Raw genomic sequence first — 57671 nt, forward strand, 5'->3', positions numbered from 1 at the left:
TATTCGTTATATAAGATTTTCCTTATTAACTCTTTTAGTAACAAGATTGCATTAATGTTTAACATTATATTTCCTGTCATATATTTTGCTATATCTAATGCTGCAGTCTTGACTAGTAACTATACTGTCAGCAAGAATCAGCTAATTAGTGGAAGTGCATATTACTTTTCTTATATTGCTTTAACAACCATTCTAAATTCAGTGATTTTGGCAATGATTGAGTATCGTGATTATGGTTATTATAAAATTATTTACATGGTATCTAATTCCAAGTATCTGGTATTGATTAGCCAATTTTTATCTCAATGGACATTTTTAATAGTAGAATTATTCCTTTTCAATTTAATTACCACACTATTTTTTAGATCATTTGCTTATTTAGGTTATTTACTGGTGACCACAACAATTGCAGCAATCGTATTAGTTTTACCTTTAACTATGGGTTTATATTTTTTGCTAACGGTAAAGTTAAAGTTACAGACTTACAGTATTGTTAATACATTAATTGTTTTTGGATCATTCATGTTAGTAACGGTTGAAACAAAAAATAATTTGTTAAATTTATTATTATTGTGTACACCTATTAAATATTTAATGACGGGGTATGAAGTAATAATGCAATTCCTATTTTATAAAGTGAATTTGAATGCTCTTATTAACTTGTTGATCGTTATTGTATTTTATGTCTTACTGGGGATAATTTTTATTGCAAAACAAAATATTTCGACAATTTTTGAAAAATAGTTTTAAGGAGATAATATGGAAATTAAGCATTTGAACTTTTCTTATAAAAATAAAGAAATATTTGCGGATCTTAATACCAAATTTACTGACGATCAGTTAAATGTAATTATTGGAAGTAATGGCGCTGGTAAAACGACTTTGCTTAATATTATTTATGGCTTTACTAAAGCCAGCTCTGATTTAGCTATGACAAATTTTCCCTCTATGCCTAATATTATTTATAAATTTCAAAATATGACTTTTTTTGCTGAATTGACGGTAAAACAAGTAATAAATTTTTTTAAATCAATGAATGATCATGCCATTACAATCACAGATTCGCAAACTCGCTTTTATAATGAAATAATAAAAAAATTGCTGAATACCAAGTTAAGGCTTTTATCAGGTGGCGAATACCAAGCCGTTATGGTTTATTGTACTTTCATAATGGATCGAGAATTATATTTGTTCGATGAACCCCTTAGCGAAGTTGATAGCTATATTGAAAATTTGCTTTTAGAATTAATTGTATCTCTCGTCGTTGAAAAAAAGAAAAAAGTTATTATGACTTTACATCAACTGAATAAATTAAATTCATTGCCGGCACATATTGTATTCGTTGGCAACAAAAAATGTATTTTTCAAGGTGATCTCAGTCAAATGTTGCATGCTGCAGATACAGATGACATTGAGATTGCGTTTAAGAAAATGTGTCAGGCTATATCTTGTTAAATTAAGAGTACTTTTGATTTATCAGAAGTGATAAAAATATAAAACTAATAAAACTGATTAAGCTAAACAAATTATTTTGGTTAGATTTGCTTTGTGTATTAATCGGAAATACGTTATACTTGCACCACTATACATAAAAGAATTGATTGACTTAAATAATATTATTTAAGTCAATCAATTCTTTTATTATTAATATTTAAATTAATAATAGTATTACTTATGCAAGCTATACTAGGTTCTGGTGGTAACTTTTTGATTAGTAGAGAAGGAGAAAAACAAATTTTCAATATTAGGCGTACTCTAGAAAAACATTTAATCAGTTTACCCGTTCAATTTTACGATAATCAAAATAGAGGAAAATTAACTAGTCGAGTAATTAATGATTCCACTAAGCAAATTTGAAGAAAAAATCGTCATAAATATTTAGAATAGTTTAAGCGATTTATCAAGTATTACTACAGAAAGTTTTAGAAATATTCAAACTATCAAGTTAAATTGTGCCGAAGCTAACATCTTAACAAAATTTAGTAACAAATTATATAAATTATCAGTTAAGGGTGATACTGTTTATACAATACTATCATTTATTCAAAGCTTGATTTCTTTTGTATTGATAGTTCTCGTCTTATTTTATGCTGGTTGTAGAGTTCAAACAGGTACACTAACTGTTGCAGTTTTAACTTCTTTTTTAATCTGTTTCTTTCAAATAATCAGCTCTGTCAATGTAATTATGATATTTTATCCTAATTGCAAGCAAATAAACGGTGCTGTTGAAAAAATAGATGCAATTTTTAAAGCACAAACTGTTCCTTATTTATCGATTTTTTTGCTCAATACTATATTCGGTAGTATTGAACAAATTCTTCAAGAGACAATACTACAACAAAGTATTACAATGGAATCTAATAGGGCAACAATAATTTCAGTCAGTAATGCACTTGATGCGGGTGTTTCTGTAATTGTTTTGTCAATTAATGGTTATATATCAGATAATTTTGGAATTGGTAGTGCTTGGATTTTTTTAGCAACTTTAGGGATAGTTTTATTTGGAATAAGCTATTTGTTAAATAGAAAGGCAGTAAAAGTTAATGGAGGATAACATTACATTAGATAAGTACGTGGATTCTAGAGGTAGAGTAAAAATTTGGCCGGGAAAAGAAAAAAATCGATTACTTGTCTTATCTTATTTAGCGACTAAATTTGAGCCTGAAAAGAAGTACTCTGAACAGGATGTAAATCTCATTTTAATGGGACTTATAGATAATTATGTTACAAGAAGACGTGATTTAATAGAATATAACTTTTTGAATAGGACGGATGACGGTAGATTATATTGGAGAAGTAAATAATTTCTTTGAAAAGTAGTACTTTTGCTATCAAGGTCTTTAAGACCATCTGGCTATTATCTGTATCAAGTGAACCAGTTAGTTCATCGGCAAAAAGTTCTTTAGGCTCTTTTAAAATTACTCGCGCTAACGCTACTGGTTTTATGTATCAATTAAAGCAAATAAAGCAAAGTTTTAAAAAAACCGCAATATTCACGATACGATTTTCGCTGATTTTTAGCATTAACAAGTAAATCGGCAATAATTACTTTACCTGCTGGCGGCTTCTCTAGGCCCACTTAAAACATTAAGCAAAGTTATTTTGCCGGCACCACTATTGGTCTGCTTCGAGGTTGCAGTTAATGCTTTCGAATATATTTTTTTCTTGATTATGCAAAGGTCCGCGTAAAAATAGACAAAAAACTTATGGTTTTAAAAGCAATTTACGTGTAAAAATTATAGCCTGCCCCAGTAAAATGGCTGACAATAGTTTAAATTAGCTTTTAAATGTATATTTGAATAAAAAAGCACACAAAAATACGACCTCCGAAATTATTTTAATTCCGAAGGTCGTATCAAAACATTGCAATCACCTTTTTTGTTTTGAATGTGAATAAAACGGGAACTAGTCTTATTTGCAACTACACGCTAAATCACTTAATAAATTTATCCACCGAAAAGTGACATTATTCCTACCCCAAAAACATGTCCATAATCATTACCACTCAATTATTCCTAATGCTATAAACCAAATGAGTGCAATTATGATGCCATTTGTTTGTTGTCTTTTTATTCTCACGTTTTCAGTCTCTGCCTTATTAGCATTAATGTCTCCAATTAAACTTGCAAACAACATACTTATTTCCCAGATTATAAGACTTATAAAAGATCTCATGCTATGCTCGAGAAGTAATGCCTGTAAGGGAAAAAGAAAGAAAATACAATTTACACAAGTGGTTTGATAATTACCATATAATTTTTTAAGTAGTTTCATATAATTATCATAAAGCCTTATAAATGTTTAACTAACATTAGCAAACCGCATTGCCCACAGTATGCATAAGTGTCTTATAACCATATCCGAAAACCGCACCTGCCAATGGAGAACCCAGTGCCGAACCGGCACCCATAAAAACAGTTCCTAGGGCATCACCAGTATATTTAAAAGTATTACTGCACAACTTTCTATTCTTCTTTTTTCTTAAGAGCGGATTTTCATTTTCCCCCAAAAATAGTATATCTGCCATTTCCATAACTACCTAATTTTTTGATGTAAGCTTAATTATAATATAATATTACCATACATGTATAAAGATGATTATATACAATGAAGTTAAAAAAAGTGACATATTTTTTTGCTTATTTGTTAAGTTTAAGCTTTCTACCACCAACACTTGTAAATGCAGAAATGGATACCGCATCAGTATCTTCAAATAATATAAAAGCCATTATTGATTATCAACATAAAACTTATTCTAAATCAGTTGCTGGTTTCAAAAAAATATCTCCCTAAAAAATAAAGACCAAAAAATATGCTTATCTTTTTTGGGGAAAGAAATCTTGCCCATTCTGTCGTGCATTTGTTCCTAAACTTGCTGAAATTAGTCAAAAACGTCACATAGAAATTTATTATATTGACACAACAAACACCGATACAGACCCCATACTTAAAAAAATGCGTAAACATTTTAAAGTAACAGGTGTACCTTGTCTTACAAAGATCAAAACTTACAAATCTTTTAAAACACTGAAGCGTGCTAAGACAAGTCTTTCTAAATTTTTAACAAAGCGGTTTTATTCTGTTTAACAATTTAACCCAAGATTACCTTTTCGATAAAATCACCCAAATTACCATTAAAATTTTTCCTTGGTATTTCATGCGGAGTATCGAGATAATCATCGGTAAAATACCAACTATGGATCACATTTTTTCCATCATCGATATACATTATTGCGCCATACCGACTTTTAGCTCCCTTACTCTTGTCGTAAAACATTCTATAACTTCCAGTTAGGTTGTTTTCATGCCAGTCAAACCAATTCCCATTAGAGCTCTGCTATATAGTTTTAATGTTGTATAAGCTCTCCTTTATTATTTAATTGATTTTACAAAAGTGATTTGTCAATCATCAAACTTCTGGATGATTTTATAAACACCATCATTGTATCTGCCTATGGCCCCATCTATAAAGTTTAGATCAGTTGTTTTACAATGATAATCACCATTGTTTAAAAAGTTCCAATGTATGGCTTTACCAACGGCCAAAAAACAAAAATGAGTTAAAAACCTATTCGAAATTCGTTCTCAATATTCATCAAATATACAAAGAGCAATATATTTCACGTTTGCTAGCAACCATTACGTCATCACTCATGGTTTTACCAAAAAGATGAAAAAAGCACCGGTAAGGGAAATTAATAAAGCCAAGGCAAGCTGTGATACAGTACAATATCAACCTTGAGATTGCAGTTCAAGTTAAGAAACTACGTGATAGTCTGGGCTTAACGCAAAGGAAATTTGCTAATCTGGTAAACAAGCCGCAATCAACAATTGCAAGAATTGAAAATGGCTCATTTAACGCTTCCACTATGTTGCTAAGCGAAATTGCTCAAGCGGTCAATATAAAAGTAAAAATTGAATCCACGCATGCTTAATTTTATATTAAATCTAAAGGAAAAAGTAAATTTATAGCTTTTTCTACTATCTCTTAAAGCAGTTAGTTCAATAGAGCCCACCCTATTATTCATATTAAAATTCGTGTTATACCTATTTTGGTTACAGTTCATTAGCAAAAAGCAAAGTAGACCAATTGTTCTGTGACAAAATGTCGGGGGCAAATAATAAGCGTCTAATATCAAACAAATAAAATTATAAAAACATGTGTAAAAAATAATGTTATAATTTTAACAGTAAAGCGATATCATTATGAAAAAACATAAATCATGACAGAAAGAAGGCCTATTTAATGTTAAAAAAATTAACCACAGCTCTTGCAACTAGTGATACATCAGCTCCATATGAATGGCATCACATAGATGATGGAGATTGACTGTTTGGCGTTTATGGAACAAAAGTGCAATCAACATATAAACATAGTAGTCGGAATCATGCTGCAGCGGCTAAAAATGCCAATGGCGATGGTAGACGCGTTTATGCCCGTGCAGGATCAACCGCCTTTTCAAAGGTTAATGTAGCTATCAAAGGAAATAAATTTAGAGGATAATTTTATGAAAAAAATATTATCATTTAGCATGATACTCTTTTTAACTTTTTCTGGAATATTGATCATAAGTTCTTCGATTAACAGCTATTTCAACCAAGTACTGTATTATCAGCAAAAAGAGGTATCATTACAATTACGAGACAATGCAAATTATTCAAGCTTAATTAATCAGCTTCAAAAAGCAGCAACAGGAACTACCAGTGTATCCCAGTATTTTTTTACTGGGCAAAATGACTTGATTATTTATAGTGCTAATACAAACTTACCCATCAAAAGAGGAACCGCTTCTAGCAGTGACGTTACAAATTATAAAAAAACAGGGTCAGCGTTACTGCTTCCAAACTCGCAATACAAAGTTAAATTATATCCATTTAACAAGATAAAAAATTTGGGGTTAAATAATGTCTTTTATGTACGTGGAAATGTTGCTAAAATTACCAGAATAATGCGTCACTTTGGTATAGTTAAAATAAAATCGGAAGTTAACGAAACTGCTCCTGAAAATAATAATAGAATAAATTTTATTACACTAGCGCTTCTCACAGGAATAGTATCATTAATTTCGTTAATGTTTGTTATTATAAAAGAACGACAAGCTGTTATATTACGAAAATTTTTTGGTTACCGACTTATTAATAATGTATATCAATCTTTTCGAAGTATATCGGTTGCAATAGTTATTGCAATAATTACTAGTGTAATATTACTAATTATTTATGCAGCCTATAATAATATGTTGATTTACTATAAAACATTTGTGTCATCATTATCAGTATTTTATGCCAGTTACTTATTTTTAATAATTTTGATTTATGGTGCTGCAAAAAGTATACAAGCAAAGTCTCAAATAACTTCATTTAACTGGGCAAGAGGTTCATTAATGGTTACAGCTGCTAGTGCAATAGGATTTATAGTCTGCATTTTACTTGTTAGTATTAAGATTCCAGCAATTCATCAAGATTTTTTATATTATCAAAAACAAATAAAAAGTCTTAACTCCTGGATATCGACCAAAAATATATATCAAACGAATGTAACTAATCAGTTGGATCGAACTGAAGATCGAACTGAAGTGACTTACGATATTAGTGCGAAAGATTTGTGGCAACGACTTAAAAAACAACATAAAACTTTTGTTGTTTTTTCTGATAACCTATTAGGTACTTATGGTGTAGCTAGACGTGGTTCAACTAAGCGGCTAGTTCCGTGGTACAAAATTAATTCTGATAATAAGTCGGTACAAGATTACATAATTCTTCCTTCTGGACGAGCCATTACTGCAGACATAAATTATTTAAAACTGTCTAAAACAAAGTTAGTAAGTGGAGCCAAGATAGCTGAGTTACAACCAACACTATTTACAAAGATTTTAATAGTACCAGAAAAATATAAAAAGTTTGAATCCCGGATTCGTTCTAATTATTTATCTGAATTTCTGTTTCAATTGAATACTGATTTTAAAGATTGGCGTCATAGAGAACATACTCCAAAATTCACCCGTAAAAATTTAAAAATAAAGATAGTTTATGCTAAAAACGGACAAAATTATTTTACTTATAATCCTAACTCTGGCGATAATTTATCATCTAATATGGTTAGAGATCCAATCATAAGACTATTTGATAACTATCAGAATAGCCTTAGTTATGGCAACCTATTTACTTTGAATGGAGGTTTCTTCTTTTTTAATAAGCATGTTGGCCAAGCCTATGATCAAATAAAACCGCAACTTATTGAAAGTAGAATGGGAAGTACTATAAATTATGTAACCTCTATCTATACGCAAAAGGCACAACTTGTTCAACAAACTCAAAAAGATGTAAGTATGACATTAACTCAATTGATCCTGTTTAGTGTTATTTCTTTTGTTTTGCTTTCTGTGTTAATAAGTCAATATTATATGTTACGTGAAAGAGAAATTATAGTTAAGCGTTTAATGGGCTATCCAATTTATAAGATTATTTTTAACTTTATAATTTTTATTGTTAGTATTTTTGTAATCTCTAGTATAATTTCTGTTTATCTAGCACATGCAATAGATTGGTTAAGCCTGGTAATATCAGGGTTACTTTGTGTTGCAGCTATAGCATTATCATTTATTATAATTATATATGATATACATAATAGAAATAGAACAATGGGGAGTGATTCGTGAATGATAATTGTAAAAGAAGTATCAAAATATTATAATAACACACCAGTGCTGCAAAACATCAATTTAGAAATACCACAGGGTTCTTTTTGTAGTATTTCGGGGGAAAGTGGGGCTGGAAAAACAACATTTTTAAAAATTGTTGCTGGAATAGAAAAGCCCACTTCTGGACAGATTATTTTAGATAATATCGAATTAAGAAAAATTAGTTATCCAGATTTATGGGGAAAGCGCTTCTCGTTTGTATTTCAAAATTATTTTTTGCTAGACGATAAAACTGTTAAGGATAACTTAAAGTTAGCAAAAAGAAAAATCAGTGAAAACGAAATGCTAAAAGTGTTATCTCGTGTTGGTTTGCAATCAGAATTATTAAATCAATCAGTATTTAAATTAAGTGGCGGTGAAAAGCAAAGAGTGGGTATTGCGAGAGCAATTATTAAGCCGTTTGATGTACTTATTGCTGATGAACCGACAGGCAATCTTGATTACCAAAATGCTCAAGCCGTGACTAAAATTTTTAAAGATATACAATCATATAATAAAACAATTATAGTGGTTTCACATGACGATAATTTTCAAAAAGTTGCAGATCAAAAACTCTATCTTAAAGATTATAAATTAATATCTGAATGAAACACTTATTGTTTTGCCAAATATATTGTAGAATATAAAAATAAGTATTAGGTATTTACGTGGCTAAAAGAGTCTATGCCATGCGTTAGAATTAGCGCTGGCGTTTACCTCATTTTATTATTATCTTGTTGACTTATATCGACAATCATAAGTAAATAAAAAGACCGTTCCAACATAATTTTGACAGATTATATTGGGACGGCCTTTTTGATTAAAGCATAATTTGCCAACCGCTCTCAAAACAATTTGATTTGAATTTAAGCTAACAAATGTGCAGTATTCTAAATGATAGCGGTCCTTTAGTTTTGGGGTTAATCTTACTTAAAAAATCAATCTTGCAATCTTGGCATCTCATTCTTAGTGATATAGTCAATAACCTTGACATACTGACCCTTGTGGTGGATTACTATGTATTGCCGACTTGGATCATTTCCACCAACATATTTTATCTTATACGGCAATTTTTTGCCCGACTTGTCAATCGCCTGTACATTGTAATATTTTTGCGTATGCTTAGGCACCTTGGCATAATCAGTTTCCATCTTAATCATTGGATTAAGATAGTCAGTGTATTGGTTATGAATTAGTAACAGGGCAGCACATAAAATAGTAACAATAATAATAATTGTAAGACCTAATTTTTTCATTTGTATACCTCTTTGTTGGTAATCGTTATTTTCTTATTGGCAATTTTAATTACATAGTCACATTGCTGCCAAACTGCTGGGTCATGCGTTGCAATTACCACTGTTGCAGTTGGATCAAATCCAGTCAGCAGGGTCTTTAAGACTATCTTACCATTATCTGCATCAAGTGAACCAGTTGGTTCATCAGCGAAAAGCTCTTTCGGCTCTTTTAAAATTACTCGCGCTAACGCTGCCCGTTGCTGTTCTCCACCACTTAGCGTGTAAATTTTTTGCTTCAATGGTATATTGGCCAACCCAACCTGACTTAAAGCAGCCTTCATTTTGGCATCGGCCTCTGTTTTAGCCAATTTTTGATTGGCTAATCCAAGGCGCAAATTCTGTCTAACCGTTTCTGTATCAATTAAAGCAAAGTTTTGAAAAACGAACCCGCAATCTTCACGATACAGTTTTCGTTGATTTTTAGCATTAACAAGCAAATCGTCAATAAATACTTTACCCGCTGTCGGCTCCTCTAACCCACTTAAAACATTAAGAAAAGTTGTTTTGCCAGCACCACTATTGCCCACTATGGCATAACTTTTGCCTGTTTCGAGGTTGCAGTTAATGTTTTCGAATATAGTTTTTTCTTTAAATTTTTTGGTAAGATGTTCTACTTTAATCATTTTATGACTCCTAATTCCCGTGATTAAGGGTAATCAATAAATTGTGCTGCGCACGCCAATAAGTTAATAAGATAACGCCGGCCTCTAGTAACAGGTAAACGTAGACAACCGGCATTAAGGATAGGTAGTGCAACCTGGTTAAACTTAGGGCAGTTACCAAGAAGTCTAGTCCTAAGTTAGTTAGCAAGAAGCTTCCCATCAAATGAGCATTCGACCTACCAAACACTCGATAAATTGCTATCTTGCGCCGCTGACTCTGCAAAAAGGTTGTACTAACAAACACAATGATAAAGATCAGCTGCAGTAGCGATAACATAGTTGTAATGGTTAAAATGAGCAATTGTCGATTGACATTTCTCTGATATTCAGCTATTCTTGCTCGTTTACTTGTAATACCAATAACATACGGCATTAGACCCAGTTGCTTAACTCTTTTTCTAAGAAGCTTTAAATTAGAAAACTGGATTGTTCCTTGACTAATGGTTGATGAATAAAAAGAATCAGATAAAAACTTGTTGTTCACAACTATAATCAAGGGGTTCATCGAGAGCGATGACGTAATTTCGTAACCAACTGTGTAATTAAAAATATTCTGTCCGTTGGCGATAGGTACAACTTGAATAGCTGGTAGCTTTTTTTTCTGCTTTTGATAGTAATTAGGTAAAGTCTGTTGAAATTTAAGGAAGTTTCTTAGCTGCTTCTTAGCCTGTTTTACTTGGTCTAACCGGTTATATGGGATTAATAGTAAAACTTTGTTAGCAGTAAGCCTAGTAGGATTAAAATTAAGCTCACTATTCTTAATAAAATTACTATTGGCAATAATCACATTGCCATTTTCAGGCTCAGTATCACGCATTGCTGGGTGAAATTGTTGCGAATTCTGGGCAACAATTGTTCCAGGTGACTGCACTACTAACTGGTGAGCCATTTTGTCCATTTTTTTATCTTCATACTTGTCATTAATATTCCAATATCGCTGAAGTGAATAAGTATTTTTTTGCCTTTGCCATTTTTTAATTATATTAGTATCTCTAATATAAATTTTATTGTGATTAGTTAAAGAAATAGTGTTAATCATAATCAAAGCCAGCAGAAGTATCTTTAAAACATAGCCAATTAGTAAGAAAATATATGTTGTTTCTGCTCCCTTAATTGCCTGATAAGGATCAATCAACGCTAAAACTACATAAGATATAGTATTCAAAACCAAAAAGCTCAAAAAGACAACTGATAGTAAAACTAAAGCATAGGGCAAAAAGAAACGCCAGCCGCTGATTGTAAAGGTAGTTAGCCCCCAGATAATCATCACTAACATAATTACCCCCAGAGCTCCAATTAACATAGGAGATTCATCTTTCAAATCGTTCTTAATTATCTGCCAGTCGCTTAAGCCATTAATCTTCATAATTGCATAAGCTTTAAAGCGAAAAACTTTCTCTAGTACCATCACAATAAATAAAGTGCCAATAATTCCAATCAAGACAATTAAATCAAATTTTGAAAAATTATCTACAACTATTTGCCCCAAACTTTTTACTGATAAGGAATTATCTATAACCTCCGTCTTTAATCCAAGGGTATGGAATTTTGACAATATTTGGCCTAAAGCTTCATTTTTGGCATTAGTGCAATATAGGCCATTAATTTCTTCTAAATTTAGCTCGGTATTCGTCAATTTTTTAATAGCTTCAGCTTGATAAAGTGAATAGTCATTAATTGGAGTCCCAAAATTGTAAACTACCTTGCTTTGTTGCCCGTTAAACTTATTAATGCGTAACTTAACTAAAGAACTATTTTCAGCTTGAGCTACTTGCTTCAACTTAGTAAAAATTGTCTTTTTTTTGACCTTTTTAGTGTACTGTTTGCTAGTTAATTGTTTCTGCCATTTGGCAATTACTTTTGGGTTCCAACTAGTAATGTTTATAATGGTATTGTTTTCTGGGATTGAATTATTATCATACTCACGAATAAAGCCTGCAAATAAGGCAAGCACGACAACCGTGATTAGAGAATAAAAAACAATTTTTGTTTTCCGCAGCATCTTTAAACCTCATGTTATTAAAAAACTCACGAGTAAAGTCGTGAGTTTAATTATTTTTATTATTAATTAAAATTAGCTTATATCATAATAAGCAGCATTTCCGTGTGGAGCTTTAGGAGCAGACGCTCTTGACTGAACACCCTTTGGTTTCCAATCACTACTTACAAGTTGAAGCAAGAGCAGGGAGACTAGTCATGCCAAGTGTAGCAATTGTAGCTACACCAGCAACAATTTTCTTTAAATTTTTCATAATATTCCTCCTAAATAAGATTATTATCTGTTATACCATTATTCATAATTACTATAATAATTGAATGAAACAGACGATCCATATTACTACCTCACAACTATAAAAATTAATTTTTATATGGTTATAATAACTCGTTTTTTAAAAATAAATGCAAAAGTGGTATAAATGCTACTTTTATAGCAAATATGCCAGTTTTATTAGTAAAATTGACTACAAGTTACTTATTTTCTATCAGAAAGTCTTTAAGTTCATTACTGTATTCAGTCATGCCTGCCAAAGCTATATTTCGGATAACGTCATGGCACTGATCTAAGTAATGTTCTTCTGATTTTTCTTGGTATTGTAATAGGCCTTTAAAGAAAAGCAATAAAGTTTTATAAAAGTATATTTCCGGTATAGTAGCAATTTCTTCGGCACTATTGATATAAAAATCTACTTCTTGGTAGCGCTTTTCCTTAATGCAAAAAATCAAAATATTAATTATTATTCCCAAAATGTTTTTTTGAATAGAAATTGAATTATTGTTTTTAAATTGCGTAACTGCACGTTTACTGATGATTAAATTTTCGTCTAAATTATAAAAAGATATACAATTGCAATAAAGTTTAAGGGTATCAGCATCAAAAACATCGGCAACAAAGATTCGGTTTTTCATGTTTTCTAAGGTAGCCGCATCAATACTAGAATAGTCATCATCAATGATCGCTATGTAAATATTAAGCAGCATTAAATGTTCTTCTTTATTCGGCAAATCTCCCTTAGCAATCTGATTATAAAGCTTGAGCAAATCAGCCCTTTTCCCGTTATAATAGGCCTTATTAGCGGCTAAACGTAATGCTCGATCTTCTGAGCTTATTAAGCGATCATGTGGATTTAACTTCTCAAAAAATTCTATTACCGAAATTTTATTTGCATGCAACAGGTTAATCAGATCATCTGCGGAGATGCGGTTCAGTCCTTTTTCCACACGCGCATAAAAAGACGGGCTAAGTACATTTTTTGCCCAAGCCTTTTTAGTTGCAGCGTGCATTAAGCGATATTTTTTTAATAGTTCACCAATTTCCATTATTAACTCCTTTAGCCTAATTTCTTTTACACTTTTTTATTGTGGAATTGATTTATAATAATTGCAATCCTAATTGAAAATTATTAAGCAAAACTATTATTATGTTAAATAATTAATTGAATTGCTTATTTAGTGCCAAAATGCCGGGGGTAAATACTAAATGACCCCAACTGCAAAACATGTTAGATTAGATCCGTGAAGATGATGTGGCAATTGTAACCGAACTTGATCGCTTAGGGTGCAATAAGCAAGACTTAACTAAGATTATGGGTGCAATCAAAACAAAGGGGGTAACTCGCTAAACAATGTTTGGCTTAAAGCCCCATCTCATAACTTGGTAAAGTTAAATTTTAGTGTTTATCTGTGTTTTGTTGAATGTGGGTCAACGAACTCGTTATGAGCTAATAAAAATATAATCATAATTTTTAGATATTGCCGCAAATGATAATGACATGTTCTTGCTCTTTTACATAGTCTGTAGCTTCACACATTTTCTTTCTTTCCTTTTTTTCAAATTCAGGAATTTAATTTTCTCTCGCCCAAGGATAATTCATTTAATGATGGTTTAATTTAACGGGCACTTTTTTGTAGGCTTAAGAACGGAAATCTTTTCTAGGTACGAAGCTGGCTATCACAATTTACCTGAATTAAGGCAGGTGATTAATGATTATCTGCATAAGGTGCAGACTAAAAGGCTTAATGCCAATTGAAGATTGCCATCAAGCCTTAGCCCAGTAATTATTAAAATTTATTAGTTCAACTTTTGGAACTTACTTTAATTGTGTCAGTTTTTTATTATCTTAAAGTTAACTTGACAATACATTCACACCGCGGTGTTTGCGGTAGCATATCGACGTTTTCGATTAAACGAACATTATAAACATCACTAAGTAAAACGAGATCTTGCGCTAGCGTAGATGGATTACAAGAAATATAAACAAAAGTTTTGGGTTTAATTTTTAGTAAAGTCTTAATTAAACTTTTGGCTAAACCTGTTCTAGGTGGATCTACGATTAGTGCATCGATTGAGACCCCATTTTGCTCTAGTTGAGGAAGAATTTTTTCAACACTACCTTGGATATAGTTGGCGTTATGTAAGTGATTTAATTCAACGTTATGGTTGGCGTCTGCAACAGCTTCTGGGATAGTTTCAATACCAATTACTTGTTTAACTTGATCAGCTGCTAAGATTCCTAAAGTTCCCACTCCACTATAAGCATCAATTAGGGTGTCCTCTGGACCTAAATCTAAAAACTTCAGAGCATGTGAGTAAAGTGTTGCGGTTTGAACTGGATTAAGCTGGAAAAAGGCTCGTGGTGAGAGAGCAAATTTTTTCGTTAAAATCTCATCAATAATTTGATTTTTACCCATTAGTTTGGTGGTTTTATTACCCCAGACCTGTGGATTGTGCCAATCCGTCTCATTTTGAAAGACACTGACAACATTTGGTAAATTAATAATTTCGGCACTTAATGCCGGTAAGTTTTTAATAAGATGACCAACGGTTACTAAAGTAACCTGTATTTCGTTAGTTGCTTGGGCTTGACGGACTACAATAGTTTTTAAACCATCTGTATGGCGGTATGGATTGGCAATTGCTACGTGAAACTTTTCTACTAGCTCTTTAATTTGGCGCTCAATTTTTTGCGTTTTTTCACTCTGGGTTGGCATAATGGGTAAGTCATATAGCTGGTGGGAATTAGGCGCAAATAAACCTAAATTAATCTGCCCATGATCTTGTTCAATTTGATATTGAGCTTTGTTACGGTAGTGCCATTGATTGGGTGCTGGAATTGTGGGCTTGACTTTATATTTGTTATAACCGCGGGGATGATATTTTTTCAAGGCTTCTAAAACATTATCCCGTTTAAATTTTAGTTGCTTTTGATAGGACAGATGGGCTAATTCTAAGCCGCCAATTGCTAAATCTACTCCCGCAGGAAAATCTACTCGATCAGGACTTTTTTCTTTGATGCGAACTAGTTCAGCCTGAATGTAATGGGGGAATTCTTTAATAATTTTGGCAACTACCACTTCATCAGGTAGTGCATTTGGAATAAAGATAATTTTTTTACGATAATAGCCAATACCTTCGCCATTAATGCCAAGTCTTTTAATCGTAATAATTACATTTTTTTCGTTAGTCATTGTTTGCTTAACTTTTTGGTTCATAATTTTTTCTTTCTACAATAAAAATATTAAGGGTTAATAACATATTCTACTCTATCGAAAAAGTTTTTAGCAAGAAACAAAGAAATTTGTTAGCATAAAAGAGAAATAATAGGAGGGTGGATAAAGATGCCGATTATTACTAAAGTTAGTAGTCAAAAAAAACCTGGTCGCTATAATATCTTCTTAGATGGTCAGTATGCTTTTTCAGCTAGTGAACGAACAATAGCTGAATTTGTACTTTTAAAAGGACAAGAATTAAGTAATGAGAAAGTTGAAGCCGTAAAACAATTTGATGCTGATGCTAAGGCAACAAGTATGGCATCAATTTTTCTAAGTTATGAACCGCGTACGGTTTATGAAGTGTTACAATATTTAAGCAAGCATGGTATTGCTGAACAGTCAGCCCAAAGTGCAGTACGAGAACTTAGTGAAATGGGCTTTTTGGATGATCGGCAATACGTAAACCTTGTATTACAACAAAATTTACGTATTGGCACTGATGGACCACTAAGTTTAGCGCGCAAGCTTGAGCAAAAGGGAATTGATCCTGAAATAATTCAGCAAGCGTTTGAGCAGGTTGATGAGGAACAGTGGCAAGAGCTAGGATTACGTGTTTTACGGTCATTGAAAAGTAAAATTGGTCAGATAGCACAAGTGGAACTTGAACGTAAGATGCGCACAAAATTGCTGAGTCATGGCTTTACTAGTGACCTTAGCGCTGAAATTGTTGCCCAAAGCAATTTACAAACAAATCAAGTAGCACAATTAGCTGCTTTAAAAAAGCAGGGGATAAAAGCCTATAAACGATTTCGAAGGTTAAATAAAAGTGAACGTGAAATTAAGATACGTAATTATCTTTATGCACATGGCTTTAGTAGTAGCGAAATTGAGTCTTTCCTGCAAGGAGAAATTATTCCACTTGATGAATTGGGAGAATATTAGGAGATTGATTATGAAAAAATTACAACCGCAGTTAACTTTTATCGGCCGCCCTTTTGCTGATCAGTTGCTAGACGAGCAACGCACTTTTACACAAGCTAATTTAGAAATGGAGCAAAATGAAGTCTTTCAGTCCTTCTTGGCTAATAATAATTTGAAGGCAAAAAGAAGTAATATGATTGTTTTTGGTCCAGAAAATTTTATGTATTGGTATGGAGTAACTGTTGCTAAAGAAATTGAAGTTCCGCAAGGGTTGCTGCGTTTTGTTTTACCTGAGACGCAAGTAGCAATTAAACAACAGAATAATCAAAATCTTTCATTTTTTAGTCAGCCCTTAAATGTTGTGGTAGCACAATTTTTACAAGAAGTAAGGGATGAAGGTATTCAAACTTATGAAAATCTTGGTGATAGTTCAATGCCATATATAGTGCAAGATTTAAATTTAAATACTAAACAATTAACCCAAATGTTGTATCTTGAGGCTGATAATTAAAAGCTAATGTTGGTTAGGGTCAATAGAAAGATTGTCATATTCAACATAAGCACCTAAACATGTTGATAAAAGCATAATCAAGAAAACAAAGCCGACAGATTTGCCAACTATTTGATCTAAAGTTAGAAAATGTCTAACCACAAAAGTTGCCGCAAAACATAAAATAAAATCAAGTATGACGTTTGCCACTAGGAGTACATATCGCCGCCTAATACTGAAAAAGCGTAGCAGTTGCTTAAGAATGCCATCATTAACTTCTACAGCCAATAGATCGACAGGTCGCTGAATAGTTGCTTTAATGGCAAACATAATAAAAGCACCAACTATTGCTCCAATGACCGTTCTAAATAAATCAGCCGAGTGTAAAACGAGTGCATCATAGCCGATGCCAATAATTGTGAGGCTACACAAATAGGGAATTAATAGTAAAAAGGTGAAGACAAGTAAGACGTGACTTTTTTTCATAGATTAAACCTCATTTCTTACGTGTATTTTAACATATTAGCGTGGTACATGATATAATGTGACTACTTGAATTGTTATTTTAAGAAAGAGAGAAAAAACATGGCTAGCGACCCCGAAAAGGGTAATTTATTTCGACGTTTCAAAAATAAATTATCCCCTTCAAGTGATGAAGAAACAAAAGAGCATTTAATAAAAGAAATAAAAGCTTTACATGAATGCAGTGAGATTAATGATAGCGAATTTTCTATGTTAACTGCCGTTTTGGATTTTCAAAGCAGAATGGTTCGTGAGGTAATGGTTCCACGAATTGATGCTTTTATGGTTGATTGCGGCGAAAGTTTTCAAGATAATCTTGATGAAATTTTACGCGAGCCATATTCACGCATTCCGGTTTATAAAAAGGATAAGGATAAAATTGTTGGGGTGATTCATATTCGAACAGTTTTACGTAAAGCGCGTGAAAAGGGCTTTGATAAGTTGGATTATGCTGACGTAATGAATCCACCTTTGTTTGCACCAGAAACAACAGATTTGAGTGAATTATTAGTTGAAATGCAACAAAGTCAGCAACAACTTGCTATTTTAACGGACGAGTATGGTGGCGTAGTTGGATTAGCTACAATTGAAGACTTAATTGAAGAAATAGTTGGCAATATTGATGATGAGGTTGATCGCGCTGAAGTATTATTTCAGCAAATTGCATCTAATAAGTACGTCATTTATGGCAAAATGTCACTTGATGAATTTAATGAGCAATTTGGAACAAATTTAGAAATGGAAAATGTTGATACAATTGCTGGCTTTGTTATCACCAAATTGGGGATTATTCCTGCTAAAGGTGAAAAACTATCAGTTAAACTTGATAATGGTATGATTTTGACCACTAGAAGAATGATGCGTTCGAGGTTAGCGACCGTTCTTTTGACCATACCAGAAAAAGAAGTACAAAAAGCAAAAAAGGAAGAAGAGCAGAGTAATTAATGAGTGAGGGACTTTTAGATAAAGTACAAAAAAGAAGAACATTTGCTATTATTTCACACCCTGATGCAGGTAAAACGACAATTACAGAGCAAATGCTTCTTTTTGGAGGAGTAATTCGTAATGCTGGTACCGTTAAAGCACGAAAAACGGGCCACTATGCGACTAGTGATTGGATGGAAATCGAAAAGCAACGTGGTATTTCTGTTACTAGTTCTGTGATGCAATTTGAGTATCAAGGAAAAAGGATAAATATTCTCGATACTCCGGGACATGAAGATTTTTCAGAAGATACCTATCGGACCTTAATGGCAGTTGACTCTGCCGTTATGGTAATTGATTCGGCTAAGGGAATTGAACCTCAAACCAAAAAATTGTTTAAAGTCGTCAAGCAACGCGGCATTCCAATTTTTACTTTTATGAATAAGCTTGATCGCGATGGGCGCCCACCGCTCGACTTGATTGCTGAATTAGAAGACTTGTTAGGAATTGAGGGGGTGGCGATGAATTGGCCAATTGGCTCCGGTCAAACACTGCAAGGATTATATGATATAGCAAACAACCAGGTTGAATTATATCATCAAGCAGGGGCAAAACAATTCATTCCGTTAAATGAAGCGGGAAATTTACCAGCCAGTGAGCCAATGAGTCAAAATCCTCAGTTTCAAGACACTTTAGGTGAAATTGAATTAATTAAAGAAGCGGGAAATACTTTTGATCTTACTAAGATTATGGCTGGTGACCAGACCCCAGTATTTTTTGGCTCAGCCTTAACTAATTTTGGCGTGGAAACTTTTTTAAAGGGTTTTGTTAAATTAGCACCTGCCCCTGCAAGCCATGTGGTTAATCAGGATGAACGCTTGGAGGCAGATGATGCAGAATTTTCTGGCTTTGTATTTAAAATTCAAGCAAATATGAATCCACAGCATCGTGATCGAATAGCCTTTGTTAGAATCGGTAGTGGTGAGTTCAAAAAGGGACTCGATGTAACTTTAGCGCGAACTGATAAGCCAATTAGATTAAATAATGCGACTGAATTTATGTCTAGTGAGCGAGTTCAAGTTTCTGATGCTGTCGCTGGCGATATTGTTGGCTTATATGATACGGGTAATTTTCAAATTGGTGACAGTATTTATGCTGGTAAACGCAAGATAACGTATCCTACCTTGCCAGAATTTACGCCAGAATTGTTTGTGCGTGTTACGGCTAAAAATGTGATGAAACAGAAATCCTTTCATAAAGGAATGAACCAGTTGGTTCAAGAAGGGGCAATCCAGCTTTATCGTAATTACCAAACAGATGATTATATTTTAGGTGCAGTTGGTCAGTTACAATTTGAAGTTTTTAAATTTAGAATGAAGAATGAGTACAATTCTGAGATTGAAATGACTAATATTGGTCATCGTGTAGCTAGATGGATTGATCCTAGTCAATTGGATCCAGCAATGTCAAGTAGTCGTAACTTGCTTGTAAAGGATCGTTATGATCAACCTTTGTTTTTATTTGAAAATCAGTTTGCTGAAAGATTTTTCCAAGATAAATATCCAGATGTTAAATTGACTGAAAAATTATAGGTAAAAAGAACTTTCCTTGAAGTTAGAATGTTTTCATAAATCAACACTTTACAGTATGTAAAAAAATAAAAGTCTGGGAAAAACTATTTTCCCAGACCACCAAAAAGGGTTTGAACATTTATGTTCAAACCCTTTTTATATTAGTTTAAAGAGCTAGCTTCTTTTTAGACTCTTATTTATCAAAGTGAATTTCCATTACTCTTTGATTTTTATCAGATATCAATGTATATGCTGGGGCTTCTTCTTTAATTAGTCGCTCAATGATAAAATCAATTTCTTCTTTACGAACACGTCGGTTGTGGTTTTCCAAAACAATTTCGATTGCATCGTCACTTTCAGTATAGATAACAGAGGTATTGCCTAGGGAATAAACCTTGACATAATTGACGTTAGTTGTATTTAGTTGACTATGAACTAATTCACGATAACTATTGGTCACATCTATCAAATGCATGCTATTCACCCATTTCTTCTATTTTCACTATTTCCTTACTTTATTATAACGCTAATTTTTACTTTTTTCTTCTTTAATATTTAATAAAAATATTATTTTTATTCACTAATGACTATTTTTTGATTATCAACCTTGGCAAGTAATTTTTTAGCTGCTGGATGATCAAGTTTAAAATCTGCTACTTTATCTTCAATTTCTTCTTGAATTATTCTTCTAAGTGGGCGTGCACCCATTGCTGGATTATATCCTTCTTGAACTAATTGTTCCTTAGCTTCGTCTGTAACGGTAATATTAATTCCTTGGTTTTTGACCATACCGTTAACTTCATCAAGCATTAAATTGACAATTTTAATTAAATCTTTAGTTGATAATTCGTTAAATTCAATTACATCGTCTAAGCGGTTTAAAAATTCAGGTTTAAAGAATTCACTCATTGAATTACGGACAGAATCGGTTTTTTTGTCTGCGGTTTCAGCAGCAAAGCCTACACTGGCACGTTTAATTCCTTGACCTGCATTTGAAGTCATAATGATAATTGTATCCTTAAATGAAACTTGGCGTCCTTGTGAGTCAGTCAAGCGACCATCATCTAAAATTTGTAAGAATAAATTCATTACAGATGGATCAGCCTTTTCAATTTCATCTAGCAAGATCAAACTGTATGGATTACGTCGAACTTGTTCAGTTAATTGACCAGCTTCTTCATAGCCAACATAACCCGGTGCAGAACCAATTAATTTAGAAACTGAATAGGATTCCATAAATTCTGACATATCAAATCTAATCATGGCATTTTCTGAACCAAACATTTGCTTAGCTAATTGCTTGGCTAGCTCTGTTTTACCAACTCCAGTTGGCCCAACGAAAAGAAATGAGCCAATTGGACGACCCGATTTGTTAAAGCCAATTCGGTTACGGCGAATAGCTCGCGCCAACTTATCAACAGCTTCATCTTGGCCAATAACATGTGACTTCAGATTTGTAGCCAAGTTTTGCAATTGATTTTCTTCTTGCTTTTGTAATTCACCTACCGGGATACCTGTTTTTTCTTCTACAATTTTATCCATTATTTTATTTGTAATAATAGGTGACTTATCCGGATCAACGTTTTGATTTTTCATTTTATTATATTTTTCAATTTGATCACGGTAATAAGCGGCTTTTTCATAGTCTTCGTTTTTAAGCGATTCCTGTTTAAGTTGTTGTGCAGCTTCAATGCGCTCTTTAATTTTATCCTTGTCTACATAAGGGATTGTTAGATTCATACGCGAACCAGCTTCATCAAGTAGGTCAATTGCTTTATCTGGTAAAAAGCGATCTTGAATATAGCGTTCAGATAGTTCAGCTGCAGCCTGAATAGCATCATCTGTATATTGTACATGATGATAATCTTCATAACGTTTTTTAATTCCTTGTAGAATGCGAATTGTTTCTTTAACAGAAGGTTCTTTTACGTCAACTGGTTGAAATCTTCGAGCTAAGGCTGAATCTTTCTCAATTTCACGATATTCTTTGAGAGTAGTTGCTCCCACTAATTGTAGATCACCACGGGCAAGGGCCGGTTTAATAATATTACCAGCGTCCATTCCTCCTTCAGCGTTTCCTGCACCAACAATTTCATGAATTTCATCAATAAAAAGAATAATGTCATCTTGATTTTGTAATTCATTAATCAGTTGTTGCATACGTTGTTCAAATTGTCCACGAATTCCGGTCCCTTGAACTAAAGAAACCACATTTAATGAAACAATTCTTTTGTCTTGTAATTTAGCTGGGACAGATCCGTCAACAATTTGTTGAGCTAATCCTTCAACTACTGCAGTTTTACCTACACCAGCCTCGCCAATTAAGACAGGGTTATTTTTAGTTCTTCTATTTAGAATTTCAATTACACGAGCGATTTCTTGGTCACGACCAATCACTGGATCGATTTTACCCTTTCGAGCTAAGTCAGTTAAATCAGTTCCATACTGATCTAAAAGTGACCGCTTACCGCTATTATTGCCAACTGAAGTCCCACCATTATTATTCATTTGTGAATCATTGGCATTACCACCATTATTGAATGGATTATTAAAATCACCGAAAAAGCTATTATTGTTATTGCTCATATTAATATTTCCTTGTTGTTCAAGTTCTTGATAACATTGACCACATAAATTGATTTCGCGACTTTCACCATTTACCTGAGCAAAGAGGTGAATGGAAGCAGGTCGTTTATGACAGTTTTGACAAAGCAATTATATTACCGCCTTTCGCTTTGATTCATCTTTTTCTAAATTATATAATTAGCACTCTTAATAATCAAGTGCTAAACATAAAAGCTTGGTGGTTGTATGTAGGCACAATATGTTAAAATGTAGATAAGCAAAGTAGTCAAAAATTTGCTAAATTTATCTAGATTATTATTAATTTGAAAGAAACGGTGGTATATTTGGATTATCAAAAAATTCTTGAGCAGTTAGCTAGCGGTGAACTTGATTCATATCAAGTTCACCCAAAAGAAGCCTTTGCTTTTCAAGCTGCTTTAAGATCTTTTGGGAAAAGACAAAATATAACTGGTAAGGCACTCCGTGGAGGTCAAATAATTTACATGCAAAAGAAGACACAAGTTTAATGATGTAAACTGTTACATTAATGTTGTCTATTTTGCAAAAAAATGATAGTCTAAGTACACGAATAGGTATTTACTACCGGTTTTATTTTTTTGAATTCAAAGGAGATATTATAATGGAAAAACGCGATTTTCATGTTATTGCAGAAACAGGTATTCATGCTCGTCCTGCTACCTTGTTAGTACAAGCTGCTTCTAAGTTTGGTTCAGACATCAACTTGGAATACAATGGCAAATCAGTTAATTTGAAGTCAATCATGGGTGTTATGTCACTTGGTGTTGGCAAAAATGCTGATGTTTCAATTAGTGCTGATGGTGATGATGAAAAGGATGCTATTGAAGCTATTTCTGAAACAATGAAAAAAGAAGGCTTAGCTGAATAATGACCAAGACATTAAAAGGAATTGCTGCAAGTGATGGTATTGCTGTAGCACCAGCTTATCTCTTGGTAGAACCGGATCTTTCATTTTCAAAGACTAATGTCAGCGATGTTGAAGGTGAACTAGCTCGCTATCACGAAGCAATTAAAGTTTCAACTGCTGAAGTTGAAAAGATTCGTGATAGTGCTAAAACAAGCTTGGGAGAAGAAGAAGCACAAGTTTTCGAAGCTCACTTGATGATTTTAAATGATCCTGAATTTACTGGTGCAATTGAAACCGAAATTAAGGAACAAAAAATTAATAGTGAAGCTGCACTTGATGAAACTGCCCAAAAATTTATTACAATTTTTGAAGGTATGACTGATAACGAATATATGCAGCAACGTGCTGCCGATGTTCGTGATGTTTCTAAGCGAATTATGGCTCACTTATTAGGAAAAGAATTACCTAATCCGGCAACGATTGACCATGAAGTGGTTGTCGTAGCTCATGATTTGACGCCAAGTGATACTGCTCAACTAAATAAGAACTTTGTTAAAGGTTTCGTCACTGATATTGGTGGGCGGACGGCGCACTCAGCAATTATGGCTCGTTCGCTTGAATTGCCAGCTGTTGTTGGTACTGAATCAATCACTGCTGATGTTGAAAATGGTCAAAATATAGCTGTTGATGGATTAAATGGTGATGTAGTAATTGAACCAGATGCTGACCAAATAGCAACTTATCAGCAAAAAAGTGAAGCATTCTTGGCGCAAAAAGCTGAATGGGAAAAACTGAAAAATGAACCATCAGTTACTGCTGATAACAAGAAGTTTATTATTGCTGCTAACATTGGTACACCTAATGACATGCAAGGTGTGAATGATAACGGTGCTGAAGCTATTGGACTATATCGTACTGAATTTTTATATATGGATTCGAAAAATTTTCCAACTGAAGAAGAACAATTCGAAGCCTATAAAGAAGTTATCGAAGGTATGAATGGTAAGCAAGTTATTATTAGAACCATGGATATTGGTGGTGATAAGCACCTTGATTATTGGGACTTACCCGAAGAAATGAATCCATTCCTCGGTGTACGAGCAATCAGATTATCTTTACAAAATGAAGAAATTTTCAGAACACAACTACGTGCATTATTGCGGGCTTCGGCTTATGGAAAATTGGGAATTATGTTCCCAATGATTGGTACTCTGGGTGAATTGCGTAAGGCTAAGTCAATTTTAGCAACTGAAAAAGATAAATTAACAGCAGCAGGCGTTAAAGTTGGTTCCGATTTACAAGTCGGAATGATGATTGAAATACCAGCTGCGGCGGTAATGGCTGATCAATTTGCTAAAGAAGTTGATTTCTTCTCAATTGGTACCAATGATTTAATTCAATATTCGATGGCTGCTGATCGTGGTAATGATAATGTTTCTTATTTGTATCAACCAGCTAATCCAGCCGTATTACGCTTAATTAAGCACACTATAGATGCTGCCCATGAAAATAATATATGGTGTGGTATGTGTGGTGAAGCTGCTGGTGATAATATCATGTTCCCAATTTTACTTTCAATGGGACTTGATGAGTATTCAATGAGTGCAACATCTATTTTACGAATTAGAAGTTTAATGAAGAAGCTGAATACTGAAGATATTAAAGATTTGGCCAATCAGGCGTGTTTTGTATCGGAAACTGCTGAAGACAATGAGAAGTTAGTCAATGACTTAATGTCAAAGTTAACTAATTAAATAAAAAATGTAAAAGAGTATTAATGTCACTAATACTCTTTTATTATATCTTAAAACTTTCTTAATTAAAAAGTCACGGATTATTCATCTTTGTAATTTAATATAAAGATATGGTTAGTATACAAGATATTACTTACAAAAAAGAAGTGTTATGTTATACTAAAGAGGTAAAAGAAATCGTATTGTTCAAAGGAGCGTGAAATATATGGTGAATTTATATATATCTCCGAGTTGTACCTCGTGTCGTAAAGCAAAGGCTTGGTTGAAAAAACATGATATTGCTTTTAAAGAAAGAAATATTTTTTCAGAGCCACTTACAAAAGAGGAACTTATTCAAATATTACGAATGACTGAGAATGGTACCGAAGAAATTATCTCTACACGTTCAAGAGCTTTTCAACAGTTAAAGATTAATCTTGATGATTTATCAATCGATCAGTTACTTAATTTAGTTGAAAAAAATCCTAGTTTGTTAAGACGTCCGATTATTATGGATGATCGTCGCTTACAGGTTGGTTATAATGAAGATGAAATTAGGCGGTTTTTACCGCGTAAAGTTCGTCGGCTCGAACTTGAAGAAATGCAAAAAATCGCTGACATATAATTAATGTAAAAATTTAAATAAAAGCGTTGGTATTTAAACTAACGCTTTTATTTTAGTTACAAAATAAGCTACAATAGATAAAAGGATTCGATGGAGGTGAGAATTCATGCAAGTAAAACGTATTAATGAAAACACGATCCGAGTACGAATAGATAAAAATGAATTGTCCAAGCGTGGGCTTAAGGTATTAGATTTATTAGGGGATAAAAATAAAATTCAGCAATTCTTTTATTCAATTTTAGAAGAAATTGATAATGACCATTCATTTAGTCAAGATGCCCCGGTCACTTTTCAAGTAATGCCCAATAATGGCGGCTTAGATTTATTAATAACAAAAGTGACAAAGCAAGATCGTGCAGAGTTGTCACAATTATTTGATAGTGATTTAAAAAATGATAATCCGGTCTTAAATAAAGCTTTTGAAGATTTAGAATCAGATGATGTAGATACTGCTGATGACGACGATGAAAATGATTTTACTGATGAACAGCGACAAGAAGATGATGAAAATTCGCCTTTATCAGAATTAGCTAGTTCACTTAAACCAAAAATTAAAAAGTCAGATCAGCAATTACATAAGCGGCAAGCTTATAGCTTTAGTGATCTTAATCAGGTAACTGAACTAGCAGAAAGCTTGCCAGAACAAATGCTTCTTTCGAGTCTTTATTTTGAGCGCGAGCTGTTTTATTTGGATTTAGCTTTTAAAGATAATGATTTTAATGAATTGAGGCCAGCAGAAGTTTGGTCAATTGCAAATGAATATGGTGTTCAGGTACGTCCTAATAAAATGGCACGTATTAGAACAACAGGTAAATGTTTAATTAAGCAAGATGCACTTGAAGTTTTAAAAAATTATTTCAGTCATAATGAAAGTAGAGGAGGTTAAGGTAAACTTAACCTTTTTTTGCGTACATAATCTTGGGTGATTTTTTTGTATGCAGCTTTGTTAAACAATCAGTTAGTATTGGCGGTGACTGAGGCACAAAGTCAGTCAAAAATGTTAGCTAAAAATAATTATATTTGTCCGCAGTGTATGCAAAGAGTTAAATTGATAATTAAAGAAAAATCGGCTTACTTTAAGCATTTTCCTAGTAATAATAATTTAAGCGGGGAAAAAGAAGAACATGCCTTAAGTAAGGCTATATTAAAAAATGCACTTTTAGAGGCAAAGTTTAATGCACAAACAGAAACTAGTTTGGCTAACGGGCAATTACGAGCTGATATTTTGGTGAATTCAAAACTGGCCTTTGAAATTCAGTGTGCACCATTGAGTAAATTAGAGTTTACAAAAAGGCATAATTTATATAAAAATATTGGTGTTGCAGATATTTGGATTGTTGGTAAGCGTCATTATTTATTACAAGAAATAAAAAAGTCACAACTTATTTTTTTTCGCAAAAACAAGTTGTGGCATGACTATTATTTAGAAATTTTGCCTAAACAAAAAATACTACGGCTAAAATATAATGTTCAGCTTGAACCGATTACAAGTAAAGTTCACTATCAAATAGAGAATTTCGTTATTAGTTCTTATGGCTTAGCTAAATTATGGCATTTTAAGCCGATATTGAAACAATATTGCGTTGATCCTAGAACACAAAAAAACTATTTACAATTACAATTAACACAAAAAACTATTAAAGGTATGAAAATCGCTAATCAATTATATCAACGTAACCTTACCATTGATGAGTTACCACCAACCATATTTAGTAATTTTCGTAGAGTTAATAGTTGTAATAATGTTATTACTTTTTTACATCAAATGTAGATGATTAGTTGGTAGATATCCTGGTTCCTCGTTAAGCCGATAATCGTTTTTAAAAAGGGTGATTAATTTATCGTGAGCAACTGTTCCTTCTATTAAGATACCATTATAATTACCATTTTCATTAAAAATAATTGTTGTGGGAATATTGTGGACATTGAACTTTTTAACAAGTTCTTTATCTTGCTGAATTGAATCTTTGATATATTTATCTATCCTAGGATTATTGATACGATTAAAGTCTAGATTTAAATCTAATGTTATTTTTTTGGGTAAATCGGTAGAATAATTATTGAAATTTCTACTGATTGCCCTTTGTAAACTAATCAAATATAATCTTGCTTTTTTATTACCATATTCAAATCTTATTGCATGGTAATAGCGTAAAGCTTGATGCGAAGCAACTGTGTACTGTGGAATATCATTTACCTTTTGACCTTCTTTTTTTCTTCGTATAATATCTTCTCTAGCAACCTTAGTATTAGTTATAGGGATAAAATGGAACGAAGTATTAAGGTTGAGTTCATCGATTGCTTCTTTAATCAGAATCTCTGTGTCGTAGCAATAGATACCTATAGGATTTACAAAGAGAAAAATCTCGAACATAATCAGGTCCTCCATAATTGTCTGTGCAATTATTAATCTAACAATATCTATCCTCCGAAAAATATACTAACATGGTCATATTCTAGCACCATGCTTGAAAGCTCGCTTAATTTTTGCTTGGTTTGTATTAGCTGGGCTTTGCTTAATTGCATATTCCTTTTTTAGTAAATTTAAAACTTCGCTAATTAATGAAATTTTAGAGTTCTCGATTTCAAGTTCATAATCTTCATAACCATCAGGATAAACAGTGTCATCAAAAGTTAGCTCGCAATTTTTGGGTCCGTAAGCTAAAATTCGATGAGTTTTACTAAAAGTTTGCAAATATAATTTATAATTTTGTCCCAAATGTTCCACAAGAAAATGACCACCAGTTTTACCAAAGGTAACAGGAATGTCCTGTTGGCCGCTGTTAATCATTTCTTGTGCTTCAGTTAAAGTTAAAGTATCGGTAAGTTCAGTTGCTACATGAAAATTAGTTTGTTTAGTAATTTTACTTGGTATCTTTAAAGTTTGTTCGGCATAATTGTTAAAAATACGAATACGACAGCTTATTCGCATATTTTTAAGTGAGCCAGCTGCAGTATCAAAATAATAATTTTCTTGGTCAAAATTACTTTTTATTGTAAAATTATCGCAAAGTTGTTGATAAGTTTTTTGAGGTAGGATAATTTTAGCTTCAATTTCACTATTTTTTGCCATCTGAAGTTACTCCAATCTTTTGCCAAGTTATAATTCAGAATATTATATTTTTTAATTTAAAATTTAGCCATGAGAATGCTTACCTTAAAATTATACTCCTTAATTGCTGTATAGTCTTGCTTTGGATAGAATATAGAACGTTTCATTGATAAAAGGAATCGTTAACTATTTTGCGCTATTCTGCCCATATTAGTCAAAAAATAGGTTTGACAATGTTCGCTTTTTGTAGTTTATAAGCTAAAAGAAAGTTATTCTGATAGTATTGATATATAATTTATAAAATAATTAAATTACTAAATATCTAATAAATAAAAATATTTTTTATTAAAATTAATCTAATATAATTAATATGCACAATTCATAAAAAACTTAAATCAGCAGCAAGCTTAAAGGCGTGAAATTGCTATCATCAGTTTTGTGTTAAAATATAGATGCTGTTTAAGAAGGGGATTATTTCTATGAATATTGATTGGGAAAATTTTTTATGGCCTTATGATGAGGCTGTGCGTGAGTTAAAAATAAAATTTCGTTCCCTTAGACAGAGTTTTTTAACTGAAAGAGAACATTCGCCAATAGAATTTGTAGTTGGTCGTGTAAAATCGGTTGATTCTATTAAAGAAAAAATGCAACGGCGTGTTATTAGTCCAGAAGTAATTGAAACGGACATGCAGGACATTGCTGGTATTAGGATTGTTTGTCAGTTTGTTGACGATATCTATAAAGTTGTAGATCTGATTCATGCACGTGATGATATGGAAGTAGTTGAAGAAAGAGATTATGTCAAAAACGCTAAGTCATCTGGTTATCGTTCATATCATATGGTGATTTCTTACACCATTTATTTACCGGAAGGATCAAAAAAATTACTTGCTGAAATACAAATTAGAACATTAGCAATGAATTTTTGGGCAACCGTTGAACATACCTTGAACTACAAATATCAAGGTTCATATCCAAAAGACATTTCTAAACGGTTAAAGTCGACTGCGGAAACAGCTTATAAGCTTGATGAAGAGATGTCGCTCATTAAAGATGAGGTACAAGAAGCGCAAAAAGTTTTTACCAAGAATAAAGGTAAGGAAAATTAATGAGGATAGCAATTGCCCACAATAATAATGATGAAACTTTACAGGTGGTAGCAAGACTTAAGTCACTTCTTGCTACTAAAAGCGATGTGGTTTTTGATGCAAAGTATCCTGATGTGGTTATAACAGTTGGCGGAGATGGGACTTTAATTAATGCTTTTCATCGCTATGAAAGCCAAATTAGCTCAATTAGATTTATCGGTATTCATACGGGTCATTTAGGCTTTTATACAGATTGGCGAAGTGTCGATGTTGATAAGATGGTAGATGCACTTTTTTTGCGTGAACCCGAATCTGCTAAGTATCCCCTACTTGAAGTAGAACTAGTCACAGAAGCCGGGGATACCAAACATTATTTAGCCTTGAATGAGTCAGCTGTTAAACGAATATCGCATACCTTGGAGGCTAATATTTATATTGACGATCAACTTTTTGAAAACTTTCGTGGTGATGGTTTGTGTATTTCAACGCCAACAGGGTCTACTGGGTATAACAAATCGTTAGGTGGAGCGGTTATTCACCCACAACTTAAGGCTTTACAAATGGCAGAAATTGCTTCGATTAATAATCGGGTTTTTAGAACATTATCTTCCCCAATAGTCATTGCTCCTGAGCAATGGATTACGATTGTACCTAAAGCTGATCATTTTGTAATGACAATTGATGGTAGTCAAATTAATGTGCGCAATGCTAAGAAAATTAATTATCGTATTTCTAATAAAGTGATTAGATTTGATCGCTTTGGGCATACATATTTTTGGACGCGGGTTCAAAATGCCTTTATTGGTGATAAAGATGACGATTTTTAAAGTAATGGTCGCAACAGATAAGCCCATATCTTTGGGTTCATTTTTAGAAAAAAGTGGCTTTTCAAAGCAAGCAATTAATAATGCCAAGAACTTAGGGGGTTGGCTATTAGTTAATCACAAAAAGCGTTATACAAATTATCTGGTTCGTTCTGGGGATGAAGTTATTTTTATACCTAGTAAAGAACCCGCTAATTTGTGGTTAAAACCATCGAATAAGCCATTGAATATTATTAAGGAAACTGAAAACTACTTAGTAATTAATAAGCCAGCTAGCTTACTGTCAATACCATCTCGCTATGATGATAATGCTATTGTTAACCGAGTCCTAGGTTACTTTGCTAGAAATAAGTTAACCGAAGTAAAGCCACATATAATTACTAGACTTGATCGTGATACTTCGGGTTTGGTACTTGTAGGTAAGAATGCGATTGCTCATGGTCGTTTTAGCAAAATTAGTAAAGCTGATTTTGTCAAAAAATATCATGCAATTGTTCATGGTAATTTTAGCCAAAATAAACTAGAGGGTATGATTGATTTGCCAATCGGTCGTATGAATAAATCTATTAAGCGAACCATTGATGTAAAAGGCAAAGAGGCAGTAACCGCTTATCGGGTTATTGACCAAATTCGAGACATGAGTTTAGTAGAACTTCGTCTCTATACAGGGCGAACACATCAAATTCGACTTCATATGCAAGCAATTGGTCATCCTTTATATGGGGATCAATTATATGGTATTAAGGATGAGTTTAAGCGGCAAGCATTAAATTGTTTTTACTTAGCTTTTCCAGATCCTTTTGCAAAAAATGAATTAGTTAAAGTAGAAGTTGCAGATGCGGCGGATATGCAAAAATTGTGGCAGAAACGCAAATTTTTATCTCTAACATAAAAAAACGGTATTAGAACAATACCGTTTTTTTATTATTCATCGAAAAGGACACATGTTCCTTCTGGAATATAAATGTTTTTTTGAATAGGGGTCAAGCAGCCATTTTCTGCGTTACGGGTATACAGTGTAGCATTATCTGTATTTTGATTAGTTGCTACAAGCAATTTTTGGTCATTGTCCCAATTAAAATCACGAGGAAACTCACCAAAAGTTGAAATTCGTTGCTGTAATTCTAAAGTATGGTCTGCTTTCACTAAGAAAACAGTAATCGAATCGTGTCCTCGATTTGAAACATAGATAAATTTTCCGTCATTACTCATTCTGATTGCAGCAGCACCATTATGCTCTGAATAATCGGTCGGAATTGTTGAATAAGTTGCGATATTTTCGAAGGACCAGTTTTTTTCGTCTAATTTAACGACGTTAATCTTACTTGCTAGTTCACCTACAACATAAAAATACTGTCCATCAGGACTAAAGACTAAATGACGGGTACCAAATCCTGCTTCATTTTGATATTTGGCTAGATGCTTTAGCTGGTTATTTTCTAAACTATAAAAATCAACACAATCATTGCCTAAATCGCAACTAACTAAATTTTTTTGCGGTGTTTGATCAAAAAAGTGTGGATGTGGGCCATCAACTTGTTCGGGACGGGGTCCCAGGGAATCAGCAGTATGAGTAAGAGAAGCCAATAATTTTAAAGTACCATTATTGTCGTAAGAAAAGACCGCTAAGAGACCAGTATGGTAATTTGCTGAATATAAAAGTTTATTTTCTTGGTTAATGCCAATATATGCAGGTGAAGATCCAGTAGTTAAGTATGAATCCTTTTCTAGATACTTACCTTTGAGCAATTGAAAAGAACTAATTCCGCCTTGGTTACCAGCATTATTGATAGTAAAAAGTAAATCATTATCTTGGACAAAGTAAGTTGGACCACCAATCTTAATTATTTCTTTAGCTGAGCCAACTTCTGGCTGGGAATTTTCGTTAGAATTGGCTAGGGGTAATTCATAAATACCTGTCGCCTTTTTCTTAGTGTAACCGCCAATTAATAATTTCATTTGTAAGCCTCCCAAATTTAATATTCCTAAATTTAATATCCATATTAAGTATAGCATGCTAAATTGGCGGATAAGTTTATAATCAGGTAAATATTTAAAAAAATGTTAGAGTATATAGTTAGCTTTATTAATAAAAATGAAATTTATAACTAAGGGGTGGATTTGTAATGGACCAGAATATAATTCGTAAACTTTATGCTCAGAATAAAATTTCGGAAGTTTTTTTAAATTTGAAATCTGCTGATGTTGGGTTGACTTCAACAGAAGCTAATAATAGGTTAAAAAAGTATGGCTTAAATGAAATAAAAAAACCACAAGAAGAATCAGAGTGGAAATCTTTTTTAAAAAATTTTATTAGTATGATGGCCATTTTACTATGGATATCAGGTGCAATTGCCATATTAAGTGGTACTTTGGAATTAGAAATTGCTATTTGGCTAGTTAATATTATTAATGGATTATTTAGTTTTTGGCAGGAACGAGCAGCTAAAAAAGCTACAAATGCCTTAAATAATATGCTGCCCAGCTATGTGCAGGTGATTCGCAATGGTAAAAAGGTTCAGCTTGATGCCAAAAAATTAGTCCCAGGTGATGTTTTTATTCTGCAAGCTGGCAATACCATTCCGGCTGATGCCCGTATAATTTCTGCTAGCTCTTTACAAGTGGACCAGAGTGCCTTAAATGGTGAGTCAACGACAGAATCAAAATCAGTTGAGTATGCACCAGGAGAAGGAAATTATGCTGAAACTAATTTGGTCTATTCTGGAACTTCTGTTGCTGCTGGAACGGCAAGAGCGATTGCTTTTGCTACGGGAATGGAGACAGAATTTGGTAAAATTGCTCAATTAACTCAAAAACAAAGAAAGGTTGATAGTCCCTTAACTAAAGAACTTAATCGGTTGACTAAACAATTATCAATGATTGCTGTATCGATTGGATTATTGTTTTTATTGGCCGCTATTTTTTGGGTCAAATATCCTTTTGCCAAAGCCTTTGTTTTTGCATTGGGCATGGTAGTAGCCTTTATTCCGGAAGGGTTATTACCGACGGTTACTTTGAGTTTAGCGGAAGGTGTAAAGCGAATGGCAAAAAAACATGCCTTAGTTAAAGAACTTAATTCAGTGGAAACTTTGGGTGAGACGACCGTTATTTGTTCAGATAAAACTGGTACTTTAACCCAAAATCAAATGACAATCCATTATATTTGGACACCTAAAAATGAATATCGGGTAACTGATAACGGTTATGTAAACAATGGGCAGATAGAATTAAATAAAAAGCAATTATGGTATGATGAGAATCCAGATTTACAAAAACTGGTTGAAATTGCGGCGCTAGATAATGATACTTCAGTTGAGCAGACTAAAATGAAGGGTGCTAAACCCAAAATACTAGGCACACCTACAGAAGCAGCTTTAGTTATTATGGCTGAAAAGGGAGGCTTTGATCGACCAAAAGTAATTATTAAATATCCTAGATTGTATGAATTACCATTTGATTCTGAGCGCAAACGCATGTCAACAATTCATCGCTGGAATGATCAACAATTCATTATATTTACTAAAGGTTCATTTAGTGATGTTATTAAGCAGTGTGATCAAATTCAAATTGATGGTCAAATCCAACCAATGACTCCTAGTCAGCAGCAAGCAGCTGCTAATCACAATGCTCAATATGCACTAAAAGGTTTGCGCAGTATGGCAATGGCTTATCGGATTGTTGATAAAGATAGTATAGATATTAATAAGGTGACTGCTACGACTGTTGAGCAACACTTAATCTTTGTTGGTTTAACGACGATGAGTGATCCACCAAGGCCAGAAATTTATAATGCAATTAAACGTTGTCATGAAGCAAAAATAAAGATCATTATGGTAACAGGTGATTCAAAATTAACGGCTAAGTCGGTTGCGGTTCAAATAGGACTAACTACTAATCAAGCACGGGTTATTTCAGGTGATGAACTTGAAAAAATGAGCAAGCATGAATTGAGTGTAGCACTAAAAGGAGAAGTTATTTTTGCGCGTGTGGCACCAGAACAAAAATATAAAGTTGTAAAAACTTTACAACAAAACGGTGAAATAGTAGCCTCTACTGGAGATGGTGTGAATGATGCACCAGCATTAAAACAAGCCGATATTGGAATAGCAATGGGGATGACAGGGACCGATGTAGCTAAAGATGCTGCAAATATTATTTTGACAGATGATAATTTTGCTTCAATTGTAGCCGCGATTGAAGAAGGAAGAGCTGTATATAGTAATATTCGAAAATTTTTAACTTATATACTCACCTCAAATGTACCTGAGGCCTTTCCCTCAATTTTATTCTTGTTGTCTGGTGGCATAATACCTTTACCCATGACGGTAATGCAAATTCTAACAGTTGATCTAGGTACAGATATGTTACCTGCTTTAGGATTAGGAGGAGAAGCTGTCGATTCTGATGTAATGAAACAGGCACCTAGAAATCGTAAAGAACATTTACTTAATAAAACGGTAATTGCTAAAGCTTTTCTTTGGTATGGGTTTATTTCAAGCATGATCTCAATTGGTGCTTATTTTCTAGTTAATTTGAAAAATGGTTGGCCTAGAATTCCCTTAGCTAGTAATGGAGAAGTTTATCTAAGAGCAACGACGATGGTCTTGGGGACAATTATTTTTACTCAAATTGCCAACGTTTTGAATTGTCGAACGAATCGTATTTCAATTTTTAAAAAGGGCTTATTTAGTAATACTGGTATTTGGTATGGAATTATTTTTGAAATCCTTTTGTTCTTAATTTTGACGATAACTCCAGGGTTACAACAATTGTTTAATACTACTAATTTGTTAATGACTGATTGGCTATTTCTCTTTTGTTTACCAATTCCGTTAGTTTTACTTGATGAATTAAAAAAATGGATGCTCTATCGTAAAAAGTAAATAGGATTCTAGAAAGCCGCTTATATATTAGTTAAGCGGTTTTTATTATGCTAGAATTAGAAGTTAAGGAGTGTAAAAAATGAAATGGACTGCAACAATTAAGAAAATTGGCCCAGAAGCTCTTACAACTGAGGACAATATGATAATATTATTTGGTGAAAATGTTGCAACTGAATTATTTGATGTATCAGTTATTCAAAAATTTAGTACAGCTACACCAAGCGAAGATTTTATTTTCCAAAAAGGGGATAAGATTACGATTGACAATCAGACCTATGTGGCTGATTATGTGGGCACAATGGTTGAAAATAATATGAGAACTTTAGAACAGGTAACTTTGTGTTTTGATAAAAAAAGTGACGATAATCCTTTAGCTAATGCTATTCATTTTACTTTTGCCAATAATCAGAGTATGCCTAAATTTAAGGTAAATGAAAGCATTGAATACGAGCATATTTGATGGGGTAAATTAAATGGACTACGAGAAAAAATATAAGAAATCAACGATTATGCAAAAATGGTTTTCGAATAACCGCTTTAGCGTAGCATTATTAAACATTTTATTATTCTTTTTGGTAATTTGGATGTTTAATAAAATTTCTTTTATATTAAATCCAGCTAAAGTATTTGTAAGTGCGATTTTACCACCACTACTGTTGGCCTTAATTCAATTTTATATTATGAATCCGTTAGTTGACTTTTTGGAGCGTAAGTTTAAAGTGCCGCGGATTGCTACTATTATTGGTCTGTTTGCATTAGTTACGGTTTTACTTATCTGGATTGTCAATACGCTTTTGCCAATTGTTCAAGGGCAGATAGACTCTTTAATTAAACATTGGCCTAGTATTTGGAAAGATGCCACAATGGTGGTTCAAAACACTTTAAATGATCCGCATTTAAATAGTGTGAGAAATGACTTAAATGATGCTCTAACTAGGGCTCAAAATATGATTTTTAAATCAGGTAGGAACACTATTGATACTGCTATGAATAATATTTCGTCTGCGATTAGTATTGTAACAATTATTTTCATGACAGTTTTAACAGCACCGTTTATTTTGTTTTTTATGCTGAAAGATGCACACCATTTACGCCCATACATTACCCAATTTGCCCCTTATCGGTGGCAAAAAAGTTTTAGTCAGTTACTTTATGATATTAATACAGCTCTTGCCTCATATATTCGTGGACAAATTACCGTTGCCTTTTGGGTAGGAGTAATGTTTGCTATTGGATATAGTATGGTAGGTTTAGAGTATGGAATTGCATTAGCGGTATTGAGTGCATTTTTAAATTTGATTCCCTATTTTGGAACATTTATTGCTTTTGTGCCGGCAATTGTAATTGCGATTATGATGTCAATGCCAATGGTTATTAAAGTATTGATTGTTTTTGTAATTGAGCAAACCATTGAATCTAGAATTATTAGTCCCTTAGTTATGGGCAATAAGATGGCGATGCATCCGGTTACTACAATTCTACTTTTGATAGGCTCTAGTGCTGTTTGGGGGCTATGGGGAGTTATTTTTGGCATTCCAATTTATGCAATTTTAAAAATTATTACTATGCGGGTGTACAATTATTACCGTAAAGTTTCTCAAGTATTTGAGGAAGATGAGAGTACATCTTTGTCTTCGTTTAATCAGCAAAAGGTTAAAAAGTGACAAAGAGTTAGAACTGTGTGGTTGTGTTGCCACACTTTTTGATTAAGGAGAAAAAATGACCAATCACGTTGTTTTATATGAACCACTGATGCCAGCTAATACTGGTAATATTGCTCGAACTTGTGCCGGGGCTAATGCAGTGCTTGATTTAATTGAGCCACTTGGATTTCAATTTGATAATAAAAAAATGAAGCGAGCGGGGTTAGACTATTGGGACAAGGTTGATGTTCGTTTGCATGATGATTTAGATGCATTTTTACAAAAATTAGGACCAAACGATGAAATTTATCTTATTTCAAAATTTTCATCTAAAAATTATGCTGAGGTCGATTATACTGATTCAAATAAAAATTATTATTTTATTTTTGGTAAAGAAACAACGGGATTACCTGAAACCTTTATGCGTGAATACCAAGAAAGAAACTTACGCATTCCAATGTCCGATAATATTCGGTGCTATAATTTGGCTAATTCAGTTGCAATTGTTTTGCTTGAAGCGTTACGGCAACAAGGTTTTCCTAACATGGAAATAACACATCATTATGCAAATGATAAGTTAAAAGATAATTATAATCGGCCACAACGTTATGAGCGCAATTTAAAGGGAGAGTAAAAATGGATTATAGTAAAGAAACACCAATATTAGTTAAAAATTTTCACTACGATATCAATGAAGAATTACAAACTAAGAACCAAGTAAATTTTGGTTTGAAGGAAGTAGAAAAACAAAATGAGGACGGTTCAGTTGATGAGGGTAGGGAAGGAAAATATTTTGATGTAACTGTCATTTTTGAAGTTGCCCCTGCTCCGGGTCAATTTACTGTTAGTGGGATGATTAGTCAAATTGTCCAAATTAAAGATTATTTTGGTGATGGGAGTGATTTAGCTAAGACAGATTATCAATTGCTAAGTCGACCTTTGATTGAATATATTGAAACACTAACTTATGAAGTTACTCAAATTACACTCGATGAACCAGTTAATTTGAACTTCCAGGCCAATTTTTAATGCTGATTAGGTGAAAAGATGCCTAAGAAAAAAAGAAAAACAACTAAGGCACGTAAGAAGGTCCAGAAAACAGACATGACTTGGGCTATTGTGGGGCTCATTCAGCTGATTATTGCTATTACTGCTTTTACTAAATTTGGTAATTTAGGCAAACAGGTTGCTAATCTTTTTCGTCTATTTGTAGGTGATTCTTATTTACTTATAGCAGGGATATGCATTGTTTTCGGTTTGGTTATGCTGATTTATAATAGGCCAATGCATTTTAAATTTAAAAGAAGTTGTGGCCTGTTTTTAGCAATTATGGGTTTTTTACTGGTGCAAAGTAGTAATTATTTTGCGCATGAATTGGTCAATAATGCTTTTATGAATGTTTTTTGGTATGAGATGCAGGCAGAGTTTATGCGTGTTTCAATTACCAAATCTGTTGGTGGAGGCATAATTGGAGCAATGTGTTACCAATTTCTTTATCCGCTTTTTGGGCACATTGGAATAAAAATCATTGCAATTTTATTCATTCCAATTGGAATTTTAATGTTTTTTGATATTAAATTTGCGGATATTATCCGAAAGTTTCAGCTTTTTAGTCAACTCTTTATCAGTAAAAATAAAGAAGCAAGTTCTAAAATAAAAAATCAATATAATATTATCCGCACTAAGCAAGTAGAAAGACGAGAAAATAAAAAAGTACAAGATTTAGCCGATCCTTTAGCTGAAGAGCCATTGGAGTTCCCGAATGTGACTGATTTTAATGAGCAAACAGAAAAAAATGATGATAGTCAAAATGACGATGAAACTGAAATAAGTGAATCTTCTGCGACTGCTGAATCAAATTCTGCTATCGAAGAAGAAAAATTTGAACCACCAATTCAAATTGCAAGTGAAAATGATGAAAAGGCAAATTCTCCTCTAGAAGAAACTGATTTGCCGCGACCGCATTCTTTCGTTGCTGAAGATCAGAAATTACAACGAGAAATAAGCAATGTTGAACATGATGCTTCAAGGCAAACTAAGCAAATAAAGCAAAAATACCAAAAGCCACCGCTATCACTACTTGATGCAGTTAAGAATATTGATCAAAGTTCAGATAAAGCATTAATCAGAAAAAATACGCAAACTTTACAGACAACTTTTAAAAGTTTTGGCGTAAATGTAATTATTAAAAAGGCGATTTTGGGTCCTACCATTACCCGATACGAAGTTCAACCAGCGGTGGGAGTAAAAGTAAGTCGTATAGTTAATTTGGCGGATGATTTAGCCTTGGCTCTTGCTGCTAAGGATATTAGAATTGAGGCTCCAATTCCGGGGAAGCCTTTTATTGGTATTGAAGTTCCTAATCGGACTAATAGTGTGGTGGCGTTCAAGGATGTAATGCAAAATCAAGATAAAAAAGCACAAGCTGATCCAATGGAAGTTCCGCTGGGAAAAGATGTTACTGGCCAAATAATTTCGGCTAATTTAGCAAAAATGCCCCATTTATTGATTGCTGGTTCAACTGGATCAGGTAAATCAGTAGCCATTAATACTATTTTAACTAGCATTTTAATGAAAGCTAATCCTGATCAAGTCAAGCTTATCTTGATTGATCCTAAAATGGTTGAATTATCAGTTTATAGTGGTGTACCTCATTTATCAATTCCGGTTGTAACTGACCCTAAATTAGCAGCAAATGCTTTAAATAAAGCTGTTAAAGAGATGGAGCGGCGTTACAAGTTATTTGCAGCAAGTGGGGCCCGTAATATGGGTGAATTTAACGAAAAGGTTCGTATAAATAATCAAGATAAGGCTAATCCAGTGATGAATCCTTTACCGTATATCTTAGTTGTTGTGGATGAGCTAAGCGACTTAATGATGGTTGGAGGACATGATGTTGAAGGGGCAATTGTCCGTTTAGGACAGATGGCTAGAGCAGCCGGTATTCATATGATTTTAGCTACGCAACGTCCCAGTGTTGATGTTATTACTGGACTAATTAAGGCTAATGTACCTTCACGAATTTCTTTTGCTGTCTCCAGTGGGATAGATTCGCGAACAATTCTCGATCAAACTGGAGCTGACAAATTGCTAGGGCGAGGCGATATGCTGTATATGCCAGTAGGAGCTGCTAAACCTGAACGAATTCAGGGAGCATATGTATCTTCGCATGAAGTAGAAAAAGTGATTGCTTGGGTTAAGGAGCAACAGCAACCTGAATATGATCAAGAACTAATCCCTAAAAAAGGAGAAGAAACGACCGAAAATGCTTCTGATGAACCGGTAGATGAATTATACGATCAAGCAGTTGATATGGTTCAGCGGCAGCAAGCGGCCAGTGTATCAATGTTACAAAGACGTTTTCGAATCGGATATAATCGAGCGGCCCGAATTGTGGACGAAATGGAAGCAAGAGGAGTAGTCGGTCCATCAGAAGGATCTAAACCACGTCAGGTACTTGTTAAACCTACAAAAGATCAAACAAAATAGTAATTTTTAAGAAAGTTTAGCATGTCACAATTTTGCTTAGTTTTATTTAAATTCATGGTAAAATTAAAGATGTTGTGTGCAATTATAGTAGAAATGTAGCAAGTGCGGTATAATTGCATTGCTGTTTTTGATTGATAGTTTATCAAAAGGAATGTTTTATTTGAAACGAGCAATCGTATTTGGTGCCACGGGTGGAATTGGACAAGCTATTTGTGCTGATTTAGCTAATAGCGGCTGGTCACTTTATCTTCACTATAATCAAGATGAGCAAAAGGCATCTAATATGGTGCAAAGATATAGTCAGCTTTATCCTCAACAAGATTTTATTCCAATCAAATTGAGTTTTTTGACAGATAATAAAGGTTTAATGGAGTTTGTTAATAGTTTATTACCTATTAATGCTGTTGTTTTTTCTCAGGGCATTACGGATTACACTTTTCTGAGTGACCAAGATCTGAATAAAATTGATCAACTTGTACAAGTTAATTTGAACACACCAATTAAATTGACAAGTTTACTTGAATCATTACTGATAAAAAATGATTTTAGCCGTATTGTATATCTTGGTTCTGTTTATGGTGGAAATGGTAGTGCACTAGAAGCAGTATATAGTTCAACTAAAGCTGGATTGTCGCGTTTTGCACAAAGTTATGCGCGAGAAGTGGCATCAGCAAATTTGACAGTTAATGTTATTGCTCCTGGGGCAGTAGATACGAAGATGAATGCGTTACTTTCATCTGAAACTATGGTAGAAGTTAAGGAAGAAATTCCGTTGGGTCGCTTAGCAAAGGGTACGGATATTTCTTACTGGGTCAGAACCTTGCTTGATCCGAATGCGAATTATTTAACGGGACAAACAATTTATGTCAGTGGGGGCTGGCTTATATAAATAAAAATTAATAGTTAGTAGTATATGTTATACTCAATGTATAAAATAAAGAATTTAAAGAGGTAACTATGGCGGATATCGGAGACAAATTACGCAGTGCCAGAGAGGCAAAAGGACTTTCAATTGAAGATGTTGAAAAAGCAACTAAGATTCAAGGTAGATATCTAACGGCAATTGAGCAAAATGATTTTGATAAGCTACCAGGTGACTTTTATGTACGCGCCTTTATTAGACAATATGCTCAAGTAGTCGGATTAGATGGTAAAAAATTACTTAATGAATATCACCAAGAAATACCACAAGCTGAACCTGATGAGTATGTTGAAGAATCTATCGATAATAAAAGTGAAGAAGTAAGTAAGACTACTAACAGTAAAAAAAAGCTCTGGAAAGATTATCTTCCGCGAATTATTATTATTTTAGGAATCGTAGTAGTTGTGCTAGTGTGCTATATGGTATATGCCCACTTTTCATCAGCAGGAAATCAGAATAATAATTCTGCTAACGATGTATCGGTTTCATCAGAAAATACTAGCAGACCAAAAAAAGTTAAAAAGGCTAAACCCAACCTAGTCAAAGTTAGGGAATTAGCTGTAAACCAATATGAAATTACTGGTTTAAAGAAGAATCGTAATATAGTAGTTCGAGCAGGTGATCAAGTAATAACGATTTCGGTTGCAATGAATGGTGTGAATCAAGGTGCCCAGACCTTGACTGCAGGACAAAAACATACAGTGCGTATACCTGAAAGTGCCCAAACAGTAGTTGTTACTTTTAGCAATGCTCTTGGAACGACCGTTTCAGTTGGTGGCAAAAAAGTACCTTATAATGGCCAAAGTGCAGGACTATCACTAACCTTATTTATTGGTAAGCATCACCAAGTTCAAACAAATGGTGAGGTAAATCAAAATAACAATACAGGGAATGCTAATACTGGTACTACCCAAAACCAGCGTACTGAAACTGAGCAAAATCAAGACCACCATCAGACCAATAATACTGAAAATAACAGCACCACTGCCAATAATCAATCTACTGGACAGCAAACTAACGGTCAGGTAAACCATGATAATCAAACCGGTACTACTGATCATCATCAAGCTAATAATAACTCAAGCAGTTCGTCTGATAACCAAAGTGGCAGCAGTAACTAATTACTGTATTTTAGGAGGAAAATTTAAGAATGAATTTACCCAATAAGTTGACGGTGTTTAGAATATTTCTAATACCGGTATTTATGTTAATTGTTATCTTTGGCGGAGATGCAAGTTTTAAAGTAGCAGGTAGTACTGTTTACTGGAATTTAGTTATTGCAGCGATAGTTTTTGCAGTAGCATCAGCTACTGACTGGTTTGACGGTCATCTTGCTCGCTCACGCAATTTAGTGACCAATTTTGGTAAATTTGCGGATCCATTAGCAGATAAGATGTTAACTATGACTGCTTTTGTTATGTTAATTTCATTAAAATTAGCACCAGCTTGGATTGTGGCAATTATTGTCTGTCGTGAGTTAGCAGTTACTGGGTTACGGCTGATTTTAGCTGAAAATAAAGGTCAAGTAATGGCAGCTGAGATGCCGGGAAAGATTAAGACAACTTGTCAGATGCTGTCGATTATTTTCTTATTAATTGGTGATATTTATCATATTGGAACAGTTTTACTCTATCTTGCTTTGATTTTTACAATATATTCTGGCTATGATTATTTTCGTAGTTCTTGGAATATCTTCAAAGGTTCAATGTAGTTTTAAATATTTAAAAACACTAACAATGTTAGTGTTTTTTATTTTAGTTTTATAATTTGAAAAATATGTAATAGTATATTATTGCCCGTCTTTAATTATGTTGATAGGATTGAACTATAATACTATTGAAAAAAGGGGGAAATATTATGGTACAAAATATACCGATGGTTGAATTTAAGAATGTAACAAAGCTATATCCTAAAATGAGCAAACCAGCTGTTGACAACATTAACTTCAAAATAAATAAGGGTGAATTTTGCTGTCTAATTGGAACCTCTGGCTCGGGTAAAACAACACTAATGCGAATGATTAATCGGATGAATAGTGTAACTAAGGGAAAGGTTTTAATTAAAGGGAAAAATGTTAAAGAATTTAATCCTGTTTTTTTAAGACGACATATTGGATATGTGATTCAGAGTAATGGCTTAATGCCTCATATGACGATTCGACAAAATATTGCTCTGGTACCAAAATTATTAAAATGGCCAAAGAAAAAAATAGCTGTTGCTGTAAATAAGTTAATAGAATTAGCTCAGTTACCTAAATCATATTTAGATCGCTATCCTAATGAATTATCTGGTGGTCAGCAGCAGCGAGTAGGTGTCATTAGAGCTTTAGCTGCAAATCAAAACTTGATTTTAATGGATGAGCCATTTGGTGCATTAGATCCGATTACGCGTGAAAGTTTGCAAACTTTAGTGAAAAATTTACAATCCAAGTTAGGTAAAACAATAGTGTTTGTTACACATGATATGGATGAAGCCCTAAAGCTTGCTACTAAAATAGTTGTTTTACACGGGGGTCATTTAATTCAGGTTGGCTCACCAGATGAAATTTTGCACTATCCCAAAAATAAATTTGTAGAGAATTTGATTGGTGAAAAGCGCCTTTCTGAAGCAAAATATGAAACTGTTAAAGTAAAAAACGTGATGCTCACTGATCCCGTCAAAATTAATCAAACGGCTTCTTTAACGACTGCATTAGCAATGATGAAGGAACATCGAGTTGATACGCTGTTAGTTGTTGATCTCAAAAATCACTTTAAAGGATATATTTCAATTAATGAGTTACAGAAAAAATATAACCAAGCTAATAAGATTAGTGAAATTTTATTAACTAAAATTCCAGTCCTAAGACCAGATGAATATTTACGTGATAATTTTAGTCGAATTTTAAGCCGCGCTGGACAATATATTCCGGTTGTTGACGATAATGAAAGATTAGTAGGTATAGTAACTCGTTCTAGCCTGGTTAATGTAATTTATGAAAAAATATGGGGTGATAAAACAGCTTTAATTAAAAAATCAGAAAAAGAGGTAAAATAATGGTTGCTTTTTTAGCTCAACATGGATTAGAGTTAATTGTTAAAACTTGGCAGCAAATTTATATAGCGACTATTTCATTATCCTTAGGAATTATTGTAGCAATTCCGTTAAGTGTTTTTTTACTAAAAATTCCGCAAATTGCGAAAATAATAATTTCGATTACGAGCATTTTGCAAACTATTCCAGCTCTTGCATTATTAGCAATGATGATTCCATTATTTGGAGTAGGACGTTTGCCAGCAATTATTGCACTTTTTTTGTATAGTTTAATGCCAATTTTGCGTAACACTTATGTGGGACTAACCAATGTGGATACTAATATTATCGATTCTGCTCGTGGTCTTGGCATGACCAAAATACAATTGATTACTAAAGTAAGGCTCCCTTTAGCAATGCCGGTAATTATGGCTGGAATTCGTTTAGCTGCAATTTATATAATTGCTTGGGCAACATTGGCTTCCTATATTGGAGCTGGAGGATTAGGCGATTTTATTTTTAGTGGTCTTAGTCTTTATCAACCTGATTTAATTCTTGGTGGCACCCTCCCAGTAATTGCTTTAGCATTATTAACAGATTTTTTACTTGGTTTACTAGAGAAAAAAATTATTCCTAAAGGTATGTAGGGAGGCTTAGTAATGAAAAGACGAGCAAAAATATTAATTTCTACCATCACATTTATGACCATGATAGCTACTTGTGCGTGTGGATTAGTTGATAATCAACCTAGTAGCAATCAAATTAGAGTAACTGCCTTAACAACAACTGAATCTCAAATTGTTGCTAACATAATTGTTCAACTAATTGAACATGAAACGCCATATCGAGCTTCCATTGTTAATAATTTAGGGTCAGCCCCAATGCAGCATCAAGCATTGTATCGTCATGATGCTGATATCCAAGCGGTTGCCTATGATGGGGGTGAATTGACTGCTAATTTACATCTAACTCCAATTAAAAATGCAAAAAGAGCCAATCAAACAGTGCGAAGTGAGGCGAAAAAAAGGTGGGATCAAACATATCTTCCTACTTACGGCTTTGCCAATAATTATGCCTTTATGGTGAAAAAAAGTGCACAAAAAAAATATAATTTATATAAAATTTCTGACTTAAAACAATGGCAAAATAAATTTTCATTTGGAGTTGCTTCGGAATGGATTAATGCGCCAGGAGTTGGTTATAGGCAGTTTAAACAAGCGTATCATATGGCTTTTACCAAAATTGAGCCAATGAATATTGGTCTGGTTTATTCCGCCCTAAAAAGTGGTAAAGTGAATGTGATTTTAGGTTATTCTACAGATGGGCGAATTGATAGCTATCGATTAAAATTATTAAAGGATAATAAGCATTTTTTTCCGCCATATAATTGCGGCATGTTAATTAATAATTATTTATTACGTAATCATCCCGACCTTAAGCCGCTTTTGATGAGATTAGTGGGGAATATTAGTATTCATGACATACGAAGAATGAATTTTGAAGTAGATGATAGATTACTAGAACCCTCTACCGTGGCCCATCAATTTTTGGTAAAACATAATTTTTTTAGGGGTAAAAATAATGGCTAATTTAACTTTATGGCAACAATTTATTTATTATTATCAACATAATGGCAATTATATACTTAGTCAATTTAATCGTACTTTTTTAATGTCAGTTTATGGTGTATTGTTTGCAGCAATTATTGGTATTCCGCTGGGGATTGTGATTTCCCGTAATACATATTTGGGAAGTTTCGTGCTTGAATTTGCTAATTTCATTCAGACAATCCCCTCACTTGCTCTTTTGTCAATCGTGATGATTGGAATGGGTTTGGGAGTAAAAACAGTTGTTTTTACTGTTACGCTATATTCATTGTTACCAATTATTAAAAATACATATACTGGCATGTGCAGTGTTGATAAAAATATTATTGATTCAGGTAAAGGTATGGGAATGACTAAGCTACAATTACTTTATTTGGTTCGGTTACCTTTATCAATTTCAGTAATTGTAGCCGGTTTAAAAAATGCTTTAGTAATAGCAATTGGAATTACTTCAATTGGTTCTTTTGTTGGTGCCGGCGGATTAGGCGATATTATTATTCGTGGTACTAATGCAACTAGCGGCAACGCAATAATTTTAGCTGGGGCATTTCCCACTGCATTAATGGCAGTATTAGTTGATCTATTGCTTAACTTGGTCCAAAATTGGGTACAACCTAAAGGATTAAAAAAATAAATCAAAAAATATGGGTTATTTTTGCATATATATTAGTAGGGCTTAAGCTTATTTAAACATTTGTTCGCTATATTTCTTGCAAATATATCTTCAAGCAAAGTATAATTAATGAGTATAAACTGGTGATTATTATTTTAGAGGAGGAAAAGTCTTGCCCAAAGATGAAAAGCAGGCAGCATTGGAAAATGCGCTTAAAAAAATAGAAAAGAACTTCGGTAAGGGCGCTGTTATGCGCATGGGCGATAAAGCAGATACTAAAATTTCAACGATTCCATCTGGTTCACTTGCACTTGACTCAGCTTTAGGGGTCGGGGGCTATCCACGGGGAAGAATTGTTGAAATTTATGGTCCCGAATCTTCTGGTAAGACCACGGTTGCTTTACATGCTGTAGCTGAAGTACAAAAGCGTGGTGGTACGGCTGCTTACATTGATGCTGAAAATGCAATGGATCCAGCATATGCAGAAGCCTTAGGGGTTGATGTGGATTCACTCATTTTATCGCAGCCTAATACTGGTGAAGAAGGATTACAAATTGCGGATACACTAATTACAAGTGGTGCAATTGATATTTTAATTGTCGACTCTGTAGCTGCTCTAGTTCCCCAAGCTGAAATTGACGGAGAAATGGGTGATAGTCATGTGGGGTTACAAGCACGTTTAATGAGTCAGGCTTTACGTAAGCTTTCTGGAAATATTAACAAGACAAAGACAATTGCCATTTTTATTAATCAAATTAGAGAAAAAGTTGGCATTATGTTTGGTAATCCGGAAACGACTCCAGGTGGGCGCGCACTTAAGTTTTATGCAACAATCCGTTTAGAAATTAGACGTGCAGAAAAAATTAAGCAGACTGGTGGCGAAATAACGGGGAATCGTGTCAAAATTAAAGTTGTTAAAAACAAAGTTGCACCGCCTTTTAAAGTTGCGGAAGTAGATATGATGTATGGCAAAGGTATTTCCCAAAGTGGTGAATTGCTAGATATGGCAGCTGATAAAGATATTATTGCGAAAGCTGGCTCTTGGTATTCATACAAAGATGAACGTATTGGTCAGGGGCGTGAAAATGCAAAGCAATATTTAGAAGACCATCCAGAAATATACGCTGAGGTTCAAAAGGAAGTTCGTCATATTTATGGTATTGATGAAGAAGCCATTTCTGAACGTGAAGATCCAGAAAATGCTAAAGCTAAAAAAGCTAAGGCAACCAAACCAGAAACTAAAACGACTTCTGCTGAAAAATAAGTAGATGACAAAAGTAATTAGAATTGAAGAAATTAACCTTGATCTATAAATTTTGGTCAAGGTTTTTTTTAGTTGATTGACATAAGTGATTAGGTTATTTATCATTAAGTTTGTGTGAATAATCTAAAAATAAAAAAGGCGATAGTAATCATGATAAAAACAATTTTGGTTCCCATCGCGATTGCTATTATTTCAATTTTACTAGGTTTAATTATTGGCTATTATTTCAGAAAAAATATTTGGGAAAAGAAAGCTCAAAATGCCAAAAAGAATGCTGATAATATTTTAGCTGAAGCAAAGTCTCAAGTGGCAGCTACTCAAGCTGAAATAAGTTTTCAAAAGCAAGCTGCTGAAACTTTAAAGCAGAGTGCACTAAATATTAAAAAAGAAAAAATTCTTGAAGCGCAAGAGCAAATTCAAACTTATCGACAAAAGGTTGAAGATGAATTAAATGTTAAGCGCGATTTGGTTGCACGCGATACTAATCGTTTAAAGCAACAAGAAGATACTTTTGAACATAAAAACTCTTTATTGACGGAAAAGGAAGCCGAATTAATTGAAAAAGAAAATCACTTTCGTAAGCAAGAACTAGAGCTAAAGAAAAATATAAAGGTTGTAACTGACTTAGTCGATCAAACTAAGGAAAAGCTGTACGAGGTTGCTCAACTGAGTAAAGATCAAGCACAGAAGTTAGTTTTGACCCAATTATCTGATGAACTAGTTAAGGAACGGGCAGAAATGATCAAGGATAGTAATGAAGAAATTCGAGTTAAAGCTGATCATTATGCCCGTAAAATTATTATTGATGCAATTCAAAGTAGTTCGGCTGATACTGTTGCTGAAACAACAGTTTCAGTAGTTAATTTGCCTAATGAGGAAATGAAGGGAAGAATTATTGGTCGAGAAGGTCGGAATATTCGCTCCTTTGAAGCTCTAACTGGAGTTGATTTAATAATTGATGATACTCCTAAAGTAGTTACTTTGAGTGGCTTTGACGCGATTCGACGTGAAATTGCTAAACGAGCAATGGAACGGCTGGTTAAGGATGGTCGTATTCATCCAGCTCGAATTGAAGAGATGGTTGATAAAGCACGCAAAGAAGTCAATGATGACATTTATGAAGCTGGTGAAAGCGCATTAATGGAGCTAGGGATTCATCGAATGAATCCTGAACTTGTTAAAATTCTTGGTCGCCTTAAATATCGAACGTCTTATGGCCAGAATGTTTTAGGGCATTCAATTGAAGTGGCTAAATTAGCTGGAGCAATGGCGGCTGAGCTTGGTTTAAATGAAAAATTAGCAGTTCGCGCGGGATTATTACACGATATAGGAAAAGCCATCGATCATGATATTGAAGGTTCACACGTTGAAATTGGTGTAGAATTAACTAGAAAATATCATGAATCAGATGTAGTTGTTAATGCAATTGCGGCCCATCACGGTGATGTACCGAAGTTATCATTTATTGCTGAGCTGGTAGTGGCGGCAGACACGATATCTTCGGCTCGACCTGGGGCAAGAAGTGAAAGTTTAGAAAATTATATAAGAAGATTAACTGAATTAGAACAAATTGCTAAAAGATATGATGGAGTTGATCAAGCTTATGCCATTCAAGCTGGACGAGAAGTTCGCGTGATGGTCAAGCCAGATAAGATTTCAGATGACCGAATTACTGTATTGGCCCATGATATTCGTAAGCAAGTTGAAAAGGAACTTGATTACCCAGGTAATATTAAAATTACGGTTATCCGTGAAAAACGGGTAGTCGCAGTTGCAAGATAAAAAAGCTGAATTAAAAAATTCAGCTTTTTTGATTTGTGTTTAAATATAGTAAAAAATCCAATTATTAAATAGTAAATTTTGTGATTTGTGGATTTTTGCTTCACCCTGTATAATTAAAGCAATTAATTATGAAAGTAGTCGACTATGTTTAAAATTATTGTTGAATTGTTCTTTCTAGTGATTATTCAAGCGTCAATTACACCATTTATTAGGCGTCTTGCCTTTGTTTTGGGGGCGGTTGATAATCCTAATGCTAGAAGAGTTAATAAAAAACCAATGCCAACTCTTGGTGGCTTGGGTATCTTTGTGACCTATAATATTGGTACATTTGTTCTATTGCGAGAGCAGTTTCCCACGCATGAAGCTTTTAGTGTATTGTTAGCTTCTAGTGTAATTGTTTTAACGGGAATTATTGATGATATTCTAGAACTAAAGCCGCGTCAAAAAATGTTTGGCATTTTAATTGGTGCTTTAATTATTTATTTTTTGGCTGACATTAAGATGAATGTGCTTAATTTGCCACTCTTGAATAAACAGATTAATTTGGGCTGGTGGAGTTTGCCAATTACAATTTTTTGGATTCTTGCATTGACTAATGCAGTAGATTTAATTGATGGGTTAGATGGCTTAGCTGATGGTGTATCACTAATATCGCTGATTACTATGGGAATTGTTGGTTACTTTTTTTTACATACCAATCAACTTTATATTCCAATTAGCTGTTTTATGCTAGCTGCTTGTTTACTGGGCTTTTTACCATATAATTTTCACCCCGCAAAGATATTTTTGGGTGATACAGGTGCTTTGTATATTGGTTTTATGATTGCTATTTTTTCTTTAAAGGGACTAAAGAATGTTACTTTTATTTCACTTTTAGTACCAGTAACAATTTTAGGTGTGCCAATTACTGATACCATTTATGCAATGATTCGGCGTAAGTTGAATAATCGACCTGTTTCGCAAGCAGATAAGCACCACTTACATCATCAATTAATGAAGATGGGCTTGACTCATCGACAGACAGTGTTAGCAATCTATTCTTTATCATTGATTTTTTCATTTATTTCACTATTGTTCTTGTTATCACCAACTTGGGGGATGTGGTTGTTAATTGCAGGACTAGTTGTTGCATTAGAAGTATTTGTGGAATCGATTGGTCTGCTAGGAGAAAAATATAAGCCCTTATTATGTTTACTTCAAAAACTAATTAGTATGCGCAGTAAAAATGATCCAACAGTTGAAGTATGGCATTTAGGTCAAGAAAAACCAGAACAATTAAAAAATAAGAAGCATGATTAACCGAGTTTAATTCAATAAAAAAGCCATGGAAATAGTTTGATTTCCATGGCTTTTAAATTATTGTGAATGATAATTATGTTCGGTAATAGGAACTTCGATATAACGTTTTTCGCCTAGGTTGAACGTGATTTGTCCAGCTAAAAGATTGGTTAGGTTATTTTCGACAATAGTTCGTACTTTTTCGTCGACAAAAATTTGAATATTTACATCCACTCCATAATCAATATTAGCAATAAAAATTTGTTCATTAGTTAAAAAATGTTGTACCTCATCAAATTTATTATATGCAACATGAAAATCGACTTTTTGCTGTTGCATGCGTTTAACCACTCCAATTGCTTCAGCCGCTTCAGTCACGCTATTTGAATAAGCACGAATTAGTCCACCAGTACCAAGTTTAATTCCACCAAAATAACGTGTCACTACAGCAGTTACATTTTTTAGATTCATCAATTGCAGTGCTTTTAATTCCGGAACTCCTGCTGTTCCAGCAGGTTCGCCGTTATCACTAGCTTTGACATGATCTTCTACGACATAAGCATAGGTATTGTGGGTTGCATCTCGGTATTTTTTAGTAATAGCCGCAATGGCTTGGTCAGCTTCAGCTATTGTATTAGTTCGTACTAAGGTGGTAATAAAGCGACTTTTCTTAATTATTAATTCATTTGTACCATTATTCTTAATAGTTAAATAATTTTTTTCTTGTATCAAAAGAATTCACCTTCGTTTTACGTACTTATAGATTGGAGGGAAAGTAGATGGAAAATTTAACTAGTCTCATCGGCCGCCAATGGATTGGCAGTCAAGAGGATTTTAGCATAAATACCGATTTAACCAAAGTAAATGCGATTGAAGATAGTCATTGCAAGCGGTGTGGGGCAATGGTTAATGCCAAATTGCCAAACGGTAAGCGGTATTGTCGTTCATGTATTGAACTGGGGCGTTGGTAGCTATTTTTTTGCCGATCAAAGGGTAAGCGGTATTGTCGTTCATGTATTGAACTGGGGCGAATTGTTGAGGGTGACATTTTGATTCGGAATGAACAAGAAGTTGTTTTTCCCAAAGATAAACGCCAATTAACATGGAATGGTAAGTTAACGCCTTTGCAAGAAAAAATTTCGCAAAAATTAGTTGAAAATTTTATAAATAAAAAAAATACTTTGATCTATGCGGTGACAGGGGCGGGTAAAACAGAAATGCTTTTTGCCTTGATAAATCAAAGCTTAAGTTGGGGTCAACGCTGTTGTATTGCTAGTCCTAGAATCGATGTTGTTAATGAATTATATCCGCGTTTTAAAGCGGCTTTTAATAAAACTAAAATTGGTAAATATCACGGTCAAGAATATGTTGATCCAGGGCTTGATCAATTAACAATTTGTACTACACATCAATTATTAAAATTTTATCATGCATTTGATCTGTTAGTAATTGATGAGACTGATTCTTTTCCGTATGTTGAAAATAATACTTTGCATTTTGCGGCTAAGAATGCATTAAAAATAGCTGGTGTTCAAGTTTATCTAACAGCTACGCCAACTAAAGATTTATTAGCAGATGTTAAAGTAGGAAAAATTGAAATTTTACAGTTAAAGCGGCGGTTTCATGGTGGGAAATTACCCTTACCAAAAGAGAAAATGTTTTTATGTCCCTTTTTAAGTAAGGGCAAAATTCATCCTAAGTTACTAAAGGAGATTATTGCTGTAATTAAAAAAGGACATCCACTTTTACTTTTCGTACCACGAATTGAACAGATCCCTTTGTATTTGTCAGCTCTTAAACAAGTTGAACAACTTAGGCAAATAAAAATAGCTGGTGTTTATGCTGGCGATAAAGAGCGTCTAGAAAAAGTACAGCAATTTCGCAATCAAAAATTGCAAATTCTAGTAACAACGACAATCTTAGAGCGGGGAGTGACGTTTAAGCATGTTTGGGTGATTATTGTTCAAGCAGATGATAAAATTTATACCGCTTCGAGCTTAGTGCAGATTGCGGGAAGAGTAGGACGGGCTAAAAATGATACTGATGGGTTAGTGTTATTTTGCTATCACAAGTATACAAACCAGTTACGGAAAGCATCACAGCAGATTAAGGAACTTAATAGATGAAAAAATGTTTACTATGTAATCAAATGTTTGCGCCTGTTTTATCGTTAAATCAGCTTCTTTCTTGGCGAAAATGGCATGAAGAACAGTTATGTCATCATTGTTTAGCCCAATTTGAATTTTTACCTACAATTAGCTGCAAAATTTGCTCGGGAAAATTACTACAAGACGCTGATAAGCAAAGTTTGATTTGTTCAGATTGCCGCCGTTGGCAAAAAATCTATGGTAACAATGTACTCTATCATCAAGCGGTTTATCTATATAATCAGGCATTTCACGATTTAATGGTCAATTATAAACGTTATGGAGATTATGTTTTATGTTATGTTTTACAAGATTTATGCTATAAAAATTTAGCTAAAATAAAGGCCGACTACTATGTACCAATTCCCACATCTGCTAGTCACATAGCTGAGCGGCAATTTGACACAGTTAGTGCAATTTATGGTGATTTAGTTAATTTAACTGCTATTTTGGGTAAAATTGATGGGCAACAAGCACAAGGTGAAAAAAGTAGAAAAGAGCGCTTACAAAGTAAGCAAAGTTTTTTTATAAAAGCTAAATATAATATTGACTTAAATATGAAAAAAGTTTTGCTTTTGGATGATATTTATACTACAGGCAGGACCCTGTATCATGCACGGGATACGGTTTTGGCGACCTTCCCTAAGGCTAAAATAAGTAGCTTTTCAGTTTGCAGATAGAATAATATTGTTCAGCGCTTTCAATTTTTGTTATAATGTAAGTATCGTAAGACTGCATAGCAGTTGAAAGGAGAATCTCATATGTTAAAGTATAATGTTCGTGGTGAAAATATTGAGGTAACCGATGCTTTGCGTAGTTACGTTGAGAAGCGCTTAAAAAAATTAGAAAAATATTTTGATATGACTCAAGAGATGGTTGCTCATGTAAACTTAAAGGTGTATCGTGATCGGACTGCCAAAGTTGAAATTACTATTCCACTGCCATACTTGGTATTGAGAGCAGAAGAGACAACTGATGACATGTATCGTAGCATCGACTTTGTCTCTGAAAAACTGGAAAGACAGATTAGAAAATACAAAACACGTGTAAACCGTAAGGGGCGCGAAAAGGGTGTGAATAATTTCTTCGTTGAACAAGCGGTAGATGAAGATGCAAATGAAGAAATTCAGGATACTGATAGTGGATTTACCATTGTGCGTAATAAGCAGATTGGTTTAAAGCCAATGAATCCTGAAGAAGCTATTTTACAAATGAATATGCTAGAACATGATTTCTTTGTCTTTCAAGACGCTGAAACAAACGGAACTAGTATTGTTTATCGCAGGAATGATGGGCAATATGGCTTAATTGAAACTAAATAAAATAGTGTATTTGAATGAGGACCCCACATTTAATGTGAGGTTTTTGTTTGGTTAATTTTTCATTTAGCGCTAATCATGTTAAAATTAGCATGTGTTTTTATACTTAAGTACATATAAGGATCGATTAAATGGTAAACGTTTTAAAGAAACTATACAATAACGATAAAAGAGAACTAAAAAGATTTGAAAAAATAGCAAATCAAGTTGAAAGTTATGCTGACAAATATGATCAACTTACTGATGATCAACTAAAAGCAAAAACTCCAGAATTTCGTGAACGGCTAGCTAAGGGTGAAAGTTTAGATGATCTTTTACCCGAAGCTTTTGCAGTAGCGCGTGAAGGAGCCAAAAGAGTACTGGGGCTATTCCCATTTCATGTCCAAATTTTGGGTGGAATTGCATTACACTTTGGTAATATTGCGGAAATGATGACTGGTGAAGGTAAGACTTTAACTGCCACAATGCCTGTATATTTGAATGCTTTAACAAGTAAAGGTGTTCATGTTGTCACAGTTAATGAATATCTTTCGAGCCGTGATCAAGAAGAAATGGGTCAGCTTTATAAGTGGTTAGGTTTGACGGTTGGCTTGAATCTTAATTCAATGTCACCTGACGAAAAAAGAGAAGCATATAATTGTGATGTCACTTATTCAACTAATGCTGAATTAGGCTTTGACTATTTGCGGGATAACATGGTTGTCTATAAGGAACAAATGGTGCAGCGAGAACTTAACTATGCCATTATTGATGAGGTCGATTCCATCCTAATTGATGAGGCAAGGACGCCATTAATTATTTCAGGTGAAGCAGAACAGGCTAATGGTGATTATATTCGGGCTGATCGTTTTGTTAAGACTTTGAAAGAAGATACTAGTGGTGATGATGCGGATGACGATGAAGATCATGGCGATTACAAGATTGATTGGCCTACTAAGACGATTTCTTTAACTAGAACTGGTATTCAGAAGGCTTGTGATCACTTTGGCTTGAAGAACTTGTATGATGTAGAAAATCAAAAATTAGTTCACCATTTAGACCAAGCTTTACGCGCTAATTACATCATGCTTAAAGATATTGATTATGTTGTTCAAGATGGGGAAGTTTTAATTGTTGATTCTTTCACTGGTCGGGTTATGAGTGGACGGCGCTATTCTGATGGTCTGCACCAAGCAATTGAAGCAAAAGAAAACGTTAAAATTCAAGAAGAATCAAAGACGCAGGCGACAATTACTTACCAGAACTTCTTTAGAATGTATAAGAAACTATCTGGTATGACTGGTACCGCTAAAACAGAAGAAGAAGAATTTCGTGAAATATACAATATGCAGGCGATTACGATTCCAACTAACCGACCTAAAATTCGTCAAGACAAGTCTGATATCCTATACCCAACTTTAACTTCAAAACTAACTGCAGTAGTGGAAGAAATTAAAGAACGTCATGCAAAAGGTCAACCCGTGTTAGTTGGTACAGTTGCTGTTGAAAGTTCAGAGCGGTTGAGTCAGCTACTAAAAGAAGCGGGTATTCCACATGCTGTTTTGAATGCTAAGAATCATGCTAAAGAAGCCCAAATTATCATGAATGCAGGTCAACGTGGTGCTGTAACTATTGCTACTAATATGGCTGGTCGTGGGACTGACATTAAACTTGGACCTGGAGTAAAAGAGCTCGGTGGACTAGCAGTGATTGGTACTGAACGGCATGAATCACGGCGAATCGATAATCAACTTCGTGGACGTGCTGGTCGGCAAGGAGATCCAGGTGTTACCCGTTTTTACCTTTCACTTGAAGATGATTTAATGAAACGCTTTGGTGGTGATCGGGTTAAGGACTTTTTGGATCGACTATCTGACAATGATGATGAAAAAGTGATTGAAAGTCGCTTAATCACACGCCAAGTTGAATCTGCTCAAAAACGAGTAGAAGGTAATAACTATGATACCCGTAAACAAACACTACAGTATGATGATGTTATGCGAATTCAACGTGAAATTATTTATGGTGAAAGAATGCGAGTTATTGATGAAGATAATTCACTTAACTTTGTTTTAATACCGATGATTAAGCGTACAATTGATAGTCAAGTTGATATGTTTACTCAAGGAGATCGCAGTAAGTGGCGGCTTGATTCATTGCGGGACTTCATTAGTTCAAGTTTGTTAAGAGAAGATGAAGTAGATAAAATCAACTTCAAGACGATTACAGTTCCTGAATTAAAGCAAAAATTATATGATGCTGTAGAAGCTAATTATAATGAAAAGTCGCAAGCATTGGCTGACCCATCTGAGATGCTTGAATTTGAAAAAGTTGTTATTTTGCGAGTGGTTGATGACCGCTGGACAGATCATATTGATGCAATGGATCAATTGCGGCAGTCAATTAGCTTGCGTGGTTATGGGCAACTTAATCCACTTGTTGAATATCAAGATTCTGGTTACAGTATGTTTGAAGAAATGATTTCAAATATTGAATTTGATGTAACTCGCTTATTTATGAAGGCTGAAATCAGACAAAATCTTAGTCGGTAAAAGTTAAGATTGAAGAGAAAGTTACAGCTTTCTCTTTTTTACTATAAATTTATGATGGAGAAACACTTATGATGGAAATTAGTGAAATTCAAAGTGAGTTGACTAACTTGCAAAAGCGGTTAAACCACTTTAGGGGGTCTCTTTGACCTTGATGCAATTGCTGAAAGTATTGCGATTAATGAAAGTAAAATGCAAGAGCCCTCATTTTGGGATAAGCAAGAGCGTGCCCAAAAATTAATTGCCGAAACAAACTTGTTAAAGGAAAAGCGTGATTCTTTTTTAAGTTTGCAGGAAAATTATCAAAATGAATTGACCGCCATTGAATTGTTAAATGAAGAGCCAGATCAAGATTT

60 protein-coding genes and 2 pseudogenes (2 of these 62 cut by a window edge) are annotated in these 57671 nt (G+C 33.7%); 48 read left to right on the forward strand and 14 right to left on the reverse strand.

Annotation, left to right across the window (positions count from 1 at the left end; translation table 11 throughout):
• From F5ESL0233_RS02195 to F5ESL0233_RS02215, 6 genes and pseudogenes are all read left to right on the forward strand, one after another.
• On the forward strand, nt 1–744 hold the 3' portion of the coding sequence (locus tag F5ESL0233_RS02195; protein ID WP_122058520.1) for a hypothetical protein. 15 nt of this gene lie to the left of the window's left edge; the window shows 744 of its 759 coding nt (coding positions 16–759); its start codon lies beyond the left edge, outside the window; the stop codon is at nt 742–744.
• 15 nt (nt 745–759) lie between these two features.
• Nucleotides 760–1455, forward strand: a complete 696-nt coding sequence (locus tag F5ESL0233_RS02200; RefSeq protein WP_122058521.1) for an ATP-binding cassette domain-containing protein — start codon at nt 760–762, stop codon at nt 1453–1455.
• A 207-nt stretch (nt 1456–1662) separates the two neighbouring features.
• Nucleotides 1663–1857, forward strand: a complete 195-nt coding sequence (locus F5ESL0233_RS02205; protein ID WP_255409628.1) for an ABC transporter transmembrane domain-containing protein — start codon at nt 1663–1665, stop codon at nt 1855–1857.
• A gap of 40 nt (nt 1858–1897) precedes the next feature.
• A pseudogene (locus F5ESL0233_RS08500) lies at nt 1898–2161 on the forward strand (ABC transporter transmembrane domain-containing protein); the annotation flags it as partial.
• A gap of 24 nt (nt 2162–2185) precedes the next feature.
• Entirely contained in the window at nt 2186–2554 is a 369-nt protein-coding gene (locus F5ESL0233_RS08365; protein ID WP_233554952.1) for a hypothetical protein, read from the forward strand.
• On the forward strand, nt 2544–2804 hold the full coding sequence (locus F5ESL0233_RS02215; protein WP_122058524.1) for a DUF2087 domain-containing protein: 261 nt from the start codon (nt 2544–2546) through the stop codon (nt 2802–2804). The genes F5ESL0233_RS08365 and F5ESL0233_RS02215 overlap by 11 nt, the downstream gene beginning before the upstream one ends.
• 1007 nt (nt 2805–3811) lie before the next feature.
• On the opposite strand, the gene F5ESL0233_RS02230 is transcribed toward F5ESL0233_RS02215, so the two are convergent.
• Complete coding sequence (locus F5ESL0233_RS02230) at nt 3812–4027, reverse strand: hypothetical protein (RefSeq protein WP_147442581.1); 216 nt, start codon at nt 4025–4027, stop codon at nt 3812–3814.
• Nucleotides 4028–4107: 80 nt separating this feature from the next.
• Between F5ESL0233_RS02230 and F5ESL0233_RS02235 the strand changes: the two genes are divergently transcribed.
• Both F5ESL0233_RS02235 and traF read left to right on the forward strand, forming a co-directional pair.
• Nucleotides 4108–4293 (forward strand): hypothetical protein, encoded by a 186-nt coding sequence (locus tag F5ESL0233_RS02235; RefSeq protein ID WP_122058529.1) that lies wholly within the window; start codon nt 4108–4110, stop codon nt 4291–4293.
• Between the two features lie 3 nt (nt 4294–4296).
• A complete protein-coding gene (traF, locus tag F5ESL0233_RS08505; RefSeq protein ID WP_122058530.1) occupies nt 4297–4587 on the forward strand; it encodes a conjugal transfer protein TraF in 291 nt (96 codons plus the stop codon).
• A gap of 4 nt (nt 4588–4591) precedes the next feature.
• Here the strand turns inward: traF and F5ESL0233_RS02245 are convergent, their stop codons facing one another.
• Nucleotides 4592–4777 carry a hypothetical protein gene (locus tag F5ESL0233_RS02245; protein WP_122058532.1) on the reverse strand — a complete coding sequence of 62 codons (186 nt, stop codon included), beginning with the start codon at nt 4775–4777 and terminating at the stop codon, nt 4592–4594.
• Between the two features lie 291 nt (nt 4778–5068).
• Between F5ESL0233_RS02245 and F5ESL0233_RS02250 the strand changes: the two are divergent.
• From F5ESL0233_RS02250 to F5ESL0233_RS02270, 5 genes and pseudogenes are all read left to right on the forward strand, one after another.
• A pseudogene (locus F5ESL0233_RS02250) lies at nt 5069–5242 on the forward strand (type II toxin-antitoxin system RelE/ParE family toxin); the annotation flags it as partial.
• Nucleotides 5217–5435: a helix-turn-helix domain-containing protein gene (locus tag F5ESL0233_RS02255; RefSeq protein WP_233554953.1), complete on the forward strand. Its 219-nt coding sequence runs from the start codon at nt 5217–5219 to the stop codon at nt 5433–5435. The pseudogene F5ESL0233_RS02250 and the gene F5ESL0233_RS02255, both read left to right, overlap by 26 nt.
• Nucleotides 5436–5830: 395 nt before the next feature.
• Nucleotides 5831–6004: a lactococcin 972 family bacteriocin gene (locus F5ESL0233_RS02260; RefSeq protein ID WP_122058535.1), complete on the forward strand. Its 174-nt coding sequence runs from the start codon at nt 5831–5833 to the stop codon at nt 6002–6004.
• Nucleotides 6005–6008: 4 nt separating this feature from the next.
• Nucleotides 6009–8159, forward strand: coding sequence for a hypothetical protein (locus tag F5ESL0233_RS02265; RefSeq protein ID WP_122058536.1), 2151 nt, complete (start codon nt 6009–6011; stop codon nt 8157–8159).
• Nucleotides 8160–8789 (forward strand): ABC transporter ATP-binding protein, encoded by a 630-nt coding sequence (locus F5ESL0233_RS02270; protein WP_122058538.1) that lies wholly within the window; start codon nt 8160–8162, stop codon nt 8787–8789.
• Nucleotides 8790–9118: 329 nt separating this feature from the next.
• Here F5ESL0233_RS02270 and F5ESL0233_RS02275 read toward each other — a convergent pair whose 3' ends face one another.
• The 5 genes from F5ESL0233_RS02275 to rlmD all read right to left on the reverse strand — a co-directional run bounded on the left by F5ESL0233_RS02275 (nt 9119) and on the right by rlmD (nt 15627).
• Nucleotides 9119–9436 carry a YxeA family protein gene (locus tag F5ESL0233_RS02275; RefSeq protein ID WP_122058540.1) on the reverse strand — a complete coding sequence of 106 codons (318 nt, stop codon included), beginning with the start codon at nt 9434–9436 and terminating at the stop codon, nt 9119–9121.
• The gene (locus F5ESL0233_RS02280; RefSeq protein ID WP_122058541.1) at nt 9433–10098 is read right to left on the reverse strand and encodes an ATP-binding cassette domain-containing protein; all 666 of its coding nucleotides are present in this window, start codon (nt 10096–10098) and stop codon (nt 9433–9435) included. Before F5ESL0233_RS02280 ends, F5ESL0233_RS02275 begins: the two co-directional genes overlap by 4 nt.
• A 10-nt stretch (nt 10099–10108) precedes the next feature.
• Nucleotides 10109–12139, reverse strand: coding sequence for a hypothetical protein (locus tag F5ESL0233_RS02285; protein ID WP_122058543.1), 2031 nt, complete (start codon nt 12137–12139; stop codon nt 10109–10111).
• Between the two features lie 467 nt (nt 12140–12606).
• Nucleotides 12607–13455, reverse strand: a complete 849-nt coding sequence (locus F5ESL0233_RS02290) for a hypothetical protein (RefSeq protein WP_122024511.1) — start codon at nt 13453–13455, stop codon at nt 12607–12609.
• A gap of 795 nt (nt 13456–14250) precedes the next feature.
• Entirely contained in the window at nt 14251–15627 is a 1377-nt protein-coding gene (gene rlmD / locus F5ESL0233_RS02295; protein ID WP_122058545.1) for a 23S rRNA (uracil(1939)-C(5))-methyltransferase RlmD, read from the reverse strand.
• A gap of 126 nt (nt 15628–15753) precedes the next feature.
• Between rlmD and recX the strand changes: the two genes are divergently transcribed.
• Together recX and F5ESL0233_RS02305 are read left to right on the forward strand one after the other, a co-directional pair.
• A complete protein-coding gene (recX, locus tag F5ESL0233_RS02300) occupies nt 15754–16569 on the forward strand; it encodes a recombination regulator RecX (protein ID WP_122058547.1) in 816 nt (271 codons plus the stop codon).
• A gap of 10 nt (nt 16570–16579) precedes the next feature.
• On the forward strand, nt 16580–17059 hold the full coding sequence (locus F5ESL0233_RS02305; RefSeq protein ID WP_122058548.1) for a hypothetical protein: 480 nt from the start codon (nt 16580–16582) through the stop codon (nt 17057–17059).
• Between the two features lie 3 nt (nt 17060–17062).
• On the opposite strand, the gene F5ESL0233_RS02310 is transcribed toward F5ESL0233_RS02305, so the two are convergent.
• A complete protein-coding gene (locus F5ESL0233_RS02310; RefSeq protein ID WP_090093019.1) occupies nt 17063–17524 on the reverse strand; it encodes a hypothetical protein in 462 nt (153 codons plus the stop codon).
• Between the two features lie 99 nt (nt 17525–17623).
• On the opposite strand from F5ESL0233_RS02310, the gene F5ESL0233_RS02315 reads away from it, so the two are divergent.
• Entirely contained in the window at nt 17624–18505 is an 882-nt protein-coding gene (locus F5ESL0233_RS02315; RefSeq protein ID WP_090093021.1) for a hemolysin family protein, read from the forward strand.
• Complete coding sequence (locus tag F5ESL0233_RS02320; RefSeq protein ID WP_122058550.1) at nt 18505–20076, forward strand: peptide chain release factor 3; 1572 nt, start codon at nt 18505–18507, stop codon at nt 20074–20076. The genes F5ESL0233_RS02315 and F5ESL0233_RS02320 overlap by 1 nt, the downstream gene beginning before the upstream one ends.
• Before the next feature lie 172 nt (nt 20077–20248).
• Here F5ESL0233_RS02320 and F5ESL0233_RS02325 read toward each other — a convergent pair whose 3' ends face one another.
• Together F5ESL0233_RS02325 and F5ESL0233_RS02330 are read right to left on the reverse strand one after the other, a co-directional pair.
• The gene (locus F5ESL0233_RS02325) at nt 20249–20530 is read right to left on the reverse strand and encodes a DUF1827 family protein (protein WP_122058551.1); all 282 of its coding nucleotides are present in this window, start codon (nt 20528–20530) and stop codon (nt 20249–20251) included.
• Between the two features lie 98 nt (nt 20531–20628).
• Nucleotides 20629–22770: an ATP-dependent Clp protease ATP-binding subunit gene (locus F5ESL0233_RS02330; protein WP_122058553.1), complete on the reverse strand. Its 2142-nt coding sequence runs from the start codon at nt 22768–22770 to the stop codon at nt 20629–20631.
• Between the two features lie 194 nt (nt 22771–22964).
• Here F5ESL0233_RS02330 and F5ESL0233_RS02335 point away from each other — a divergent pair, with 194 nt between their 5' ends.
• The 6 genes from F5ESL0233_RS02335 (at nt 22965) to F5ESL0233_RS02360 (ending at nt 27635) form a co-directional block, all read left to right on the forward strand.
• A complete protein-coding gene (locus F5ESL0233_RS02335; protein WP_090093245.1) occupies nt 22965–23147 on the forward strand; it encodes a hypothetical protein in 183 nt (60 codons plus the stop codon).
• Between the two features lie 113 nt (nt 23148–23260).
• Nucleotides 23261–23527, forward strand: a complete 267-nt coding sequence (locus F5ESL0233_RS02340; RefSeq protein ID WP_090093029.1) for a phosphocarrier protein HPr — start codon at nt 23261–23263, stop codon at nt 23525–23527.
• Nucleotides 23527–25260: a phosphoenolpyruvate--protein phosphotransferase gene (ptsP, locus tag F5ESL0233_RS02345; protein WP_122058554.1), complete on the forward strand. Its 1734-nt coding sequence runs from the start codon at nt 23527–23529 to the stop codon at nt 25258–25260. Before F5ESL0233_RS02340 ends, ptsP begins: the two co-directional genes overlap by 1 nt.
• 205 nt (nt 25261–25465) lie before the next feature.
• Nucleotides 25466–25864, forward strand: a complete 399-nt coding sequence (spxA, locus tag F5ESL0233_RS02350) for a transcriptional regulator SpxA (RefSeq protein WP_090093032.1) — start codon at nt 25466–25468, stop codon at nt 25862–25864.
• A 106-nt stretch (nt 25865–25970) separates the two neighbouring features.
• On the forward strand, nt 25971–26750 hold the full coding sequence (locus tag F5ESL0233_RS02355) for an adaptor protein MecA (protein WP_090093033.1): 780 nt from the start codon (nt 25971–25973) through the stop codon (nt 26748–26750).
• 36 nt (nt 26751–26786) lie between these two features.
• Nucleotides 26787–27635: a competence protein CoiA family protein gene (locus F5ESL0233_RS02360; protein ID WP_370448337.1), complete on the forward strand. Its 849-nt coding sequence runs from the start codon at nt 26787–26789 to the stop codon at nt 27633–27635.
• Here the strand turns inward: F5ESL0233_RS02360 and F5ESL0233_RS02365 are convergent.
• Together F5ESL0233_RS02365 and F5ESL0233_RS02370 are read right to left on the reverse strand one after the other, a co-directional pair.
• On the reverse strand, nt 27621–28238 hold the full coding sequence (locus tag F5ESL0233_RS02365) for a DsbA family protein (RefSeq protein WP_158593116.1): 618 nt from the start codon (nt 28236–28238) through the stop codon (nt 27621–27623). The two genes, F5ESL0233_RS02360 and F5ESL0233_RS02365, sit on opposite strands and share 15 nt — an antisense overlap.
• Nucleotides 28239–28313: 75 nt before the next feature.
• Nucleotides 28314–28937 carry a CYTH domain-containing protein gene (locus tag F5ESL0233_RS02370; RefSeq protein ID WP_122058556.1) on the reverse strand — a complete coding sequence of 208 codons (624 nt, stop codon included), beginning with the start codon at nt 28935–28937 and terminating at the stop codon, nt 28314–28316.
• A 458-nt stretch (nt 28938–29395) separates the two neighbouring features.
• Here F5ESL0233_RS02370 and F5ESL0233_RS02375 point away from each other — a divergent pair, with 458 nt between their 5' ends.
• From F5ESL0233_RS02375 to F5ESL0233_RS02385, 3 genes are read left to right on the forward strand one after another with little or no spacing between them, the layout of a single operon-like run.
• Entirely contained in the window at nt 29396–30025 is a 630-nt protein-coding gene (locus F5ESL0233_RS02375) for a GTP pyrophosphokinase family protein (protein WP_090093038.1), read from the forward strand.
• Nucleotides 30025–30831 carry an NAD kinase gene (locus F5ESL0233_RS02380; RefSeq protein ID WP_090093039.1) on the forward strand — a complete coding sequence of 269 codons (807 nt, stop codon included), beginning with the start codon at nt 30025–30027 and terminating at the stop codon, nt 30829–30831. Before F5ESL0233_RS02375 ends, F5ESL0233_RS02380 begins: the two co-directional genes overlap by 1 nt.
• Nucleotides 30818–31720, forward strand: a complete 903-nt coding sequence (locus tag F5ESL0233_RS02385) for an RluA family pseudouridine synthase (RefSeq protein ID WP_122058557.1) — start codon at nt 30818–30820, stop codon at nt 31718–31720. Before F5ESL0233_RS02380 ends, F5ESL0233_RS02385 begins: the two co-directional genes overlap by 14 nt.
• Nucleotides 31721–31752: 32 nt before the next feature.
• Here F5ESL0233_RS02385 and F5ESL0233_RS02390 read toward each other — a convergent pair whose 3' ends face one another.
• Nucleotides 31753–32787: a lactonase family protein gene (locus F5ESL0233_RS02390; protein ID WP_118896747.1), complete on the reverse strand. Its 1035-nt coding sequence runs from the start codon at nt 32785–32787 to the stop codon at nt 31753–31755.
• 167 nt (nt 32788–32954) lie between these two features.
• On the opposite strand from F5ESL0233_RS02390, the gene F5ESL0233_RS02395 reads away from it, so the two are divergent.
• From F5ESL0233_RS02395 to F5ESL0233_RS02470, 16 genes are all read left to right on the forward strand, one after another.
• Nucleotides 32955–35711, forward strand: a complete 2757-nt coding sequence (locus F5ESL0233_RS02395) for a cation-transporting P-type ATPase (RefSeq protein ID WP_122058559.1) — start codon at nt 32955–32957, stop codon at nt 35709–35711.
• Nucleotides 35712–35790: 79 nt separating this feature from the next.
• Complete coding sequence (locus tag F5ESL0233_RS02400; RefSeq protein WP_090093047.1) at nt 35791–36171, forward strand: PTS glucitol/sorbitol transporter subunit IIA; 381 nt, start codon at nt 35791–35793, stop codon at nt 36169–36171.
• A gap of 13 nt (nt 36172–36184) precedes the next feature.
• On the forward strand, nt 36185–37375 hold the full coding sequence (locus tag F5ESL0233_RS02405) for an AI-2E family transporter (protein ID WP_090093049.1): 1191 nt from the start codon (nt 36185–36187) through the stop codon (nt 37373–37375).
• 55 nt (nt 37376–37430) lie between these two features.
• Nucleotides 37431–37988: a tRNA (cytidine(34)-2'-O)-methyltransferase gene (locus tag F5ESL0233_RS02410; protein ID WP_090093050.1), complete on the forward strand. Its 558-nt coding sequence runs from the start codon at nt 37431–37433 to the stop codon at nt 37986–37988.
• A 2-nt stretch (nt 37989–37990) separates the two neighbouring features.
• Complete coding sequence (locus F5ESL0233_RS02415; protein WP_090093051.1) at nt 37991–38383, forward strand: DUF1149 family protein; 393 nt, start codon at nt 37991–37993, stop codon at nt 38381–38383.
• Between the two features lie 18 nt (nt 38384–38401).
• Nucleotides 38402–40843 carry a DNA translocase FtsK gene (locus F5ESL0233_RS02420; protein WP_122058561.1) on the forward strand — a complete coding sequence of 814 codons (2442 nt, stop codon included), beginning with the start codon at nt 38402–38404 and terminating at the stop codon, nt 40841–40843.
• Between the two features lie 160 nt (nt 40844–41003).
• On the forward strand, nt 41004–41732 hold the full coding sequence (gene ymfI / locus F5ESL0233_RS02425) for an elongation factor P 5-aminopentanone reductase (protein ID WP_122058563.1): 729 nt from the start codon (nt 41004–41006) through the stop codon (nt 41730–41732).
• Between the two features lie 68 nt (nt 41733–41800).
• Nucleotides 41801–42886 carry a RodZ family helix-turn-helix domain-containing protein gene (locus tag F5ESL0233_RS02430; protein WP_122058565.1) on the forward strand — a complete coding sequence of 362 codons (1086 nt, stop codon included), beginning with the start codon at nt 41801–41803 and terminating at the stop codon, nt 42884–42886.
• A gap of 29 nt (nt 42887–42915) precedes the next feature.
• Nucleotides 42916–43476, forward strand: a complete 561-nt coding sequence (pgsA, locus tag F5ESL0233_RS02435) for a CDP-diacylglycerol--glycerol-3-phosphate 3-phosphatidyltransferase (protein WP_090093058.1) — start codon at nt 42916–42918, stop codon at nt 43474–43476.
• A 146-nt stretch (nt 43477–43622) separates the two neighbouring features.
• Nucleotides 43623–44801 carry an ABC transporter ATP-binding protein gene (locus F5ESL0233_RS02440; protein ID WP_305021717.1) on the forward strand — a complete coding sequence of 393 codons (1179 nt, stop codon included), beginning with the start codon at nt 43623–43625 and terminating at the stop codon, nt 44799–44801.
• Complete coding sequence (locus tag F5ESL0233_RS02445) at nt 44801–45424, forward strand: ABC transporter permease (protein WP_122058567.1); 624 nt, start codon at nt 44801–44803, stop codon at nt 45422–45424. The genes F5ESL0233_RS02440 and F5ESL0233_RS02445 overlap by 1 nt, the downstream gene beginning before the upstream one ends.
• Before the next feature lie 12 nt (nt 45425–45436).
• Nucleotides 45437–46366: a glycine betaine ABC transporter substrate-binding protein gene (locus F5ESL0233_RS02450; RefSeq protein WP_118897969.1), complete on the forward strand. Its 930-nt coding sequence runs from the start codon at nt 45437–45439 to the stop codon at nt 46364–46366.
• Nucleotides 46359–47018, forward strand: a complete 660-nt coding sequence (locus F5ESL0233_RS02455; protein WP_122058569.1) for an ABC transporter permease — start codon at nt 46359–46361, stop codon at nt 47016–47018. The genes F5ESL0233_RS02450 and F5ESL0233_RS02455 overlap by 8 nt, the downstream gene beginning before the upstream one ends.
• A gap of 151 nt (nt 47019–47169) precedes the next feature.
• Nucleotides 47170–48261: a recombinase RecA gene (gene recA / locus F5ESL0233_RS02460; RefSeq protein ID WP_122058571.1), complete on the forward strand. Its 1092-nt coding sequence runs from the start codon at nt 47170–47172 to the stop codon at nt 48259–48261.
• 150 nt (nt 48262–48411) lie between these two features.
• Complete coding sequence (rny, locus tag F5ESL0233_RS02465; protein ID WP_122058573.1) at nt 48412–50043, forward strand: ribonuclease Y; 1632 nt, start codon at nt 48412–48414, stop codon at nt 50041–50043.
• A 144-nt stretch (nt 50044–50187) separates the two neighbouring features.
• Nucleotides 50188–51342 (forward strand): glycosyltransferase family 4 protein, encoded by a 1155-nt coding sequence (locus F5ESL0233_RS02470; RefSeq protein ID WP_090093068.1) that lies wholly within the window; start codon nt 50188–50190, stop codon nt 51340–51342.
• Between the two features lie 57 nt (nt 51343–51399).
• On the opposite strand, the gene F5ESL0233_RS02475 is transcribed toward F5ESL0233_RS02470, so the two are convergent.
• On the reverse strand, nt 51400–52053 hold the full coding sequence (locus F5ESL0233_RS02475) for a YigZ family protein (RefSeq protein WP_122058574.1): 654 nt from the start codon (nt 52051–52053) through the stop codon (nt 51400–51402).
• A 47-nt stretch (nt 52054–52100) separates the two neighbouring features.
• On the opposite strand from F5ESL0233_RS02475, the gene F5ESL0233_RS08370 reads away from it, so the two are divergent.
• The 6 genes from F5ESL0233_RS08370 to prfB all read left to right on the forward strand — a co-directional run.
• Nucleotides 52101–52292, forward strand: coding sequence for a hypothetical protein (locus F5ESL0233_RS08370; protein ID WP_233554954.1), 192 nt, complete (start codon nt 52101–52103; stop codon nt 52290–52292).
• 45 nt (nt 52293–52337) lie between these two features.
• Nucleotides 52338–53447, forward strand: coding sequence for a helicase-related protein (locus tag F5ESL0233_RS02480; RefSeq protein ID WP_233554957.1), 1110 nt, complete (start codon nt 52338–52340; stop codon nt 53445–53447).
• Nucleotides 53444–54148 (forward strand): ComF family protein, encoded by a 705-nt coding sequence (locus F5ESL0233_RS02485; RefSeq protein WP_122058576.1) that lies wholly within the window; start codon nt 53444–53446, stop codon nt 54146–54148. The genes F5ESL0233_RS02480 and F5ESL0233_RS02485 overlap by 4 nt, the downstream gene beginning before the upstream one ends.
• An 81-nt stretch (nt 54149–54229) precedes the next feature.
• Nucleotides 54230–54790, forward strand: coding sequence for a ribosome hibernation-promoting factor, HPF/YfiA family (gene hpf, locus F5ESL0233_RS02490; protein ID WP_090093075.1), 561 nt, complete (start codon nt 54230–54232; stop codon nt 54788–54790).
• 128 nt (nt 54791–54918) lie between these two features.
• On the forward strand, nt 54919–57318 hold the full coding sequence (gene secA, locus F5ESL0233_RS02495) for a preprotein translocase subunit SecA (RefSeq protein WP_118896761.1): 2400 nt from the start codon (nt 54919–54921) through the stop codon (nt 57316–57318).
• 71 nt (nt 57319–57389) lie between these two features.
• A protein-coding gene (gene prfB / locus F5ESL0233_RS02500) for a peptide chain release factor 2 (protein ID WP_118896846.1) occupies nt 57390–57671 on the forward strand; the annotation gives its coding sequence in 2 pieces (ribosomal slippage) (nt 57390–57461 and nt 57463–57671; 1116 coding nt in all); it runs 835 nt beyond the window's last position.

The organism is Lactobacillus sp. ESL0233 (genome assembly GCF_003692995.1).
GTDB classification, from domain to species: domain Bacteria; phylum Bacillota; class Bacilli; order Lactobacillales; family Lactobacillaceae; genus Lactobacillus; species Lactobacillus bombicola.

Excerpts from the sequence above, each read along its gene's own strand:
- F5ESL0233_RS02200 (WP_122058521.1), top strand. The coding sequence starts at position 760 with ATGGAAATTAAGCATTTGAACTTTTCTTATAAAAATAAAGAAATATTT.
- F5ESL0233_RS08365 (WP_233554952.1), top strand. The coding sequence starts at position 2,186 with ATGATATTTTATCCTAATTGCAAGCAAATAAACGGTGCTGTTGAAAAA.
- F5ESL0233_RS02215 (WP_122058524.1), top strand. The coding sequence starts at position 2,544 with ATGGAGGATAACATTACATTAGATAAGTACGTGGATTCTAGAGGTAGA.
- F5ESL0233_RS02230 (WP_147442581.1), bottom strand. The coding sequence starts at position 4,027 with ATGGCAGATATACTATTTTTGGGGGAAAATGAAAATCCGCTCTTAAGA.
- F5ESL0233_RS02235 (WP_122058529.1), top strand. The coding sequence starts at position 4,108 with ATGAAGTTAAAAAAAGTGACATATTTTTTTGCTTATTTGTTAAGTTTA.
- F5ESL0233_RS02245 (WP_122058532.1), bottom strand. The coding sequence starts at position 4,777 with ATGTTTTACGACAAGAGTAAGGGAGCTAAAAGTCGGTATGGCGCAATA.
- F5ESL0233_RS02265 (WP_122058536.1), top strand. The coding sequence starts at position 6,009 with ATGAAAAAAATATTATCATTTAGCATGATACTCTTTTTAACTTTTTCT.
- F5ESL0233_RS02270 (WP_122058538.1), top strand. The coding sequence starts at position 8,160 with ATGATAATTGTAAAAGAAGTATCAAAATATTATAATAACACACCAGTG.
- F5ESL0233_RS02275 (WP_122058540.1), bottom strand. The coding sequence starts at position 9,436 with ATGAAAAAATTAGGTCTTACAATTATTATTATTGTTACTATTTTATGT.
- F5ESL0233_RS02280 (WP_122058541.1), bottom strand. The coding sequence starts at position 10,098 with ATGATTAAAGTAGAACATCTTACCAAAAAATTTAAAGAAAAAACTATA.
- F5ESL0233_RS02285 (WP_122058543.1), bottom strand. The coding sequence starts at position 12,139 with ATGCTGCGGAAAACAAAAATTGTTTTTTATTCTCTAATCACGGTTGTC.
- F5ESL0233_RS02290 (WP_122024511.1), bottom strand. The coding sequence starts at position 13,455 with ATGGAAATTGGTGAACTATTAAAAAAATATCGCTTAATGCACGCTGCA.
- rlmD (WP_122058545.1), bottom strand. The coding sequence starts at position 15,627 with ATGAACCAAAAAGTTAAGCAAACAATGACTAACGAAAAAAATGTAATT.
- recX (WP_122058547.1), top strand. The coding sequence starts at position 15,754 with ATGCCGATTATTACTAAAGTTAGTAGTCAAAAAAAACCTGGTCGCTAT.
- F5ESL0233_RS02305 (WP_122058548.1), top strand. The coding sequence starts at position 16,580 with ATGAAAAAATTACAACCGCAGTTAACTTTTATCGGCCGCCCTTTTGCT.
- F5ESL0233_RS02310 (WP_090093019.1), bottom strand. The coding sequence starts at position 17,524 with ATGAAAAAAAGTCACGTCTTACTTGTCTTCACCTTTTTACTATTAATT.
- F5ESL0233_RS02315 (WP_090093021.1), top strand. The coding sequence starts at position 17,624 with ATGGCTAGCGACCCCGAAAAGGGTAATTTATTTCGACGTTTCAAAAAT.
- F5ESL0233_RS02320 (WP_122058550.1), top strand. The coding sequence starts at position 18,505 with ATGAGTGAGGGACTTTTAGATAAAGTACAAAAAAGAAGAACATTTGCT.
- F5ESL0233_RS02325 (WP_122058551.1), bottom strand. The coding sequence starts at position 20,530 with ATGCATTTGATAGATGTGACCAATAGTTATCGTGAATTAGTTCATAGT.
- F5ESL0233_RS02340 (WP_090093029.1), top strand. The coding sequence starts at position 23,261 with ATGGAAAAACGCGATTTTCATGTTATTGCAGAAACAGGTATTCATGCT.
- ptsP (WP_122058554.1), top strand. The coding sequence starts at position 23,527 with ATGACCAAGACATTAAAAGGAATTGCTGCAAGTGATGGTATTGCTGTA.
- spxA (WP_090093032.1), top strand. The coding sequence starts at position 25,466 with ATGGTGAATTTATATATATCTCCGAGTTGTACCTCGTGTCGTAAAGCA.
- F5ESL0233_RS02355 (WP_090093033.1), top strand. The coding sequence starts at position 25,971 with ATGCAAGTAAAACGTATTAATGAAAACACGATCCGAGTACGAATAGAT.
- F5ESL0233_RS02365 (WP_158593116.1), bottom strand. The coding sequence starts at position 28,238 with ATGTTCGAGATTTTTCTCTTTGTAAATCCTATAGGTATCTATTGCTAC.
- F5ESL0233_RS02370 (WP_122058556.1), bottom strand. The coding sequence starts at position 28,937 with ATGGCAAAAAATAGTGAAATTGAAGCTAAAATTATCCTACCTCAAAAA.
- F5ESL0233_RS02375 (WP_090093038.1), top strand. The coding sequence starts at position 29,396 with ATGAATATTGATTGGGAAAATTTTTTATGGCCTTATGATGAGGCTGTG.
- F5ESL0233_RS02380 (WP_090093039.1), top strand. The coding sequence starts at position 30,025 with ATGAGGATAGCAATTGCCCACAATAATAATGATGAAACTTTACAGGTG.
- F5ESL0233_RS02385 (WP_122058557.1), top strand. The coding sequence starts at position 30,818 with ATGACGATTTTTAAAGTAATGGTCGCAACAGATAAGCCCATATCTTTG.
- F5ESL0233_RS02390 (WP_118896747.1), bottom strand. The coding sequence starts at position 32,787 with ATGAAATTATTAATTGGCGGTTACACTAAGAAAAAGGCGACAGGTATT.
- F5ESL0233_RS02395 (WP_122058559.1), top strand. The coding sequence starts at position 32,955 with ATGGACCAGAATATAATTCGTAAACTTTATGCTCAGAATAAAATTTCG.
- F5ESL0233_RS02400 (WP_090093047.1), top strand. The coding sequence starts at position 35,791 with ATGAAATGGACTGCAACAATTAAGAAAATTGGCCCAGAAGCTCTTACA.
- F5ESL0233_RS02405 (WP_090093049.1), top strand. The coding sequence starts at position 36,185 with ATGGACTACGAGAAAAAATATAAGAAATCAACGATTATGCAAAAATGG.
- F5ESL0233_RS02410 (WP_090093050.1), top strand. The coding sequence starts at position 37,431 with ATGACCAATCACGTTGTTTTATATGAACCACTGATGCCAGCTAATACT.
- F5ESL0233_RS02415 (WP_090093051.1), top strand. The coding sequence starts at position 37,991 with ATGGATTATAGTAAAGAAACACCAATATTAGTTAAAAATTTTCACTAC.
- F5ESL0233_RS02420 (WP_122058561.1), top strand. The coding sequence starts at position 38,402 with ATGCCTAAGAAAAAAAGAAAAACAACTAAGGCACGTAAGAAGGTCCAG.
- F5ESL0233_RS02430 (WP_122058565.1), top strand. The coding sequence starts at position 41,801 with ATGGCGGATATCGGAGACAAATTACGCAGTGCCAGAGAGGCAAAAGGA.
- pgsA (WP_090093058.1), top strand. The coding sequence starts at position 42,916 with ATGAATTTACCCAATAAGTTGACGGTGTTTAGAATATTTCTAATACCG.
- F5ESL0233_RS02440 (WP_305021717.1), top strand. The coding sequence starts at position 43,623 with ATGGTACAAAATATACCGATGGTTGAATTTAAGAATGTAACAAAGCTA.
- F5ESL0233_RS02445 (WP_122058567.1), top strand. The coding sequence starts at position 44,801 with ATGGTTGCTTTTTTAGCTCAACATGGATTAGAGTTAATTGTTAAAACT.
- F5ESL0233_RS02450 (WP_118897969.1), top strand. The coding sequence starts at position 45,437 with ATGAAAAGACGAGCAAAAATATTAATTTCTACCATCACATTTATGACC.
- F5ESL0233_RS02455 (WP_122058569.1), top strand. The coding sequence starts at position 46,359 with ATGGCTAATTTAACTTTATGGCAACAATTTATTTATTATTATCAACAT.
- rny (WP_122058573.1), top strand. The coding sequence starts at position 48,412 with ATGATAAAAACAATTTTGGTTCCCATCGCGATTGCTATTATTTCAATT.
- F5ESL0233_RS02470 (WP_090093068.1), top strand. The coding sequence starts at position 50,188 with ATGTTTAAAATTATTGTTGAATTGTTCTTTCTAGTGATTATTCAAGCG.
- F5ESL0233_RS08370 (WP_233554954.1), top strand. The coding sequence starts at position 52,101 with ATGGAAAATTTAACTAGTCTCATCGGCCGCCAATGGATTGGCAGTCAA.
- F5ESL0233_RS02485 (WP_122058576.1), top strand. The coding sequence starts at position 53,444 with ATGAAAAAATGTTTACTATGTAATCAAATGTTTGCGCCTGTTTTATCG.
- hpf (WP_090093075.1), top strand. The coding sequence starts at position 54,230 with ATGTTAAAGTATAATGTTCGTGGTGAAAATATTGAGGTAACCGATGCT.
- secA (WP_118896761.1), top strand. The coding sequence starts at position 54,919 with ATGGTAAACGTTTTAAAGAAACTATACAATAACGATAAAAGAGAACTA.